Annotated in this window: 38 protein-coding genes and 1 pseudogene; 29 read left to right on the top strand and 10 right to left on the bottom strand. The window is 70.9% G+C overall.

The features are described from left to right. Positions 1-155: 155 nt before the first annotated feature. Positions 156-611, bottom strand: a complete 456-nt coding sequence (locus ACZ43N_RS40755) for a lamin tail domain-containing protein (RefSeq protein WP_468104623.1) — start codon at positions 609-611, stop codon at positions 156-158. A 215-nt stretch (positions 612-826) separates the two neighbouring features. On the opposite strand from ACZ43N_RS40755, the gene dxr reads away from it, so the two are divergent. From dxr to ACZ43N_RS40785, 6 genes are all read left to right on the top strand, one after another. Then, positions 827-2,101: a 1-deoxy-D-xylulose-5-phosphate reductoisomerase gene (dxr, locus tag ACZ43N_RS40760; RefSeq protein ID WP_468104625.1), complete on the top strand. Its 1,275-nt coding sequence runs from the start codon at positions 827-829 to the stop codon at positions 2,099-2,101. Further along, positions 2,098-3,402, top strand: coding sequence for a M50 family metallopeptidase (locus ACZ43N_RS40765; RefSeq protein ID WP_468104627.1), 1,305 nt, complete (start codon positions 2,098-2,100; stop codon positions 3,400-3,402). Before dxr ends, ACZ43N_RS40765 begins: the two co-directional genes overlap by 4 nt. Before the next feature lie 192 nt (positions 3,403-3,594). Further along, positions 3,595-4,752 (top strand): flavodoxin-dependent (E)-4-hydroxy-3-methylbut-2-enyl-diphosphate synthase, encoded by a 1,158-nt coding sequence (ispG, locus tag ACZ43N_RS40770; RefSeq protein ID WP_468104629.1) that lies wholly within the window; start codon positions 3,595-3,597, stop codon positions 4,750-4,752. 265 nt (positions 4,753-5,017) lie between these two features. After that, positions 5,018-5,872: a GNAT family N-acetyltransferase gene (locus ACZ43N_RS40775; protein WP_468104631.1), complete on the top strand. Its 855-nt coding sequence runs from the start codon at positions 5,018-5,020 to the stop codon at positions 5,870-5,872. Between the two features lie 106 nt (positions 5,873-5,978). Continuing rightward, positions 5,979-6,509: a GNAT family N-acetyltransferase gene (locus ACZ43N_RS40780; RefSeq protein WP_468104633.1), complete on the top strand. Its 531-nt coding sequence runs from the start codon at positions 5,979-5,981 to the stop codon at positions 6,507-6,509. Between the two features lie 101 nt (positions 6,510-6,610). After that, positions 6,611-8,317, top strand: a complete 1,707-nt coding sequence (locus tag ACZ43N_RS40785) for a proline--tRNA ligase (RefSeq protein ID WP_468104635.1) — start codon at positions 6,611-6,613, stop codon at positions 8,315-8,317. Positions 8,318-8,531: 214 nt separating this feature from the next. On the opposite strand, the gene ACZ43N_RS40790 is transcribed toward ACZ43N_RS40785, so the two are convergent. Genes ACZ43N_RS40790 through ACZ43N_RS40800 form a run of 3 tightly spaced genes read right to left on the bottom strand, consistent with a single transcriptional unit; the run spans position 8,532 to position 10,504 of the window. After that, on the bottom strand, positions 8,532-9,461 hold the full coding sequence (locus ACZ43N_RS40790; protein ID WP_468104637.1) for an aminoglycoside phosphotransferase family protein: 930 nt from the start codon (positions 9,459-9,461) through the stop codon (positions 8,532-8,534). 27 nt (positions 9,462-9,488) lie between these two features. Continuing rightward, positions 9,489-9,944 (bottom strand): ferritin-like domain-containing protein, encoded by a 456-nt coding sequence (locus ACZ43N_RS40795; RefSeq protein WP_468104639.1) that lies wholly within the window; start codon positions 9,942-9,944, stop codon positions 9,489-9,491. Continuing rightward, positions 9,941-10,504, bottom strand: coding sequence for a hypothetical protein (locus ACZ43N_RS40800; RefSeq protein ID WP_468104641.1), 564 nt, complete (start codon positions 10,502-10,504; stop codon positions 9,941-9,943). Before ACZ43N_RS40800 ends, ACZ43N_RS40795 begins: the two co-directional genes overlap by 4 nt. 233 nt (positions 10,505-10,737) lie before the next feature. On the opposite strand from ACZ43N_RS40800, the gene rimP reads away from it, so the two are divergent. The 9 genes and pseudogenes from rimP (at position 10,738) to ACZ43N_RS40845 (ending at position 20,762) form a co-directional block, all read left to right on the top strand. Continuing rightward, complete coding sequence (rimP, locus tag ACZ43N_RS40805) at positions 10,738-11,247, top strand: ribosome maturation factor RimP (RefSeq protein WP_468104643.1); 510 nt, start codon at positions 10,738-10,740, stop codon at positions 11,245-11,247. Positions 11,248-11,249: 2 nt separating this feature from the next. Then, positions 11,250-12,236 (top strand): transcription termination factor NusA, encoded by a 987-nt coding sequence (gene nusA, locus ACZ43N_RS40810; protein WP_468104645.1) that lies wholly within the window; start codon positions 11,250-11,252, stop codon positions 12,234-12,236. Between the two features lie 125 nt (positions 12,237-12,361). Next, on the top strand, positions 12,362-12,640 hold the full coding sequence (locus ACZ43N_RS40815) for a YlxR family protein (protein ID WP_468104646.1): 279 nt from the start codon (positions 12,362-12,364) through the stop codon (positions 12,638-12,640). A 147-nt stretch (positions 12,641-12,787) separates the two neighbouring features. Then, a complete protein-coding gene (gene infB / locus ACZ43N_RS40820) occupies positions 12,788-15,850 on the top strand; it encodes a translation initiation factor IF-2 (RefSeq protein ID WP_468104648.1) in 3,063 nt (1,020 codons plus the stop codon). Positions 15,851-16,267: 417 nt separating this feature from the next. Further along, a complete protein-coding gene (locus ACZ43N_RS40825) occupies positions 16,268-16,561 on the top strand; it encodes a DUF503 domain-containing protein (RefSeq protein WP_055543214.1) in 294 nt (97 codons plus the stop codon). A gap of 73 nt (positions 16,562-16,634) precedes the next feature. Next, positions 16,635-17,081, top strand: a complete 447-nt coding sequence (gene rbfA, locus ACZ43N_RS40830) for a 30S ribosome-binding factor RbfA (protein ID WP_468104649.1) — start codon at positions 16,635-16,637, stop codon at positions 17,079-17,081. Further along, a complete protein-coding gene (truB, locus tag ACZ43N_RS40835) occupies positions 17,078-17,992 on the top strand; it encodes a tRNA pseudouridine(55) synthase TruB (protein ID WP_468104651.1) in 915 nt (304 codons plus the stop codon). Before rbfA ends, truB begins: the two co-directional genes overlap by 4 nt. 685 nt (positions 17,993-18,677) lie before the next feature. Further along, positions 18,678-19,678: pseudogene (locus ACZ43N_RS40840) on the top strand (serine protease); the annotation flags it as partial. A gap of 130 nt (positions 19,679-19,808) precedes the next feature. After that, entirely contained in the window at positions 19,809-20,762 is a 954-nt protein-coding gene (locus ACZ43N_RS40845) for a bifunctional riboflavin kinase/FAD synthetase (RefSeq protein WP_468104652.1), read from the top strand. A 129-nt stretch (positions 20,763-20,891) separates the two neighbouring features. On the opposite strand, the gene ACZ43N_RS40850 is transcribed toward ACZ43N_RS40845, so the two are convergent. The 3 genes from ACZ43N_RS40850 to eccE form a co-directional block, all read right to left on the bottom strand. Further along, positions 20,892-24,233: an SCO5717 family growth-regulating ATPase gene (locus ACZ43N_RS40850; protein ID WP_468104654.1), complete on the bottom strand. Its 3,342-nt coding sequence runs from the start codon at positions 24,231-24,233 to the stop codon at positions 20,892-20,894. A gap of 228 nt (positions 24,234-24,461) precedes the next feature. Continuing rightward, the gene (locus ACZ43N_RS40855; protein WP_468104656.1) at positions 24,462-25,283 is read right to left on the bottom strand and encodes a hypothetical protein; all 822 of its coding nucleotides are present in this window, start codon (positions 25,281-25,283) and stop codon (positions 24,462-24,464) included. Continuing rightward, positions 25,280-26,617 carry a type VII secretion protein EccE gene (gene eccE, locus ACZ43N_RS40860; RefSeq protein WP_468104658.1) on the bottom strand — a complete coding sequence of 446 codons (1,338 nt, stop codon included), beginning with the start codon at positions 26,615-26,617 and terminating at the stop codon, positions 25,280-25,282. Before eccE ends, ACZ43N_RS40855 begins: the two co-directional genes overlap by 4 nt. Before the next feature lie 195 nt (positions 26,618-26,812). On the opposite strand from eccE, the gene eccB reads away from it, so the two are divergent. The 4 genes from eccB (at position 26,813) to ACZ43N_RS40880 (ending at position 30,586) form a co-directional block, all read left to right on the top strand. After that, positions 26,813-28,348: a type VII secretion protein EccB gene (gene eccB / locus ACZ43N_RS40865; RefSeq protein ID WP_468104660.1), complete on the top strand. Its 1,536-nt coding sequence runs from the start codon at positions 26,813-26,815 to the stop codon at positions 28,346-28,348. A 13-nt stretch (positions 28,349-28,361) separates the two neighbouring features. After that, positions 28,362-29,621 carry a type VII secretion-associated serine protease mycosin gene (gene mycP / locus ACZ43N_RS40870; RefSeq protein WP_468104662.1) on the top strand — a complete coding sequence of 420 codons (1,260 nt, stop codon included), beginning with the start codon at positions 28,362-28,364 and terminating at the stop codon, positions 29,619-29,621. Positions 29,622-29,863: 242 nt separating this feature from the next. Beyond that, the gene (locus tag ACZ43N_RS40875) at positions 29,864-30,205 is read left to right on the top strand and encodes a WXG100 family type VII secretion target (RefSeq protein WP_468104664.1); all 342 of its coding nucleotides are present in this window, start codon (positions 29,864-29,866) and stop codon (positions 30,203-30,205) included. A gap of 72 nt (positions 30,206-30,277) precedes the next feature. Continuing rightward, positions 30,278-30,586 (top strand): WXG100 family type VII secretion target, encoded by a 309-nt coding sequence (locus ACZ43N_RS40880; RefSeq protein ID WP_468104666.1) that lies wholly within the window; start codon positions 30,278-30,280, stop codon positions 30,584-30,586. A gap of 109 nt (positions 30,587-30,695) precedes the next feature. On the opposite strand, the gene ACZ43N_RS40885 is transcribed toward ACZ43N_RS40880, so the two are convergent. Further along, positions 30,696-31,022, bottom strand: coding sequence for a DUF397 domain-containing protein (locus tag ACZ43N_RS40885; RefSeq protein WP_468104668.1), 327 nt, complete (start codon positions 31,020-31,022; stop codon positions 30,696-30,698). 513 nt (positions 31,023-31,535) lie between these two features. Then, complete coding sequence (gene eccCa, locus ACZ43N_RS40890) at positions 31,536-35,504, bottom strand: type VII secretion protein EccCa (protein WP_468104670.1); 3,969 nt, start codon at positions 35,502-35,504, stop codon at positions 31,536-31,538. A 321-nt stretch (positions 35,505-35,825) separates the two neighbouring features. Here eccCa and eccD point away from each other — a divergent pair, with 321 nt between their 5' ends. The 7 genes from eccD to ACZ43N_RS40925 all read left to right on the top strand — a co-directional run bounded on the left by eccD (position 35,826) and on the right by ACZ43N_RS40925 (position 44,526). Next, a complete protein-coding gene (gene eccD / locus ACZ43N_RS40895) occupies positions 35,826-37,331 on the top strand; it encodes a type VII secretion integral membrane protein EccD (protein WP_468104689.1) in 1,506 nt (501 codons plus the stop codon). A 14-nt stretch (positions 37,332-37,345) separates the two neighbouring features. Then, positions 37,346-38,806, top strand: coding sequence for an outer membrane protein assembly factor BamB family protein (locus tag ACZ43N_RS40900; protein ID WP_468104672.1), 1,461 nt, complete (start codon positions 37,346-37,348; stop codon positions 38,804-38,806). Between the two features lie 226 nt (positions 38,807-39,032). Beyond that, positions 39,033-39,320, top strand: coding sequence for a 30S ribosomal protein S15 (rpsO, locus tag ACZ43N_RS40905; RefSeq protein ID WP_030583699.1), 288 nt, complete (start codon positions 39,033-39,035; stop codon positions 39,318-39,320). Positions 39,321-39,670: 350 nt separating this feature from the next. Next, on the top strand, positions 39,671-41,890 hold the full coding sequence (locus ACZ43N_RS40910) for a polyribonucleotide nucleotidyltransferase (RefSeq protein WP_468104674.1): 2,220 nt from the start codon (positions 39,671-39,673) through the stop codon (positions 41,888-41,890). Further along, complete coding sequence (locus ACZ43N_RS40915) at positions 41,887-43,266, top strand: M16 family metallopeptidase (RefSeq protein WP_468104675.1); 1,380 nt, start codon at positions 41,887-41,889, stop codon at positions 43,264-43,266. Before ACZ43N_RS40910 ends, ACZ43N_RS40915 begins: the two co-directional genes overlap by 4 nt. Before the next feature lie 35 nt (positions 43,267-43,301). Next, positions 43,302-44,054 carry a 4-hydroxy-tetrahydrodipicolinate reductase gene (gene dapB / locus ACZ43N_RS40920; protein ID WP_468104677.1) on the top strand — a complete coding sequence of 251 codons (753 nt, stop codon included), beginning with the start codon at positions 43,302-43,304 and terminating at the stop codon, positions 44,052-44,054. Positions 44,055-44,070: 16 nt separating this feature from the next. Beyond that, positions 44,071-44,526 (top strand): hypothetical protein, encoded by a 456-nt coding sequence (locus tag ACZ43N_RS40925; RefSeq protein WP_468104679.1) that lies wholly within the window; start codon positions 44,071-44,073, stop codon positions 44,524-44,526. 63 nt (positions 44,527-44,589) lie between these two features. Here the strand turns inward: ACZ43N_RS40925 and ACZ43N_RS40930 are convergent, their stop codons facing one another. Continuing rightward, on the bottom strand, positions 44,590-45,147 hold the full coding sequence (locus ACZ43N_RS40930; RefSeq protein WP_468104681.1) for a hypothetical protein: 558 nt from the start codon (positions 45,145-45,147) through the stop codon (positions 44,590-44,592). A gap of 189 nt (positions 45,148-45,336) precedes the next feature. On the opposite strand from ACZ43N_RS40930, the gene thyX reads away from it, so the two are divergent. From thyX to ACZ43N_RS40945, 3 genes are all read left to right on the top strand, one after another. Further along, positions 45,337-46,077 carry an FAD-dependent thymidylate synthase gene (gene thyX, locus ACZ43N_RS40935; protein WP_468104683.1) on the top strand — a complete coding sequence of 247 codons (741 nt, stop codon included), beginning with the start codon at positions 45,337-45,339 and terminating at the stop codon, positions 46,075-46,077. 211 nt (positions 46,078-46,288) lie between these two features. After that, the gene (dapA, locus tag ACZ43N_RS40940; RefSeq protein ID WP_468104685.1) at positions 46,289-47,188 is read left to right on the top strand and encodes a 4-hydroxy-tetrahydrodipicolinate synthase; all 900 of its coding nucleotides are present in this window, start codon (positions 46,289-46,291) and stop codon (positions 47,186-47,188) included. 169 nt (positions 47,189-47,357) lie between these two features. Then, positions 47,358-49,043, top strand: a complete 1,686-nt coding sequence (locus ACZ43N_RS40945) for a ribonuclease J (RefSeq protein WP_468104687.1) — start codon at positions 47,358-47,360, stop codon at positions 49,041-49,043. Positions 49,044-49,296: the final 253 nt, after the last annotated feature.

The raw sequence follows: 49,296 nt of genomic DNA on the forward strand, positions 1-49,296 counted from the left end.
CCACGGCTTCGGCCGCGCCACCTCGCACCCCCGGATCATCGGTCCCGGAGTGATCCAACCACCTCGGAGATCATTTCGTTAGGACTTCTAAGGGGTCCTTTCCCTATGCCCGCAAGACCTGATCGGACGCTCATAGGGAAAAGACCCCTAACCGCTCAGCAGTACTTGTAGCCCCTGCCGAGGGAGGACCACGAGCAGGTGTCGGACTTCGTCCCGTCCGGCTTGTGGAGCGTGGCCGTGTCACCGGAGTTGTTCCACACGTACCAGGAACGGCCCCAGTACTTGTCGTAGGCCGTGTTGGTGCCCTTGCCCGTGTGGACCTTCTTGGACTTGCCGGCACTGACCGACACATCGCCGAAGGTGTACGTGTAGCCGGTCCTGTCCTTGATCTTCCAGCCCTTCAGGGCCACCGTCGTCGATCTGGTGTTCTTGATGATGATCCACTCGGCGTTGAGGCTCGTGTTGGAACCGTGGTCCGACCCCGGGCTGTCGTAGTACACCTCGTAGATGATCACGCTGCCCGCGGCTTCCGCCGGGCTGCTCAGCACCGTGCCGGTCAGAGCCACCGCTCCGGCGAGCGCGGGCAGAGCGGCGCGTATGCGCTTGCGCATGGATTTCCCCCCAGGGTCCTCGTGCACGACCGCCGCCGTGCAGCAGCGATCGGCTGATACGACATTCGGATCAGCCGGGAAGAAGTCATATCACCCTGTCTTCACACCTGCTTCACAAACGGAGAAAGCGCATCGTCAACGGCACACCACCCGAAGTGGGTCAACGGGGGCCCCGCGCGGTCCTGCCGGATGCCGGATGCGGCAACAATGGGGGGATGAGTGACAGTCCCGCCCCTCTCGCCGATCCCCATCTCGTCTTCGATCCCGTCGACGGGATACGGGATGTGGTGATCCTCGGATCGACCGGCTCGATCGGCACCCAGGCCATCGACCTCGTCCTGCGCAACCCGGACCGCTTCCGGGTCACCGGTCTCTCCGCCGCCGGAGGGAGGGTGGAGCTGCTGGCCGAGCAGGCGCGCCGACTGCGCGTGCGGACCGTCGCCGTCGCCCGCGAGGACACCGTCCCCGCACTGCGCGAGGCCCTGACCGCCGCGTACGGCGCCGGGGAGCCGCTCCCCGAGATCCTCGCGGGCGCCGGAGCCGCCGCGGAACTCGCCGCCTCCGACTGTCACACGGTGCTCAACGGCATCACCGGCTCCATCGGCCTCGCGCCCACCCTCGCCGCGCTGGAGGCGGGCCGCACCCTCGCCCTCGCCAACAAGGAGTCGCTCATCGTCGGCGGCCCGCTGGTGAAGGCCGTGGCCAAGCCCGGCCAGATCATCCCGGTCGACTCCGAGCACGCCGCCCTCTTCCAGGCCCTCGCCTGCGGCACCCGCGCCGATGTGCGCAAACTGGTCGTCACCGCCTCCGGCGGCCCGTTCCGGGGCCGTACCAAGGCGGAACTCGCCGACGTCACCCCCGCCGACGCCCTTGCGCACCCCACCTGGGCCATGGGCCCGGTCATCACGGTCAACTCCGCGACCCTCGTCAACAAGGGCCTGGAAGTCATCGAGGCGCACCTCCTCTACGACATTCCCTTCGATCGCATTGAGGTCGTCGTGCATCCCCAGTCGTATGTCCACTCGATGGTTGAGTTCACGGACGGATCGACAATGGCGCAGGCGACGCCCCCGGACATGCGCGGCCCCATCGCCATCGGTCTCGGCTGGCCGCAGCGCGTCCCCGACGCCGCGCCCGCCTTCGACTGGACCACGGCGTCCACCTGGGAGTTCTTCCCCCTCGACAACGACGCCTTCCCCTCGGTCGGCCTCGCCCGGCACGTGGGCCGGCTCGCGGGCACGGCCCCGGCGGTGTTCAATGCGGCCAACGAGGAGTGCGTGGACGCGTTCCTGCACGGCGGTCTCCGGTTCGACGCGATCATGGAGACGGTGACCCGGGTCGTCGAGGAGCACGGCACCCCCGCCACGGGAACTTCCCTGACCGTGGCGGACGTCCTCGAAGCGGAGACCTGGGCGCGCGCCCGCGCCCGTGAACTGACCGGTTCCCCAGGCAAACCCACCGAGCGGACGACCGCGGAGGCCCGTGCATGACGACCCTGATGTTCATCCTCGGCATAGTGGTCTTCGTGATCGGCCTGGCCTTCTCGATCGCCTGGCACGAGCTCGGCCACTTCTCGACGGCCAAGCTCTTCGGGATCCGCGTTCCCCAGTTCATGGTGGGCTTCGGCCCGACCCTGTGGTCCCGCAGGAAGGGTGAGACGGAGTACGGCGTCAAGGCGATCCCGCTCGGCGGCTACATCCGCATGATCGGCATGATCCCGCCCGGCCCCGACGGCCGCGTCGAGAGCCGCTCCACCTCCCCGTGGCGCGTGATGATCGAGGATGCCCGCGAGGCCTCCTTCGAGGAGCTCCAGCCCGGCGACGAGCACCGTCTCTTCTACACGCGCAAGCCGTGGAAGCGCGTGATCGTGATGTTCGCCGGGCCGTTCATGAACCTGGTCCTCGCCGTCGTGATCTTCGTCGGCGTGCTGATGACCTTCGGCGCCAAGACCCAGACGACCACGGTCAGCAAGGTCTCCGACTGCGTCATCTCCGCCAGCGAGAACCGGTCCAAGTGCAAGGACGGCGACAAGGAGGCCCCCGCCAAGGCCGCCGGCCTCCGGCCCGGTGACAAGATCGTCGCGTTCGACGGCGCACCCGTCACCGACTGGTCGGCCCTCCAGGCCGACATCCGTGACAACCCCGGCAAGAAGGTCACCCTCACCGTCGAGCGTGACGGCAAGCGGGTCGACATCACGCCCACCCTGATCAAGAACAAGGTCGCCCAGACCGACGGCGAGGGCGGCTATGTCGAGGACAAGTACGTCTCCGCCGGCTGGCTCGGCTTCACCCCCGCCAGCGCCATCGTCCCGCTCTCCTTCGGACAGTCCGTGGACCGCATGGGCGACATGATGGAGAACGGCGTCGAGTCCCTGATCTCCCTGCCCGCCAAGATCCCCGCCCTGTGGGACGCCACCTTCGGCGACGGCGAGCGCGCGGCGGACTCGCCCATGGGCGTGGTCGGCGCAGCCCGCGTCGGCGGCGAGATCTTCACCATGGACATCCCCGCCACCCAGCAGCTCACCAACTTCCTCATCCTGCTGGCCGGCTTCAACCTCTCCCTCTTCCTGTTCAACATGCTCCCGCTCCTCCCGCTCGACGGCGGGCACATCGCGGGCGCCCTGTGGGAGTCGGTGCGCCGGAAGACGGCCAAGGTGCTGCGCCGCCCCGACCCCGGCCCCTTCGACGTGGCGAAGCTGATGCCCGTCGCGTACGTGGTGGCAGGTGTCTTCATCTGCTTCACCCTCCTGGTGCTCATCGCGGACCTCGTGAACCCGGTGCGCATCTCGTAGCCACTTGGCGTTCACGGCGGCCGGGCACCCTGAGGTGCCCGGCCGCTGCGCTGTCCGGCCCAGCCCGCTCCCCTGCAGGGCGGTCAGGGCCCCGTGATGTGCTCGGGGACATGCCCGTGCCGTAATCTCGAAGCCTGGAGCCCGCCTGTTCCGGGACCCGATCCTGATCCACAACTTGGGGTTGCACAGCAGATGACTGCGATTTCTCTCGGCATGCCGTCCGTTCCGACCAAGCTCGCCGAGCGCCGGAAGAGCCGGCAGATCCAGGTCGGGTCCGTGGCGGTGGGCGGAGACGCACCGGTGTCGGTCCAGTCCATGACGACCACGCGTACGTCGGACATCGGCGCCACGCTCCAGCAGATCGCCGAACTCACGGCCTCCGGCTGCCAGATCGTCCGGGTCGCCTGCCCGACCCAGGACGACGCCGACGCCCTGCCCGTCATCGCCAAGAAGTCGCAGATCCCGGTCATCGCCGACATCCACTTCCAGCCGAAGTACGTGTTCGCCGCGATCGAGGCCGGCTGCGCCGCCGTCCGCGTCAACCCGGGCAACATCAAGCAGTTCGACGACAAGGTCAAGGAGATCGCCAAGGCGGCGAGCGACCACGGCACCCCGATCCGCATCGGCGTCAACGCCGGCTCCCTCGACCGTCGCCTCCTCCAGAAGTACGGAAAGGCGACCCCCGAGGCCCTGGTCGAGTCCGCCCTGTGGGAGGCATCCCTCTTCGAGGAGCACGGCTTCCGGGACATCAAGATCTCGGTCAAGCACAACGACCCCGTCGTGATGGTCAACGCCTACCGCCAGCTCGCAGCCCAGTGCGACTACCCCCTCCACCTCGGCGTCACCGAGGCGGGCCCCGCGTTCCAGGGCACGATCAAGTCCGCCGTGGCCTTCGGCGCGCTCCTCTCCGAGGGCATCGGCGACACCATCCGCGTCTCCCTCTCCGCGCCCCCGGTGGAGGAGGTCAAGGTCGGCAACCAGATCCTGGAGTCCCTCAACCTCAAGCAGCGCGGCCTGGAGATCGTCTCCTGCCCCTCCTGCGGGCGCGCCCAGGTCGACGTCTACAAGCTCGCCGAAGAGGTCACCGCCGGCCTCACCGGCATGGAGGTCCCCCTCCGCGTCGCCGTCATGGGCTGCGTCGTCAACGGTCCCGGCGAGGCACGCGAGGCCGACCTCGGCGTCGCCTCCGGCAACGGCAAGGGCCAGATCTTCGTCAAGGGCGAGGTCATCAAGACCGTCCCCGAGTCCAAGATCGTCGAGACCCTCATCGAAGAGGCCATGAAGATCGCCGAGGAGATGGAGAAGTCCGGCGTCGCGTCGGGCGAGCCGACGGTCGCGGTGGCGGGCTGACGACGCGAGCGGCACCCGACGGGGGACTCGGGGCGCCGAGGCACCGTCTCGGCGGGGCCGCAGCCCCCGTCCCGAGGGCCGCAGGCCCCTCGAGGGGCGCGGGGAACTGCGCGACAAGCCACGACGCACCCGCACCCGCCGGAGCACAGGTACCCCCCCGAGGCCACTGGGCGCCCGGCCCGTGGCGCAGCCACAGGGCACCCCGCCACAGCCCCGCAAGGTATCGTGCGGAAATCAGCGCAGACCAAGGGTGAGGCCCCCGCACGTGTTGACCCAGACCACCACCCGGGTCCTCGAACCGAGTGACCTGGACGCCGCGCTCGCCGTCCTCGACCGCGAGCCCGTCGCGAACGCCTTCGTGACCTCCCGCGTCCAGGTCGCCGGCCTGGACCCATGGCGGCTCGGCGGCGAGATGTGGGGCTGGTACGAGGACGGCGCCCTCACCTCCCTGTGCTACGCCGGCGCCAATCTCGTCCCGATCTGCGCCACCTCCCGCGCCGTCCGCGCCTTCGCCGACCGTGCCCGCCGGTCCGGCCGCCGCTGTTCCTCGCTCGTCGGCCCCGCCGAGCCCACCGCCCAGCTCTGGCGCCTGCTGGAGCCCAGCTGGGGCCCCGCCCGCGAGGTCCGCGCCCACCAGCCGCTGATGGTCACCGACCGGCTGCCCGACCCCGCCGAGGTCACCCCTGACCCGTACGTCCGCCGGATCCGCAAGGACGAGATGGAAACGATCATGCCGGCGTGCGTGGCGATGTTCACCGAGGAGGTCGGCGTCTCCCCGATGGCCGGGGACGGCGGCCTCCTCTACCAGGCCCGCGTGGCCGAACTCGTCGGCTCCGGCCGCTCCTTCGCCCGCCTCGACGCCGACGGCCGCGTGGTCTTCAAGGCCGAGATCGGCGCCGCCACCCCCCAGGCATGCCAGATCCAGGGCGTCTGGGTCGCCCCCGAGTACCGCGGCCAGGGTCTGGCCGCCCCCGGCATGGCGGCGGTCCTCCGCTACGCCCTCGCCGACGTGGCACCCCTGGTCAGCCTCTACGTCAACGACTTCAACACCGCTGCGCGGCGCACCTACCGAAGGGTCGGCTTCCAGGAGGTGGGGGAGTTCATGAGCGTCCTCTTCTGACCGAGGCCGACCCAGCCGGGTCACGGGCGCGCGGGGAACCGCACGGCCGGCCACATGCGACCGGGCACTCCGCACACCGCACGAACCCCCCTGTAGCATCCGCAACATGAGCCTCGTCATCGGCCCCCTGGACCTCTCCGCCCACGTAGACGAGGCCCTGGCCGTCCAGGCAGTGGCGTTCGGCCTCGGCCCCGACGAGGTGGCCGTACGCCGCCAGATCGTCCTGCGCCACATGACCTACCGCGGAGCGAGGGCACTCGGTGCCACGGCCCAAGGCCGCCTCGTCGGGTTCGTCTACGGCATGCCCAACGACCGCACCCACTGGTGGTCCACCGTCGTGGAGCCCTACCTCCGCGCCCGTGGCCACGAGAACTGGCTGGACGACTCCTTCGTGATCACCGAGCTGCACGTCCACCCGGCCTACCAGAACCGCGGTGTCGGCCGCTCCCTGATCACCACCATCACCGACAGCGCGACCGAGCCCCGTTCGATCCTCTCCGCGATCGACACCGACAGCCCGGCCCGGGGCCTGTACCACTCCCTCGGCTACGAGGACCTGGCCCGCCAGGTCCTCTTCCCCAGCGCCCCCCGGCCGTACGCCGTCATGGGCGCCCCCCTGCCCCTGCGCCGCAGGTAGCCGCCCTCCCGCTCGCGCCCGCCACCGCCGGATTTCCACGGTCCCCCGCCCCCCGGCTAACCTCCTGCCATCAACCGATCCGCAGCAGGAGTACGAGAACCATGGCGAACGCACCGGTCCAGCGCATGTCCCAGTTGATGGCGAAGACGCTGCGCGACGACCCGGCGGACGCCGAGGTACTCAGCCACAAGCTGCTGGTACGCGCCGGCTATGTGCGCCGCACCGCGGCCGGCGTGTGGACCTGGCTGCCCCTCGGCAAGCGGGTCCTCGCCAACGTGGAGCGGATCGTCCGCGAGGAGATGGACGCCATCGGCGCCCAGGAGGTGCTGCTCCCCGCCCTGCTGCCGAAGGAGCCCTACGAGGCGACCGGCCGCTGGGACGAGTACGGCCCGGAGCTGTTCCGCCTCCAGGACCGCAAGGGTGGCGACTACCTCCTCGGCCCCACCCACGAGGAGATCTTCACGCTGATCGTGAAGGACCAGGCGTCCTCCTACAAGGACCTGCCGGTGATCCTCTACCAGATCCAGACGAAGTTCCGCGACGAGGCCCGCCCCCGCGCCGGCATCCTGCGCGGCCGTGAGTTCCTGATGAAGGACTCCTACTCCTTCGACCTGGAGGACGAGGGCCTCGCCCGGTCGTACGCCCTGCACCGCCAGGCCTACCAGAAGGTGTTCGAGCGTCTGGGCCTCGACTACCGCATCTGCGCCGCCACCGCGGGCGCGATGGGCGGCTCCAAGTCGGAGGAGTTCCTGGCCCCGGCCGGCGCCGGCGAGGACACCTTCGCGGACTGCCCGAACTGCGACTTCGCCGCCAACACCGAGGCGATCACCTACGAGTTGAAGCCGGTGGACGCCGACGGCGTGCCCGCCCTCGAAGAGATCCCGACCCCCGACACCCCCACCATCGAGACCCTCGCCGCCCACCTCGGCGTCCCGGCCTCCGCCACGCTGAAGAACCTCCTCGTGAAGGTCGACGGCGAGATCGTCGCCATCGGTGTCCCCGGTGACCGTGAGGTCGACATGGGCAAGGTGGAGGCGCACTTCGCCCCGGCGGCCGTCGAGATGGTCACCGAGGACGACTTCGTCGCCCACCCCGAGCTGGTCCGCGGCTATGTCGGCCCGCAGGGCCTGGGGGAGAAGGTCACGTACGTCGCCGACCCGCGGGTGGCGCCCGGCACCTCCTGGATCACCGGCGCCAACAAGGACGGCATGCACGCCAAGAACGTCGTCGCGGGCCGTGACTTCGAGGTCGGTGCGTACGTCGACGTCGTGGTCGTCCAGGAGGGCGACCCGTGCCCGCAGTGCGGCACCGGCCTGAGGCTGGACCGCGCCATCGAGATCGGCCACATCTTCCAGCTGGGCCGCAAGTACGCCGACGCCCTCAAGCTCGACGTCCTCGGCCAGAACGGCAAGCCCGTCCGCGTCACCATGGGCTCGTACGGCATCGGTGTCTCCCGCGCGGTCGCGGCCCTCGCCGAGCAGACCGCCGACGACAAGGGTCTGTGCTGGCCCGCCGAGGTCGCCCCGGCCGATGTGCACGTGGTCGCCGCGGGCAAGGCCCTCCAGACCGAACTCGCGCTGGAGGTCTCGGAGAAGCTGCGGGCCGCCGGCCTGCGCGTCCTCGTCGACGACCGCGCCGGGGTCTCCCCGGGCGTGAAGTTCACCGACTCGGAGCTCATCGGCGTACCGAAGATCCTGGTCGCCGGCCGCCGCAGCGCCGAGGGCGTCGTGGAGCTGAAGGACCGCCGCACCGGCGAGCGCGAGGAGCTGACGGTCGACGAGGCGATCGCCCGCCTGACGGCCGCCTGAGCCTGGCTCCGTACGGACGAGCGGGTGCGTGGGAACTGCGCGAGAAAACCCCACGCACCCGCCAGCCGCCGACGAACCTCGGCCCTTTCGAGGGTGCTCCCGGACCGTTCCCCGACCGTAGGGCGTGACTGAAGGCCACCACGGAGGGAACGGTCATGACGGCCGGAGAACGGCGCGCCGTCGCGGACGCCCGCACAGCGCGGGCCCGCCGGCCTCAGAGCCAGCCGGCGAACTCCAGCAGCAGTTCCGCATCGCCCGGACGCCCCACCCGCCGGGCCCGCACCCCCGACTCCACGGCCCGGAACAGCGTCCACCCCCGCAACCGCTCCTGGTCCACGTCCAACGACTCGGCCAGCTTCCTCACCCGCCGTCTCGTCGTCGCCGCCCCCGACGGCGCGGCGATCAGGTCCTCGACCCGGTCCCGCACCAGCCGCGCCAGATCGAACGCGCACTCACCGACCACCGGATCCGGCCCCACCGCCAGCCACGGCAACCGGTCCCCGGCCAGCACCTTGCTCTGCCGGAACGTCCCGTGCAGCAACCGCTCCTCGGGAGGGGAGCCGAGCAGTTCCTCCCGCGCGCCGAGCGCGGCCTCGACCAGCGAGCGGACCTCGCCGTCCGCCTCGGCGCTCGCGCGCATCGCCTCGGCCTGACGCTCCGTCCGCTCGGCCACGGTCTCGAACACATGCGACTCGGGCGGCTCGACCCACAGCCGACGCAACGTGGCCGCCGCCTCCAGCAGCGCCTTCGCCTCGGGCAGTGACCGCACGGACATGTCCGGACGCAGCCGCTCCAGAAGCAGTACGCCCTGACTGTCGCCGGGGTTCAGCAACTCCACCGCCCCCCGCCCGTCCCAGTGGGCGAGCGCCGCCCGCTCGCTCTCCGGCCGCGCCCGCTCGGGCGCCAGCTTCAGTACGGCGGGGGTGCCGTCGATCTGCCGTACGAGGAGCACCAGACTGCTGCGACCGCCGGGTGCCTGCACCCGCTCGACGGTCAACTCGCGTAGATCAAGGGCCTGTTGAAGGAGTTCGGGCAGATGCGACAGCCACTCCTGGGTACCGTCGCCGCCAGCCTGCCGGGTTTCGGCGAGCGCTCGCACAAGCCGCTGCGGCGGTTCGAAAGCCTCGAAAGCCCTGGGCGTCATGTGCGAGTCGTTCCCTTCAGGCCGTGATCAGGTGCGCGGTGCCGCCGAAGGGGTGGCAGCGGCCGCCCGCTCGGCGAGACCAGGGAAGGCTACGCTTTCGCCGCGCCACCTGACCGCCCGCACCGCCGCTTCCCGCAGTGCCTCGGCGGCCGAGGCCCGCCGGTCCCCCTTCGCCGCCCGCACCAGGTCGGAGTACACCCGGGCCACCCCCTCCTCCAGCTCCACGGCGAGCCGAACAGCGGACTGCGCGTCCGTCACCGGAAAAGGCAGCGCGTACGCGGCGGCCGAGGCCTCGGGCCTGCCGTCGAGGTCCCGGACGGCCCGTGTCAGGAGGTCCCGCCGGGCCCGATGGGCGTCGTACGCCTCCCGCGCCTCGCTCTGCCGCGCGTCACCGATCTTCCCGCCGACGATCCCGTACCCGTACACGGCGGCGTGCTCGGCCCCGAGCGCCGCCTGCATCGCCTTCAGCTCCGCCCCGCTCACTTCGCACCCTCCGTCAACATGTACGCGTGCCCGGCCCCAGCAGCGGCCACCGACGCCATCAGCCGGGCCAGCTCGCCCGGCACTTCGAGCAACTCCCTGCCCCGCCGGTCGGCGAGCTTGCGCTCGGCGGCGGCCAGGTCGGCGAGCGCGGCCTTGGGGTCGGCCGGCACGGGAGCGGGCTCACCGGAGGGCGAGGCGGACGCCGACCGCGAGGGAGAAGAGGCGGACGCCGATTGCGAGGGAGAAACGGAAGGCTTCGCCGGGCGTTTTCCGCCCCCGAGCGCCTCCGCGTGGCGTTCGGCCTCCCGCCGCAGCGGCGTGAGCAGCCTGGCCAGGTCCGGATGGGCGGCGATGACGGCGTCGTACCGCTCCACGATCGCCTCACTGTCCCGAGCCGCCCGGGCCCGCGCCTTCTCCGCCGCAGAAGGACTCCCCCCGGCGGCATCCGACCCCTCACCCCCGGCCGAGCACCCCACGAGCAGGCCCAGACCCGCGGCCCCGGCGAGCAAACTCCTTCTGCGCGGCCCCGACTGGGCACGCGACGGCGGGCTCAACGACACAGCAGACGTCCTAGGGGGGTCGTACGAACAAAAGAGCGGTGTGATCACGTTACCCGGCCGCACCCCGCGAGGAGCGGCGGGAACCGCGTGACCGGCCGCGGACAACCCGCACGCGTCAACGGACCACGACGCCCGGACGCGCAGGCGGACGGCAACACCCCAGCGGAGCGGCTACCCTTTGACCTGACACGCGCCCTACCCACAACAGCACACGCGGCCGAGGAGTCACCCGGATGAGCACCACCCAGAGCGAGAGGCTGCGAGAGCTGCTGGAACCCCTCGTACGCTCCCAGGGTCTGGACCTCGAAGAGATCGCCGTGGACGCGGTCGGCCGCAAGCGGGTGCTGCGTGTGGTCGTCGACTCGGACGAGGGCGCCGATCTGGACGCGGTCGCCGACGTCAGCCGCGCACTCTCGGCCAGGCTGGACGAGACGGACGTGATGGGCCAGGCGGAGTACACCCTGGAAGTCGGCACGCCGGGCGCCGAGCGCGCCCTCACCGAACACCGTCACTACCGCAGGGCCGTGGACCGGTTGGTGAAGTTCCAACTCCGCGAGGGCGGGGAACTGATCGCCAGAATCCTGACCGTGGACGACGACGGCCTCGACCTCGAGGTGCCCGGGGTGAAGGGCCGTAAGGCCACCACCCGCAGGCTCTCCTTCGACGAGATCGACAAGGCCCGCGTCCAGGTCGAGTTCAACCGCAAGGACAAGAAGGACATGAAGGAAGAGGAGGAGGCGTAGCCGTGGACATCGACATGAGTGCTCTCAGGGGCTTGGTACGGGAGAAGGAGATCTCCTTCGACCTGCTCGTCGAGGCGATCGAGGCGGCCCTCCTCATCGCCTACCACCGCACCGAGGGAAGCCGCCGCCATGCGCGCGTGGAGCTCAACCGGGAGACCGGCCATGTGACCGTGTGGGCGAAGGAGGACCCCGAGGACCTGGAGGAGGGGCAGGAGGCGCGTGAGTTCGACGACACCCCGTCCGACTTCGGCCGTATCGCCGCCACGACCGCCAAACAGGTGATCCTGCAGCGTCTGCGGGACGCGGAGGACGACGCGACGCTCGGCGAGTACGCCGGCCGCGAGGGCGACATCGTCACCGGTGTGGTCCAGCAGGGCCGCGACCCGAAGAACGTGCTCGTCGACATCGGCAAGCTGGAGGCCATCCTGCCCGTGCAGGAGCAGGTCCCCGGGGAGACGTACCCGCACGGCATGCGCCTGAGGTCGTACGTCGTCCGGGTGGCGAAGGGAGTGCGCGGTCCGTCCGTCACCCTTTCGCGCACGCACCCCAATCTGGTGAAGAAGCTCTTCGCCCTGGAGGTGCCGGAGATCGCCGACGGGTCCGTCGAGATCGCCGCCATCGCACGTGAGGCCGGTCACCGTACGAAGATCGCCGTCAGGTCCACCCGTTCGGGCCTGAACGCCAAGGGCGCCTGCATCGGCCCGATGGGTGGCCGTGTGCGCAATGTCATGGGCGAGCTGAACGGCGAGAAGATCGACATCGTCGACTGGTCCGACGACCCGGCCGAGATGGTCGCCAACGCCCTCTCCCCGGCCAGGGTCTCCAAGGTCGAGGTGGTGGACCTCGCGGCCCGCTCCGCGCGGGTCACGGTGCCTGACTACCAGCTGTCGCTGGCGATCGGCAAGGAGGGCCAGAACGCCCGCCTGGCCGCCCGCCTCACCGGTTGGCGGATCGACATCCGCCCGGACACCGAGCAGCCGTCCGAATAGCCCCGGAAGAGCGTCCGGCGCATGATCGGGAATAGATCCAAGCCGCAGGTCGCTTAGATCACGACAACAACCGTTCGATTCTTGCCCCAAAGGGGTGAGGTCGGTGCGGGGAGGTAGACTTAGCAGTGTCTGGCCGGACGCGTGCCCGCGCATGCCCTGAGCGCACCTGTGTGGGGTGCAGGCAGCGAGCGGCCAAGACCGAGCTGCTGCGCGTCGTGGCGATCGAGGACGAATGCGTCCCCGATCCTCGCGGTACGCTGCCCGGCCGGGGTGCGTACATCCACCCCGCCCTGGTCTGTCTCGACCTGGCGGTTCGCCGCCGGGCGTTCCCGCGGGCGCTCCGTGCCCCGGGACCGCTCGACACCGCGGCGTTGCGCCTCACCGTCGAGCAGGCAACACAGTAAGACGCGTCGCATGGAACCTCCGTGCGGCCCTGGTACCCCGCGAGTTGGAAGTAGGTCGAGATTGCGATGAGCACTCGATGAGCACGCGATGAGTACGCCCATGAAGTAGCGACGGTCCGGCGTCAACCCGGACCTAAAAGGAGCGAAGTGGCTAAGGTCCGGGTATACGAACTCGCCAAGGAGTTCGGGGTTGAGAGCAAGGTCGTCATGGCCAAGCTCCAAGAGCTCGGTGAATTCGTCCGTTCGGCGTCCTCGACGATCGAGGCGCCTGTTGTACGCAAGCTGACTGACGCCCTCCAGCAGGGCAGCGGTGGCGGCAAGCCCGCCCCGCGCAAGGCCGCCCCGGCTCGTCCGGCGGCCCCCTCCCCCGCGCAGGCCGCCCGTCCGGCTGCCCCGCGTCCGGGTCCGGCGGCTCCCAAGCCGCCCGCCGCGGAGAAGCCCGCGGCCCCGACCCCGGGTCCGCGTCCCGTGCCCGGCCCGAAGCCGCCGACGCCGAAGCCCGCTCCGGCCTCCCCGGCCCCGAGCGTGCCCGAGTTCCAGGCGCCCCCGTCGGCTCCGGCCGCCCAGTCCCCGCGTCCGGGCGCCCGTCCGGGCCCGGGTGCGCCGCGCCCCGGTGGCCAGCAGCGTCCGGCCGGCCCCGGCCAGGAGCGTCAGGCCCCCCGCCCCGGCGGTCAGCGTCCCGGCGGTGCCGGTGCGCCCAAGCCCGGCGGCGCCCGTCCCGCGGGTCCGCGTCCCGGTAACAACCCCTTCACCTCCGGTGGCTCCACCGGCATGGGCCGCCCGCAGGCGCCCCGTCCCGGCGGTGCGCCGCGTCCCGGTGGCCCCGGTGCCCCCGGCCCGCGTCCGCAGGCTCCCGGCCAGGCCCCCCGTCCGCAGGGTGCGGCCGGTGGCGGTCCCCGTCCCCAGGCTCCGGGCGGTCCCCGTCCGACGCCCGGTGGCATGCCCCGTCCGCAGGGCGGTCCCCGTCCCGGCGGCGGCCCCGGCGGCCCGCGTCCGAACCCCGGCATGATGCCGCAGCGTCCCGCTGCCGGCCCGCGTCCCGGTGGCGGCGGTCCCGGCGGTCGTGGTCCTGGTGGCGGCGGTCGTCCCGGTGGCGGCGGCGGTCGTCCGGGTGGCGGCGGCTTCGCCGGTCGTCCCGGTGGCGGCGGTGGCGGTTTCGCCGGCCGTCCCGGTGCTCCCGGTGGTGGCGGCGGTTTCGCCGGTCGTCCCGGTGGTCCGGGTGCGGGCGGCGGCGGTCGTCCCGGCTTCGGTGGTCGTCCCGGTGGTCCGGGTGCCCGTGGTGGCACGCAGGGCGCCTTCGGTCGTCCCGGCGGTCCGGCGCGTCGTGGCCGCAAGTCGAAGCGGCAGAGGCGCCAGGAGTACGAGGCCATGCAGGCCCCGTCGGTCGGCGGCGTGATGCTGCCTCGCGGCAACGGCGAGTCCATTCGCCTGTCGCGCGGTGCGTCGCTCACCGACTTCGCGGAGAAGATCAACGCCAACCCGGCGTCGCTCGTCGCGGTCATGATGAACCTCGGCGAGATGGTCACCGCGACCCAGTCCGTCTCCGACGAGACGCTCCAGCTCCTCGCCGACGAGATGAACTACACCGTTCAGATCGTCAGCCCGGAGGAGGAGGACCGCGAGCTGCTCGAGTCCTTCGACCTGGAGTTCGGCGAGGACGAGGGCGACGAGGACGACCTGGTCGTCCGCCCGCCGGTCGTCACCGTCATGGGTCACGTCGACCACGGTAAGACCCGACTGCTCGACGCCATCCGCAAGACGAACGTCATCGCGGGCGAGGCCGGCGGCATCACCCAGCACATCGGTGCCTACCAGGTGGCGACCGAGGTCAACGACGAAGAGCGCAAGATCACCTTCATCGACACCCCGGGTCACGAGGCGTTCACCGCCATGCGTGCCCGTGGTGCCCGGTCGACGGACATCGCGATCCTGGTCGTCGCGGCCAACGACGGCGTCATGCCGCAGACGGTCGAGGCGCTCAACCACGCCAAGGCGGCCGACGTCCCGATCGTCGTCGCGGTCAACAAGATCGACGTCGAGGGCGCGGACCCGACCAAGGTGCGTGGTCAGCTGACCGAGTACGGCCTGGTGGCCGAGGAGTACGGCGGCGACACCATGTTCGTCGACATCTCCGCCAAGCAGGGTCTGCACATCGACTCGCTGCTGGAAGCGGTCATCCTGACCGCCGACGCCTCGCTCGACCTGCGGGCCAACCCGAAGCAGGACGCGCAGGGCATCTCGATCGAGTCCCGCCTCGACCGCGGCCGCGGTGCCGTGGCGACGGTCCTCGTCCAGCGAGGCACGCTGCGGGTCGGCGACACGATGGTGGTCGGCGACGCGTACGGCCGCGTCCGTGCCATGCACGACGACAACGGCAACAACGTGCTCGAAGCGGGCCCGTCGACGCCGGTGCAGGTCCTGGGTCTCACCAACGTCCCGGGTGCGGGCGACAACTTCATCGTCGTGGACGAGGACCGTACGGCCCGTCAGATCGCCGAGAAGCGTGCCGCCCGTGAGCGCAACGCCGCGTTCGCCAAGCGCACGCGCCGCGTCTCGCTCGAGGACCTGGACAAGGTGCTCAAGGCCGGCGAGGTCCAGCAGCTCAACCTCATCATCAAGGGTGACGCTTCTGGTTCCGTCGAGGCCCTGGAGTCCTCCCTGCTCCAGCTGGACGTCGGCGAAGAGGTCGACATCCGCGTCCTGCACCGCGGCGTCGGTGCGGTCACGGAGTCCGACATCGACCTGGCGATGGGCTCCGACGCCATCGTGATCGGCTTCAATGTGCGCGCCGCCGGGCGTGCGCAGCAGATGGCCGAGCGCGAGGGTGTGGACGTCCGCTACTACTCGGTCATCTACCAGGCGATCGAGGAGATCGAGGCGGCCCTCAAGGGCATGCTCAAGCCGGAGTACGAAGAGGTCGAGCTCGGTACGGCGGAGATCCGCGAGGTCTTCAAGTCGTCCAAGCTGGGCAACATCGCGGGTGTTCTCATCCGCTCCGGCGAGGTCAAGCGGAACACCAAGGCCCGCCTCATCCGCGACGGCAAGGTCGTCGCGGAGAACCTCAACATCGAGGGCCTGCGTCGCTTCAAGGACGACGTCACCGAGATCCGAGAGGGCTTCGAGGGTGGTATCAACCTCGGAAACTTCAACGACATCAAGGTGGACGACGTCATCGCGACGTACGAGATGCGGGAGAAGCCGCGGGCGTAAGCCCAGGTTCATGCCGGCCGGGGGTGACGTGGTCACCGCCGGCCGGTGTGGCCGTTTTCCGGGGGCTGCCGCCCTCGGGCCCTTTTGACAAGAGGCGGGCTGGATCGGTCGTCGTGAGACTGCCGGCCGGATGGGGCTTGTCGCGTAGTTCCCCGCGCCCCTGAAAAGCGACCGGGGCTGCCCCCCGTGCTTTTCAGGATGAAGGGCGGGTCGCAGGCCCGTTCCCTTCAGGGGCGCGGGGAACTGCGCGAGGAACCACGAACTGCCCGCGGTCGCCAACGAACCCGTACCCCCGAGTCACTAGGCGCCCGATATCCCGTCGAGCCGCACCGCAGGTTCGGGGTACGGTTCAGATGTTCCTGCCCGGACACGGCGCAGGCCATCTACCCCGGCCCGGCGGGTTAACCGGCTACACACATGTACGTGGGGACTCTGTCCTTCGACCTCCTGCTCGGCGACGTACGGTCGCTGAAGGAGAAGCGCTCCGTCGTCCGTCCGATCGTGGCCGAGCTCCAGCGGAAGTTCGCGGTGAGCGTGGCGGAGGTCGACCATATGGATCTGCACCGCCGGGCCGTCATCGGGCTGGCGGTCGTCTCCGGTGACACGGGGCACCTGACCGACGTACTGGACCGGTGCGAGCGGCTGGTCGCCGGTCGTCCCGAGGTGGAACTGCTCTCGGTCAGACGGCGGCTGCACGGCGACGACGACTAGACCGGTCGCGGAGCCGGATCGCAGGACAATTCAAGAAACAGCGGTAACGCAGAACGAGCTAGGAGACGGACCAGTGGCCGACAACGCGCGCGCCAAGAGGCTGGCGGACCTCATCCGAGAGGTGGTGGCCCAGAAGCTGCTGCGCGGGATCAAGGACCCGCGGCTCGGCTCACACGTCACCATCACGGACACCCGGGTCACCGGGGACCTGCGGGAGGCGACCGTCTTCTACACGGTGTACGGGGACGACGAGGAGCGGGCGGCGGCCGCCGCCGGACTGGAGAGCGCCAAGGGCATCCTCCGTTCCGAGGTCGGCCGGGCCGCGGGCGTGAAGTTCACGCCGACGCTCACCTTCGTGGCCGACGCCCTCCCGGACACCGCCCGCACCATCGAGGACCTCCTCGACAAGGCGCGTACCTCGGACGCCAAGGTGCGCGAGAGCGCCTCAGGGGCGAAGTACGCCGGTGACGCCGACCCGTACAAGAAGCCGGGTGACGACGAGGACGACGTCGCCGAATGACCCAGCAGCGCCAGAAGAGCACCACGCCCGACGGGCTTGTCATCGTCGACAAGCCGTCGGGCTTCACTTCGCACGACGTCGTCGCCAAGATGCGCGGCATCGCACGGACCCGCCGGGTCGGGCATGCGGGCACCCTGGATCCCATGGCCACCGGCGTGCTCGTCCTCGGTGTGGAGAAGGCCACCAAGCTCCTCGGTCATCTCGCGCTCACCGAGAAGGAGTACCTGGGCACCATCCGGCTGGGGCAGACCACCGTCACCGACGACGCCGAGGGCGAGATCACGGCGTCGGTCGACGCGTCGAAGGTCACCCGCGACGGCGTCGACGCCGGGGTCGCCAAACTGACCGGCGACATCATGCAGGTGCCGTCCAAGGTCAGCGCCATCAAGATCAACGGGGTGCGCTCGTACAAGCGGGCCAGGGACGGCGAGGACTTCGACATCCCCGCCCGGCCCGTCACGATCTCCTCGTTCGCCGTGTATGACATCCGCGACGCCGTCGCCGGGGACGGCACCCCCGTCCTCGACCTGGTGGTGTCGGTGGTGTGCTCCTCCGGGACGTACATCCGGGCCCTCGCCCGCGACCTGGGCGCCGATCTCGGTGTCGGCGGTCACCTCACCGCGCTGCGCCGGACCCGCGTCGGGCCGTACAAGCTGGACTCGGCCCGGACCCTCGACCAGCTCCAGGAGGAGCTGACCGTGATGCCGATCGCCGAGGCGGCCGCCGCCGCGTTCCCCCGCTGGGACGTCGACACCAAGCGGGCCCGGCTCCTGCTCAACGGCGTGCGCCTGGAGATGCCGGAGGAGTACGCCGGGACCGGCCCCGTGGCGGTCTTCGACGCCGACGGTCGCTTCCTGGCCCTGGTGGAGAACCTGAAGGGCAAGGCCAAGAGCCTGGCCGTCTTCGGCTGAGGCCGCAGGCGGGCCTTGCCGGAGTGCGGAGCGAGGGCGCACCTCCCGGCGAGCGTGGAGCGACGGTCACGGGGTTGCTGTTCCCGCCGCTCCACGGTCCCCCCTCGGTTCCCCCACCCAGAGGTGTATCCACCCGCCCCTCTCTATTCACCCCTTAGTGCAGGCGCTCGGAGTGAACCGAGGGAGCGGAAGGGGGCGCGTTCGCCGAGCGGTCTGAGCGGTGACCCGCCTGCCGGCCCTCGATCTCGCGTTGATCCGCCGAAGGGCTCGGCGTCGACCCGCTCGCCCTTCGCGCTGTGTCACGGGATCGAGGCGGGCACGAACGTCCGCTTCGCCGCCGGCGGCCGGCCCGAGGCGCGGGTACTGGGCGCCGCGGATGTCACCTACACCGCGACGGACGGCTTCCATCTGGTGTCCGGCGCCCTGGAGTTGGCGATCGGGACGGTGGGGAGCGAGGCGCTGCGGGCGGGCGGGGGAGCGGCCGGTGGGCCCGTGCTCGACATGACCGCCGGGGCCGTGGTGGGTGTCCTCGGGACGGCCCTGGAGGCACCCCACCGGTCGGCCGGCTTCGCCGTGCCCCTGGCAGCAGGGGCCGGCCGAACCGGCCGGACGGCTGGAGGAGTTGCTCGTCGCCCTGGACGCGTTGCTGCCGCCGGACAGCACAGCACGGCTCCCGACGACCCCGGAGGAGCCGTCGGCCGTGTGCCGGGCTGTGGACCGGTGGGCGCACGACGAGGGGCCGGCGCGGCGGGTGGGGGCACTGACGTACGGGCTGCGGGCCGCGCCCCACGCGCGGACGGACTCCGACCGTGGCCTGCTCCGCCACGCCGCCCTCACCCTGCTCGCCGGCTCGGCCGACAGCACCCTGCACGGCGGGGCGCTCGCACCGCTCGCACCGCTCGTCCGCGACCCGGGGACCAGGGCCCGGCAGCCGCCGCAGGCGCTGGAGCGGTTCATGGCGGGCGACCCACAGCTGCCCGTGAGCGTGCTCGCCGCCGCCCTGCCCAGCCGCCCCGACCCCGTGCTGAACGCCTTCCGCATCCGGCTGCGGACACCCGGCGCCGACGGTGGCGCCCTGCGCGCCCTGGCCGAGATCACCTCCCCCGCCATCACCTGCCGCGTCAGCGGCCTCGTACGGGAGACCGTGGAGCTGCGCCCCGAGGCGGCCGGGCATGTCGCCGCGTACATCGAGCGGCGTCCGGAGCACCGGCCGGGAACCGTGCCGTACTGTTCCCGTTGATCAGCGGGCTCATCGCCGACGGTCCCGTGCAGGTGCGGGCGGCGCTCGGGGCCGTGTTCGCCGAGCGGGGCACCGTCTCCTCCCGCCCACTGCGCCGCGAGGTCCCTGATCTGCTGCTGGTGACCGAGCATGACCCGTCCGTCCTGGACGGCCTGCCGCGGGCCGTGGCCGCCTCCCGCGTACCCACCGGCGACACCACCGAGGCGGACGCCGCGGACACCAGGAAGCTGGTGCATCGCGTCGGCCTGCTTCTCGTCCGTACGCCCGAAGGGGCGACCCGTCTCGACTGGGCGCTCGTCGACCTCGCCCGCCACGCCCCCGGCTTCGCGGTGCTGGTGGCGAGCTGGCTCAGCGGCACACCGCAGGAATGGGCCGCGGTGCTGGGGCCGAGCACCCGACGGATGATCGAGAACCTGGCGGGCTGGCCGGGGGCGCGGGTGCCCGCCCGAGAGGGGTGCCTCGACCGTGCTCCGGGTCACAGGCAGGATGCCGATGCGGGCCGACGGCTGCGGGCATGGCACCCTTAGACCTGCGTAGAGGCAACCACGGACACAGGTTCGACGAGGAGCGGTCACAGTGCAGCGCTGGCGTGGCTTGGAGGACATCCCCGAGGACTGGGGGCGCAGCGTCGTCACCATCGGTTCCTACGACGGGGTGCACCGTGGGCACCAGCTGATCCTCCGGCACGCCGTGGAACGCGCCCGCGAGCTGGGTGTTCCCTCCGTCGTCGTCACGTTTGACCCGCACCCCAGCGAGGTGGTGCGTCCCGGCACCCACCCGCCGCTGCTCGCAGCGCACCACCGCCGCGCCGAACTGATGGCCGAGCTGGGCGTCGACGCGGTCCTGGTCCTGCCCTTCACAACGGAGTTCTCACGACTCTCCCCGGCCGACTTCGTGGTCAAGGTCCTGGTCGACAAACTGCACGCCAAGGCTGTCGTCGAGGGCCCCAACTTCCGCTTCGGCCACAAGGCCGCCGGCGACGTGGACTTCCTCGCCGAGCAGGGCAAGACGTACGACTTCGAGGTCGAGGTCGTCGACCTGTACGTGACCGGTGAGGCGGGCGGCGGCGAGCCCTTCTCGTCCACCCTGACCCGGCGGCTCATCGCCGAGGGCGACGTCGAGGGCGCACGGGAGATCCTCGGGCGCCCCCACCGCGTCGAAGGCGTCGTCGTACGCGGCGCCCAGCGCGGTCGCGAGCTGGGCTTCCCCACGGCCAACGTGGAGACCCTCCCGCACACCGCGATCCCCGCCGACGGCGTCTACGCAGGCTGGCTGCACGTCGAGGGCGAGGCCATGCCCGCCGCGATCTCCGTCGGCACGAACCCGCAGTTCGACGGCACGGAACGCACGGTCGAGGCGTACGCGATCGACCGGGTCGGCCTCGATCTGTACGGGCTCCATGTCGCCGTCGACTTCTACGCGTTCGTGCGGGGACAGGCGAAGTTCGAGTCGCTGGAGGCGTTGCTCGTGGCGATGGCGGAGGACGTCAAGAAGTGCCGTGAGCTGATCGCGGCGTACACGGGGGAGTAATCCTCTCCGCGGACCGACTGGCCACAGGCCACAGGCCATACGGACAGACCACAGGGCATACGGAAAGGCCCACACCGTCCATCACGGTGCGGGCCTTTCCGTATGCCTAGCTCCTAGCTCCTACGCCTGCTACTGCTGCGGGGGCGCTGCCGGCGGCGGGGTCTGGCCCTGCTGGGGCGGGTACGGCTGACCCGGAGCCGGGTGGCCGGGGTGGGGCTGGGGCGGCTGGCCCGGCTGGGGAGCCTGACCCGGATAGGGCTGACCGGGGTACGGCTGACCGGGGTAGGGCTGACCGGGATAGGGCTGGCCCTGCTGCTGCGGGTACGGCTGGCCCGGTACGGGCTGTCCCGGCAGCGGCGGGGCGGCCACCGGCGGTGGGTTGCCGTCGGAGGTCCACAGGCCGTGCGACTGCTGGTGCCGTGCGATGTCCTCGGCGACCATCGCGGCGAGCGTGAAGTACGCCTCCCGCACCTTCGGCCGCATCATGTCGAGGTCCAACTCCGCACCGGCAGCCAGGTGTTCGTCGAACGGCACCACCACGACGCCGCGGCAGCGCGTCTCGAAGTGGTGGACGATGTCCTCCACCTTGATCATCTTTCCGGTCTCGCGCACACCGGAGATGACCGTGATGGACCGCGCCACCAGGTCCTGATACCCGTGCGCGGAGAGCCAGTCCAGGGTCGTACTGGCGCTGCTCGCACCGTCCACGGACGGCGTCGAGATGATGATGAGCTGGTCGGCGAGGTCCAGCACCCCGCGCATCGCGCTGTAGAGCAGACCCGTGCCCGAGTCGGTCAGGATGATCGGGTACTGCCTGCCGAGCACGTCGATCGCGCGCCGGTAGTCCTCGTCGTTGAAGGTCGTGGAGACGGCCGGGTCGACGTCGTTGGCGATGATCTCCAGCCCCGACGGGGCCTGGGAGGTGAACCGCCGGATGTCCATGTACGAGTTGAGGTACGGGATCGCCTGGACCAGGTCACGGATGGTGGCGCCGGTCTCGCGGCGGACCCGGCGGCCGAGCGTGCCCGCGTCCGGGTTGGCGTCGATCGCGAGGATCTTGTCCTGCCGTTCGCTGGCGAGCGTGGAGCCGAGGGCAGTGGTGGTCGTGGTCTTGCCGACGCCGCCCTTGAGGCTGATGACCGCGATGCGGTAGCACGACAGGACGGGGGTCCTGATCAGTTCCAGCTTCCGCTGCCGCTCGGCCTCCTCCTTCTTGCCGCCGAGCTTGAACAGCCCACCGCCGGACGCCGGACGGCTGCTCTTCGCCTTCTGCTTCTTGCTGTTGAGCAGCCGGTCGGAGGACAGCTCCACCGCCGCCGTGTAACCGAGCGGCGCCACACCGGGGTTGGTCGGCTGCCGCTGATCGTGTTGTACGGGCTGCGGCCAGGCGGTGCCGGTACGAGGGTCGACGGGAGCGGTGGGGGCGGCGTTGCCTGCGGGGGCCTGGGGGTGGCCGGGCTGCGCGGGGGCGCCGGGGTGGCCGAACTGTCCGGGCTGGGCCGGGGTGCCGGGCTGGCCGGGTTGGGCCGGGGGCTGGGGGAAGCCGTAACCCGCCGGGCCGGGCTGGCCGGGGATCGGGGCGTGCGGCTGGTTGGGTCCGCCGGGGCCGCCAGGGGCGTGGGATGCGCCGGGGTGCGGGAAGCCGTAGCCCGCGGGCGGGGCCGGGGGCTGAGGGCTGTCCGGGGTGCCTGGCTGGGCCGGGGGCTGGGGGGAGCCGTAGCCGCCTTGCGGGGGTACGGGCGCCTGTGGGGGCGTGGCCGGAGGCGGGAAGCCGTAGCCGGGGGCAGGCTGCGCCGGGTGCGCGGCGGGCATGGGGGCGTCGGGCCGACCGGGTTGTCCCGGCTGTCCGGGTTGGGCTGGAGCCTGGGGGAAGCCGTAGCCGGCGACGGGCCGGCCTGGCTGGGCCGGGGGCTGCGGGAAACCGTAACCCGCCGGGGGCTGGACCTCGTTGGGGGCCTGCGCGGGAGTTGGCGCGCCCGGAGTGGAGGGTGTACCCGGAACGGGAGGCGCATCCGGCGCCCCCGGCACACCGGGCGCCCCCGGTGCGCCACCGGCCGCGTCGCCCCACGCTGCGGGCGCACCCTGCGGGGTCTGCGGAGTCTGCGGGGTCTGCGGGACGAAGGGCTGCTGCGGAACCGCCGGCTGCGGCGCGGGGGCCGGGGCCTCGGGGAACGCCTGCGTGGCCGGGGCCGACGGAGCGGACGCGGGCCACTGCGCGGCCGGTGGGGGTGCCGCGGGCTGGTACGCGGGCGGCAGCGGCGGCAGCCCGCCCTGCGGGGCCGGCGGTGGAGCCCAGGCGGGAGGAGTGGGCGGTACGGCACCGGAGGCGTCCGGCGAGGCGGGCGCGGGCTGCGCGTCCTGGGGCGCCGGACCCTCCTTCGGGTCGGCGCCCTCGGCGGGCTCGCCGGTGCCAGGGGTGGGCACCCGCGGAGCGGCGTCCTGCGGTACGGCATCTGCCGGCTCGGCCTCGCCGGAGGCGGCTTCCGGGGTGGCGGTGTCTCCGAGCCGCTCGCCCTCTGCGGCGCCGGCTTCGCCCGATGCGACGGTAGCCGCCGAGCCCTCGGCGCTCACGCCGCCCTGCTCGGCCTGATCCTCCGCCGCGGCGGCCGGGCCGCCGTCGGCGGGCCGCTCGGCCGAACCGGCGTCGGCATCGGCCTCGTTGGCGGCACCCTCCGGGGCCTGGACCTGAACCGGGCTCTGGTCCTGGCCGTCGGGCGAGGAACCGCTCTGCGCGGTCCCTTCGGCGCCACGGTCGCCGCCCAGGTCATCCGCACCGACACCGGCCACGTCCTCGGCCTCGGACGCACCTGCACCCGCGCCCTCGGACTTCGGGGTCTGCGGCTCACGCCCCTTCAGCTCCCGGCCCTCGACCGGCTGCTCACCGCCGGAAGCAGCGCCGGCGTCCACAGCGGCGCCGGCACCTGCGTCGGCTCCGGCTTCCGCACCCGCCTCAGTCTTCGCACCCCCGCCGGGGACGGCGCTCCCTCCGTCGTCCGCAGCGGCAGTTGCCTCCTCGGCGGCGGCCACCGCCGCGATGTCCCGCTTCAGCGCGGCGGCGGAGATCCGCATGGTCGCGCCGCTCTCAAGGTCACCGTTGTCGGTGTCGGCCCGGGCGGGAACGGGGGAGGGGGCCGGACCCGGGGTGGGTGCGGCGGCCACCGGGGGCCACGGCGGCGGATACGCGCCGCCCGACGCCGTACCCGCCATGTCGACCGGCGGGCCGGCCGGCGGAGCGGGCGGAGGTGTCGCGGGACCGGCCGCCGGGGAGGCTCCTCCCGCACCCGCACCAGGATCCGCGCTCGTACCCGGATCCGAACCGGCCCCTTGCGACGAGGCGTTCTGCGTGTACCAGGCAGGCGGTGCGTAGTCGATGGTGAACTCGCCCGTCGTCTCGATGGCGGACTCCGCGTCGGACTGGTCATCGCCGGGTGTGGCCCAGCCCCCGCGCATCCCGTCCCGATCGCTGTTCACAGTTCCTCCTGGTGTGGTCGAGCACCCTCAAAGTCGTACCGGGGCCGACCGTTCTCGTCGTTCGAGCCGTGTCGTCCTGAACGTCGTGGTGTGCGCCCCCGGTCCCAGCCTAATCACCACGAGCGTGACGACGGCAGGCCCGCCCGCCCCTCCGCGCGCGCCCGTTCCGTCAACCCCTGCCCGGAGCTGACATCCCCACCTCTCACGCGACCGACCGGGCGCGTGCCCTCAGTCCATCCGTCGGGGCGTGCCCAACAACCCCGTCTCCGCGTCGGTCGGCTGCGTCATCACGTACTGCCGGTCGCGGTCGGCGCACCACAGTGTGACGCCGTCGGCGAGCGTCGGCAGCGACTCCACGTCCGCCCGGGGCAGTGCCATCGTGCGCCCCAACTGGGCGGCCTCGTCCGGCGAGACCCGCTGTACGCCGACCAGCCGCGCCTGGCGGATGAGCCGAGGGGCCACCGGGCTGAGATACGGCAGCAGCGTCAGCACCGACTGCCAGGGCCCGGAGACCACCCGGCCGCGCGGCGGCCGCATACCGCAGTCCCGCACGACCAGGACGGGGTTGCCCGCCGAGGCGCCCTGCGGGGGCACCCGGCCCACGTCGTAGACGGTCATGCCGTTCTGCCCGCCGCCCATGGCGTGCACCATCTGCATCCACAGCTGCGCCCGCCCGGTCTCCACGGCGACGCGCGCCCCCGTCGCCGCCGCGCGCAGGGCGAGGACCTGGGCGGTCCACAGGCCGCCGATGAGGACGACGTCGTACGGCGTGGGCCGGTTGACGCCCAGCACGGCGGGCTGTCCCTCGGCGTCCACCCCTATGACGACCCCGTCGTCACCGATGGGCAGCGCGAGTGAGTCGATCTGCTCGGCGGAGAGCGTGTGCCGCCCGTGCCGGGGCCCGATGAGGCCGAGTCCGGAGCGAACCCGCTCACGCACCCGCTCCCCGACGGAAGGCCCGTTCGCGGGCCGGCCCGATGGCGAACCAATCGGTGAACCAGGCGGATACGAACTCGGCGGCTGCGAACCCGTACCGGTCATGGCCGTCACCTAGCACCCCCGAGGGGCAGAGTGGCGAGCACACCCGGCAGTTGCTCGCGGTCGAGCCGGGCCAGCCCGGTGCCCGCATCCCGGGCGGCCTGCTCCAACGCGCGGCGGGCGGCGACGAGTTCGTCGTCGCCGCGTCCCGTCACCCGGAGGTGCCCGGTGAGCGTCACTTCCTGCCGGTCCCCGCGCCTCAGGGTCAGACTGAAGGTGGTGGCGAGCGCGGGCACGGCCGTCAGCGCGCCCACGAGCTGGGGGAACGAGGGTCCCTGACCGCCCAACTGAGGCCAGCGACGCACCCAGTAGGTGGTGTGCCGCCGGTTGTCGCACCGCCAGCTCCGCCCTGACTCCTCGGTCCGCCGCTGCGGCGTGTCCGTACGCCCCGCCTCGGCCGTCACCAGCGGATTGGCGCAGGCGGAGGTGGCAATGGCGGCGACCAGTTCCTCCTCGTCGAGCACCGTCGCCCGGAATCCGGCACCGGTCAGCCGGCTGGCCAGGTGGTCGGCGACCCGTACGACGCACTTCTGGGCGCCCACGAGACCGCCCCCGCGCATCGCGACGGCCTCCGGGCAGAGTTCGGGGTCGAGCTTCAGGGCGATCCAGGTGATACGGACCGCGGGAGCGCCCGTCTGGGCCTGCAACGGCGCGTAGTTGCTGACGGCCACCGACTGCTGGGGCAGCTGTATCGCGGGCGCCGGCTGGGTGTGCAGCACGACCTGCGCCCCCTCCAGCCGGATGCCGTCGACCTCCAGCGCATCCCGCACCAGCCCCAACGGCAACGGCTGCCGGCTCCGCTCGGCGCGCAGCGCCGTCACGTCCGCCTCGACCTGGAGGACGGCCGTCACGAAGGTGCCGTCCCCGATGATGCCGACGGGCCGACGCTCCCGGCCGCCGTACGCGTACGTCCGCAGACTCGGGTCGCACTCGACGGCGGGCGCGAGGCCGGGCTCGGTCCCCGGCCGTATCACCGACGCCGCAGCCTTCTTCTGCCGCGCCCTCAACCCCCTTGCCGTGGCCAGCCATTCGGGCAGCGAGCGCCCCCTGCGGCGTACCACCGCGGGCAGGACGAGCAGGACGGCGACGATGCCCGCTGGGATCAGGGCCAGGGGACCCACCGCCCAGCCGACCAGCAGGACCGCGACGGCGATTTCCAGCAGAACGATCCGTTGCAAGCGGAACGACCCCGACTGCCGTGGACGAAGACTCAGTTGCACCGCGCCCTGCGGGACGGGCGTCACACCTGGAGCGGACGGCTGCCCCGCAGGGCGCGCCGCGGGGTCCGAGGAGCCCCGTGTCCGCGACCGGTCACGCGACCGGGTCGACGCTCCGGAAACCCTCACTCCATCCCCCCGTTCTGCTCACAACTCACTGCGATTTCCCTGGCACACAAGCCTCAGGAAGACCCAGGTACCCTACCCGCTCCACAGAGTCGTCCCCGTACCAGGCATAGTAGGGGGCCGGTCTGACAACGGAGGGCGGGGGACGGTGACCCCCGAGCGCCAATCAGGGCGAGACACGGGGAGATTCAGGCACACATGGTATCTCGGCGGGACCAGCTCAACGCCTACACCTTCGCGAAGCGCCGTATGCTCGCGTCCTTCCTCCAGTCGTCCCCCGACGGCTCGGACGAGGGAGCACCGCGCCCGCTGCGCGCCGTCCTGCCCGGCACGATCGTCGGAGTCGTCATCGTCGCCGCCTTCGGGGCGTGGGGGATGTTCAAGCCGACGGCGCCGAAGGACTGGGACAAGCCCGGCGAGAAGGTGATCATCGCCAGCAAGTCCACCACCCGGTACGTCGTCCTGGAGACCGAGAGCAGGACCGGCAAGAAGACCCAGCTCCACCCCGTCCTCAACATGGCCTCCGCCAAGCTGCTGCTCGCCACCGGGAAGGGTGAGGTCGTCACCGTCGACGAGTCCGTCCTCGACAAGGGCGACATCCCGCACGGTGTGACGATCGGCATCCCGTACGCCCCCGACCGGCTGCCCTCCGCGGAGGAGGCGGGTGCCGAGAAGCGCTGGGCGGTGTGCGAACGGCCGGGCCCGGGCGGCAGGGCCATCCAGAAGGCGGCGTTCGTCCTCGCCTCTCGCGACATGAACAGGACCGAGGGCCGGAACAAGCTGCGCGGCGGCGAACTCCTCAACGTGGTGGGCCCGGACGGAACCCGCTATGTCGTGGACGCGGGCGGCACCGCCTACAAGGTGGACGGCACCGACAAAGTGCTGGTGCGTACCGTCATCGGGTCGAGTCGCACACCCCAGCGGGTGAGCCGGGAATGGCTCGAAACCCTCCACCCGGGTGACCCGATCACCTTCCCGAAGATCGACGGACGACCGGGTGCCCCGGCGGATGTCCCCGGTCTGCTGGAGGACGACGTCAAGAAAGTCGGCATGGTCCTGATGGCGGGCGACGGGGACGAGCTGCGGTACTACGTGGTGCTCCCGGACCGGGTCGCGCCGGTCTCCGCGTTCGTCGCCAAACTGCTCCTGGCGAGTGAGGATTTGGTTCCCCTCGGCCAGGCGGACGAGGCGCGCAGGGTCAGCACCGGGTCGATCGACCCGGGAAAGCCGTTCGAGGCCGACAGGAAGTGGCCGACCCTGCGTCCCGAGACCGTCAACGACGCCTCGGAGGGCGGCGGGGGCCGCGGCACGGTCTGCAACGTCCTGCGTGACGTCAACGAGAAGAACGGTGTCACCACATTGAGCACGTGGGCCGGCACCGACTTCCCCGCGACGCTGGCCACCGGCTCCTCCAGCGCCTACGTCACCCCCGGTTCCGGCCAGCTCTACCGCCAGTTCCAGGGCGAGGAGACCAAGGCCGGCAGCGTCTTCCTGGTGACCGACACCGGTCTGCGCTACGCCATGCAGTCCAACGCGGACGGCGCCGGGGACGACGCGGGCATCGGCATCACGAAGGAGGAGCGCAAACGGCTCCAGAACGAGGCGCAGCTCGCCCAGGTCCGCCTCGGCTACGGCGACCTGGACCCGGCCGTGATCCCGGCCGAGTGGTCCGTCTTCCTGCCGACGGGGCCCCGGCTGTCGACGGCGGACGCGCGTCAGCCGCAGGGATCGTGAGGGGGAGTCCTTCATGCGATACGAAAGCCACCCGGCGGCCATCTCGTCCCCTTGCGGTCGGCTCGTCCGCGCCTCCGCCGCGACGACCGCCGCGCTCGTCCTCGCCGGCGCGGTGATGGCGACGCCCGCGGCCGCGGCCTCCCCCGACCAGTGCGGCTTCGGCAACAAGAAGTACGAGGGCCGCCCCTGGTCCCTCCAGCGCGTCCTCCTTGACGAACTGTGGAGCCAGTCGAAGGGCAGAGGCGTACGGGTCGCGGTGATCGACACGGGCGTCGACGTCCGGAACGAGCAGCTCAAGGACGCCGTCGACGCCTCCAGCGGCGCCAACTACCTGCCCCGGAAGGACGACAAGGGCCGGCCCATCGACCGCGGCAAGGCGAACGGCACCACGGACACGGTCGGCCACGGCACACGCGTCGCCGGCATCATCGCGGCCCGTCCCGTCAAGGGCACGGGGTTCGTGGGCCTGGCCCCCGAGGCGACCATCATCCCCATCAAGCAGAACGACGCGGAGGGCCACGGCACCACGAAGACGCTGGTGCAGGCGATCGACCACGCCATGGCCAAGAAGGCCGACGTCATCAACATCTCCCAGGACACGGCGAACGCGGTCGAGCCGGACGAGTCCCTCCGCCGGGCGATCGACGCGGCCCTGGAACGGAACATCGTGGTGGTCGCGTCGGCCGGCAACGACGGCCTCGGAGGCAACGACAAGAAGACCTACCCCGCGTCGTACGAGGGGGTCCTCGCCGTCGCCGCCTCGGACCGCAACAACGAACGAGCCCCCTTCTCCCAGTCCGGGGACTTCGTCGGGGTCGCCGCCCCCGGTGTCGACATCATCTCCACGGTCCCCAAGGGCGGGCACTGCTCCGACAACGGCACCAGCTTCTCCGCCCCCTACGTGGCGGGGGTCGCCGCCCTCATCAAGGCCAAGCACCCCACGTGGACCGGACGCCGGATCGTCGCCCAGATCGAGCAGACCGCCGAACGCTCCTTCGCGGGCCACGACCAGCGGGTCGGCTGGGGAGTCGTCGACCCGGTCCGCGCTCTCACGGACGACGACCAGCCGATCGAGTCCCCCGACCCCCGAGAGGGCCTCAGTGAGGCGGAGGCGCCGACGGCCGCCGAGCTCCAACTCGGCGAGACCCCGCAGGAACGCAGTGAGCGCTACGCCACCTACGCCCTCGGCGCGACGGCCGTCCTGGCCGCGCTCATCGCCGGCACCGCCGTGGTGGTGCGTGACGTACGCCGCCGCGCCGACAGGCTCCGGTGACATCGGGATTTGGGGAAGCAAAGGGCCTGCGCGGTCACTCGCCGATGCAACGCCCCTTTCGTAACTGACTTCTCACAAACTCCAGTTGGATGCGATTTACACAGTGACTACAGTGGTCATCGAGTGGGGAACGCACGCAGTCCGCGTACGCAGTGCGACCGAGGTCTCCCGACAGAGCGCGCACCCATCGATGGCATCGATGTGAAGGCCACGACCACAGTTCAGGAAAGGGAGTGCGAGACATGACGGACGGGCGGAAGCTCAACAGTGAGAGCGTCTGGCTGCTGGAGAAGGGGATCATCGACCGCTACGACGACATCAAGAAGCTCCTCGGCCGTCTCCAGGGCACGATCGACATGATCGAGAAGAACTGGACGGGTCAGGGCGCCATGGCCTTCGACAAGAAGCAGACCGAGATCAACGACCACGTGGTGGCGCTCGGCCGCATGCTGGAGAAGGTCCTCGAGGGCGTGAACCTCAACCGCAAGGACAAGGACAAGCTGGAGGACGCGCTCCACCAGCAGATCACCCAGATCGACGTCCAGGACCTGGGCGGCAAGACCTCGGCCCTCAGCAGCTACTAGTCACGGCGGCGACCGGCACCGGCAACCGGCCCACGGACCTCGGCCCGAACCACCAAGGAGACAAAGGCAGTCATGACGAACGTCAACGGCGACTACCAGGACCTTGCCGTCAAGTACGGCACGCTCGACGCGCTCACCACCGAACTCGGCAACCTGGCCCGCGACTTCGAGAGCCAGATCCAGGCCCTCAAGGCCGATGTCGAGAAGATCGCCGAAGGCTGGGGCGGTGAGGCCCACGAGGCCTTCAAGACCCAGCACAAGGACTGGGACACCCACGCCAACGGCATCCGCGACGCGCTCATGGCCATCGGCCACCGGATCGGCGACGCCGGCGGTGACTACCGCGGCGGCGACCTCAAGGGCGCGAGCTACTTCCTGTGACCCGACCCAGCAGGCGGGTGGGCGCGTCCAGGTCCACCCGCCTGCTGTGGTCTGTCAGCTGTGCTCCATGGCCTGACGGAGCGACGGTCCAAGGCAGCTCTGTTCGGTTCTACTCGGCCGCATCCACGGTGAGCCCGCCGTTGTGCGGCGCCGGCTCCAGGTCGAACTCCCCGTCCCGCGCACCGAGTACGAACGCCCGCCACTCGGCCTCGGTGTACCGCAGCACCGTGTCGGGGTCGAGCGACGACCGCATCGCGACGGCACCCTCCGGCAGGTAGGCGATCTCCACCCGCTCCTCGTGCTCCTCCGTACCGGGCGCGGAGTGCCACTCCACCCCGGAGATGTCCAGGGCGTACAGCTCGTTCTTCTCCCGCTCCTTGCGAGCCTTCACATCCTCGGCCTGGGCGCCGACCTCGGTGTCCGGTGCGTCGGTCATCCTGATGAAAACCTTCCTGACGTGCGAACGAACCGTGCGAGCCACCCTACTGCCTGGGGTCGCCGGTCGGTCCCTCACTTCCGAGGGCTGTCGCAGGGGGCCTTCCGGTGAGCGAAGACGGCGGCGTTCTTGGCCAAACCGATCAGATGTGTACGCAGTACGGATCGGTCGGCGTCTCCCGGCCGCTTGAGATGGACGACCACACTCAGGTGCTCCGAGGTGCTCCGAGGTGCTCCGAGGTGCTCCGAGGTGCCCCGAGGCGCGCCGGGCCGGCCTGACAGGCCCTGAGACCCCCTACCTCCCGGGCGCCGGAGCACCGCCACCGGGCTCCAGCTGGTTCAGCCGCGTCCCGGCCGACTGGCGCTCCGCGGCCCGCGACTTCAGCTGCTCCCACTCGTCCCCCGCCACGCCCGACTTCCTCCCCGACTCGTTCCACCCGGCCTGGATCCGCTGGTGGACGTCGGGTTCTTCCAGCGGAACCGGGCGCGGCTCAGGACGACGCAGAGACTCCCGTCAGGGGGTCTCCTCCGGCAGCAGACCGGTCTGGATCAGCGGCTTGCCGCGGCGCCGTGACACGAAGATTCCCCGGCCCGCGGGCATCGGGCGAGGCCGGACACCGCCGAGGAGGTCACCTTCCCCCGGATCACCCGCAAGGACGACACCCTGTGCGCCGAGTTCCTTCATCCGCTGCATGAACGGCTCGTACGACGCCCGCCCCGCGCCCGCCGTGGAGCGGGCGATGAGGAACCGCACACCGACGTCCCGGGCGAACGGCAGGAGCTCGGTGAGACCGCTCAGCGGGTTGCCGCTCGACGTCGACACGAGGTCGTAGTCGTCGATGACCACGTACACCGTCGGCCCGCGCCACCAGCTCCGGTCCCGCAACTGCTGCGCGGTCACGTCGGCGGTGGGCGTGCGCCGCTTCATCAGGTCCGCGAGTGCCGTCATGTGGTGGTCCATGGCGTTGGACATCGGGATGTACTCCGCCAGGTGGGACGCCGGAGTGACATCCAGCAGGGACCGGCGGTTGTCGACCACGAACAGCTTGCAGGTGTCCCCGGAGTAGCGCTCGGTGAGCTGCTTGACCAGCAGCCGCAGCAGATTCGACTTGCCCGACTCGCTCTCGCCGAAGACCAGGAAGAACGGGTCCTGCTCGAAGTCCACGAAGACCGGTTCCAGGTTGTCCTCGTCGAGCCCGAACGCGACGCCCTGCCGGGGGAAGCGATCGCCCGGCGGCAACTGCTCCACCGGCACCCTCCGGGGCAGCAACCGGACCTCCGGCGCACCCGGCGCCTCCCAGTGCCGCGCGACCTCGGTGGCCAGCGCGGCCGTGGCGTCCGCCAGATCGGTGTCGGAGGTGAGCCCGTCGATCCGTGGCACCGCCGCCATGAAGTGCAGCTTCTGCGGCGACAGACCACGCCCCGGCACCCCCGTCGGCACGTTCACCGCGACCTTGCGGTCGATCTCGGAGTCCATCGGGTCACCGAGCCGCAGCTCCAGGCGGTTCATGATGTGGTCCTTGAGGTTCGAGCGGACCTCCATCGAACGGGACGCGGCCAGCACCAGGTGGATGCCGTACCCGAGGCCCCGCGCCGCGATGTCCAGGACCACCGCGTCCAGACCCTCGTAGTCCGTACGGAAGTTGCCCCACCCGTCGATGACGAGGAAGACGTCCCCCCACGGCTGGTCCGAGACCGCGATGTCGCCCCGGGCGCGCCGGGCCCGGAACTCCGCCATCGACGAGATGCCCTGCGACCTGAAGTACTCCTCCCGGCGCGTCATCACGCCGTACACCTCGGCGACCGTACGCCGCACCTTCTCCGGGTCCAGCCGCGAGGCGACCCCGCCCACATGCGGCAGACCGGCCACCGCCGACATGCCGCCACCGCCGAAGTCCAGCCCGTAGAACTGCACCTCGTACGGCGTGTGCGTGAGCGCGAACGACGAGATCAGGGTGCGCAGCAGCGTCGACTTGCCTGACTGGGGGCCACCGATGATCTGCATATGGCCCGCCGCACCGGAGAAGTCCACCCACAGCGGATCACGCCGCTGCTCGAACGGCTTGTCCACGATGCCGACCGGGACGACCAGCCGGCCCGCGCCCTCGTACCCCGGCTGGGTCAGACCCCGGCCCCGCACCGCAGTGAGCCCGGGCAGCAGCCCGTCCAGCGACGGCGGGCTGTCCAGCGGAGGCAGCCACACCTGGTGCGCCGCCGGGCCCTGCGCCTCCAGCCGCCGCACGATCACGTCCAGCACCGTGTCGGCCAGCGCGTCGTCCGTGTCCGACGTGGGCTCCGTACGGGGCCGAGGCACCGCCGCATAGCGCACCGGCACCTCTGTCGCTGTGAACAGCACCGGCCGCCGGTCCACCGGCAGCGGCCCGCCCGGGGCGCCCGCGCCCGCCGCGCCCGAGCGGTACACCCCGGACACGTACGCCGCCTTGAAGCGCACCATCTCGTCCGTGCCGAACTTCAGGAACCCGGAACCCGGCACGTTCGGCAGCTCGTACGCGTCCGGCACACCCAGCGCGGCCCGCGACTCGGCGGCGGAGAAGGTCCGCAGACCGACGCGGTAGGAGAGGTACGTCTCCAGGCCCCGCAGCCGCCCCTCCTCCAGACGCTGCGACGCGAGCAGCAGATGCACGCCCAGCGACCGCCCGATCCGGCCGATCTGCACGAACATCTCGATGAAGTCGGGCTTCGCGGTGAGCAGTTCGCTGAACTCGTCGATCACCAGCACCAGCGAGGGGATCGGCTGGAGCGGAGCGCCCGCCGCGCGCGCCTTCTCGTAGTCGTGGATGTTGGCGTAGTTCCCCGCGTCGCGCAGCATCTCCTGGCGGCGGTTGAGCTCGCCCCGGATGGAGTCGCCCATGCGGTCGACCAGGGTGAGATCGTCGGCCAGGTTGGTGATCACGGCCGCGACATGCGGCATCTGCGCCATACCGGCGAAGGTCGCACCGCCCTTGAAGTCCGCGAGGACGAAGTTCAGGGTCTCCGAGGAGTGCGTGACCGCGAGGCCGAGCACAAGCGTGCGCAGCAGCTCCGACTTGCCGGAACCCGTGGCGCCGACGCACAGACCGTGCGGTCCCATGCCCTCCTGCGCGGCTTCCTTCAGGTCGAGCATCACAGGCCGGCCGTCCTCGCCCACACCGATCGGCACCCGCAGCCGCTCGGCGAGTGCACGCGGCCGCCAGGTCCGGGCCGTGTCCACCGACGCCGCGTCCCCGAGACCCAGCAGGTCCGTGAACTCCAGGTTGGCCAGCAGCGGTTCGTCGTCGTCCCCGCCCGAGGCCATGCGCAGCGGCGCCAACTGCCGGGCCAGCGCTTCGGCCGACTCGTACGACAACGCGTCGGGCACGCCCTCGTAGACCAGACCGTGCCCGGACTCCAGGTGCAGCGATCCGGGGTGCACAAGGACGGAGAGGTCACCGCGGGCGCCGCCCGGCTCGCCGGGAACGACCTCCACGACGGTCACGCCCTGCAGTCCCTCGGCGGAGGCGAGGACGGAGTCCGGCGGCAGGGAAACACCGTCGAGCACGACGACGATGTGCGGTTCCTCGGGAAGCGGCGCCGCACCGGGGTGGAAGCGGGGGCGGCCGGTGAGGCGGCTCGCCAGCAGGTCCTCCAGGTCGCGGGGATCGCTGCCGATGAGCCGGCGGCTGCCGGCGCCGTCCACGGCACCCGGCGCCTGCACATGCGGCAGCCACTTGGCCCACTCCCAGTGCGGCAGGGCCTCCCGCCCGGCCATGACCACGATCATCAGGTCCGCCGGCGAGTGCAGGGAGGCCAGAGAGCCGGTCAGGGCACGCACCGAGGACCGTACGGACTCCGGTTCACCGCCCAGGGTGACGTGGTAGAAGGCGCGCAGTGACACTGCCATCGGCAGGTCGTCGAGGGTGTCGTGCGTGGCGAGGAAGCGCTGCATCGCCCCCGCGGTCAGCGGTTCCAACTGTTCGACCGGCGCGGTCTCCGGGGCGATCAGGGGGGTGGCGAGGGCCTGCGGACCGAGACCGATGCGCACCTGCGCGAAGTCCTCGTCACCCGGCCGCCGTTCCCACAGCCGGCTGCCCTCCGCGACGAGCGCCCACAGCTGGTCGGGGGAGGGGTGCAGGTAGTACTGGGCGTCGCGCTGCTTCCTGGCCGTCTCGACGGCGGAACGCCGGGCCTGCGACAGGTACAGCAGATAGTCACGGCGGATGTCCGCCAACTGCGTCTGGGAACCCCGGCGGTAGCGGATGACCATCGCGACGGACATGGCGATCGTCGACGCGATCATCACCATGCCCATCACCTTCATGAACGGCTGGCCGCTCGTGAAGAAGAAGACCACCGAGCCACCCATGCCGAGGGTGGGCAGCAACTGCAGGAGCACACTCTCCTGTTGGCCGCGCGGCAACTCCGGCGGAGGCTGCAGGACGACCTCGTTGGTCGGCACCTCGGACGGCAGCGCCCTCGGTGGACGCTTCACAACGATCTGGCTCACCGCTCACCAATTCCCTTGCCGGACCCGGAGTTCCGTCCGCCGCCCCGTGTCGGGCGGACGCGGGCCGCCGCGTGATCCTACTGACTTCCCCTCACACCGACGGGCGGTAGGGTGCCGGTTGATTCGCGTGAGCACACGCGAATCAGGTCGGCGAAACAGGGCAATCCGCGCGATGCGGAGCCGCCCGGACACCAGCGGCCGACCGCATCGACCCCTGCCCGCCGTCCCGCCGGACCACCCGCGGGACGGCCCGGGGGAAGTGGCGCAGGACCTTCACACCGCAGACGCGGAACCAACACCGAGGGGGAGCAGCAGGTGAGCATGACGGCCTCCGCGACGGCAGCCGGAGCCGGTGGGCCCGGCCAGGGAGCCCCTGCCGGGGCCGGGACGGGACTGGGCTTCTGCCGGGTCACCATCGTCGCGCCCGACAGCCGCATCGACGTGGCCCTGCCGGACGACGTGCCGGTCGCCGACCTCTACCCGGAGATCCTCAGGCTCTCCCGGCAGAGCCCCGCCGAGGGTGCCCCGGTCGGCTACCACCTCGTGCGCCGCGACGGCACGGTCCTCGACAGCGCCCGCTCCTTCGCCGCACAGCGCATTCTCGACGGCGAACTTCTCACTCTGCGGCCCTTCGCCGACTCGCTGCCCCCGGCCGTCTTCGACGACGTCTCCGAAGCGGTGGCCGCCGCCGTCACCCGCGACCACCGGCTGTGGAGCGGAGACCTGACGCGCGCCGCCGGCCTGGTCGGCGGCGGCGTCCTGCCCGTCCTGCTCGCCTTCGTCGTCTGGACCGCCGATCCGCGGCACGACATGCACAGCCGGATCGGCATCCTCGCGGCCGTGGCCGGCGTCGTCCTCGTCGCCCTCGCCGCCGTCCGCGCCCGGGTCTACGACGACCGCGCCTCCGCCGTCGCCCTGGGGGTCGGCGCCCTGGTGAACACGGGGGTCGGCGGGTCCGGGCTCCTCCCGCTCACCGACGGCCAGGGCATCGGCAAGCTGCAGTTCCTGCTCGGCTGCGCGGCGGTGCTCGTGGCCTCCGTCGTCCTGACCGTCTGCTCACCGCGCGGCGACGGCCCGTTCGTGGCCTGCGTGTTCGCCTCGGCCGTCGCCATGCTCACGGTGTTCGTCGCGATCCTCCTGAACTGGACGCCCACCCGGATCGCCGCCCTGTGCGCCCCCCTCGCCGTCATGACCCTGGCCTTCCTGCCCGGCATGTCCATGCGGTTCGCCCGCCTCCCCATCGGCTACGAGCCCCCGAGCACCGGCCGCGGTGCGTACGGCGGCGACCCCGCCCCGCAGGAACCGGTCGACCTGGCCCGTATCGAGGCCCGGGCCCGGCGCGGCCACGAACTGCTGGTCGGTCTCGTCGGCGGCTGTGCCCTGCTCGCCGTCGCCTCCGCCGCCGTCCTGGGCTTCTCCGACGACGTCTGGGGGCAACTGCTCGCGTTCGCGGCCGGCGTCGCCCTCCTGATGCGCGCCCAGCTTTTCCGCTACACCGCCCAGGTCGGCGCCTGCCTCGCCGCGGGCCTCGGCTCCCTCGTGCTGCTGGGTCTGGGGCTGGCCCTCAACCCGCCGCACTCGGTGATCCGCGAGGCCCTCGCCGACGACCGTACGGCCCTGGAGATCCGCACCGTCTGGCTCGTCGTCGCCATCGCGGCGCTCGCCGCGCTGATCACCGCCATCGGCCTGATCGTCCCCCGCAGCGGCCTCACCCCCTTCTGGGGCCGCTTCCTGGAGATCTTCGAAGGCTTCGTCCTGCTGACGCTGATCCCGCTGGCCCTGGCCGTCTTCGACGTCTACGGCGCCGCCCGCGCCATGACCGGCTGACCGGGGGCCACATCGTGAGCACCGACCCCTCCCACTCCCCGTACACCGCCTCCACCCTGGAGGCCGAGCGTCGCCGAAGGCTCCGCCGGCTCCAGGTCCTCGGCGCCGCCGCCGGCGCGGTCGTCCTGCTCGCCGCGGGCATCTGGGGGCTCTCCTCGGGGGCCGACCGGGCCCGGTCGGACGCGCGTCCGGTGGCCGCCCGGCAGGCGCCGGACGCGATACGCGAGACCGTGGAGAAGAAACCCGCGTCGCCCGAGGGCGGACGGTCCCTCTACCTCGTCGAGGAGATGAAGACCGTCGGCAAGGACGTCTCGGCCCTCGGCACCTGGGCCACCGACAAGGTCTTCGCCAAGGGCATCGGCGACTACATCCAGGGCTTCGCCCCGGGTGACGACAGCGACGACCTGTACAAGCTCCGCTTCCCGGCCCCGCTGTGCGCGGTGACCCGCCACGTCAGCGTTGCGGGCTGGACGGCGGTCGTGCATCCGGGACACAGGCCCGACCCGGACGCGGACGCCACCGAGACCGCGATGACGCTGCCCTGCGACCGGCTCACCGTCTTCGACATCGACACCGGCGAGAAGAAGTGGGACGTGAAGCTGCCCGGCGACGGCAACGCCATGTCCGTCAACGTCACCATGACCGACGGCGCGGTCCTCGTCAGCTGGGGCCAGGGCTCAGCGGCCTACGACATGACCACCGGCAAGCGCCTGTGGGCCGACACCACGCCGTCCGCGTGCGAGGACACCGGCTTCGCCGGCGGCAAGGGCCTCATCGCGCTCCGGCAGTGCGGTGACTCGGGCGACCCCGAGTTCCGGGTGGAGAAGGTCGACGCCCGCACCGGGAAGTCGCGGTGGACCTACAAGGTCGCTCCCGGCGTCAACACGGTGTATCTGATCTCCTCCGAACCGGCGGTCATCGCCGTCCAGGCGGGTGATTTCGCGGTCACCGACCTGATCTCCCTCGACGACCGGGGCAAGGCCCGTGCCTCCATCCAGCCCAAGCGCGACCACCAGGTCGTCAACTGCACCGAGACCTTCAACGGGGTCGTCGAGTCGTGCGGCACCGTCGTCGTGAGCGAAAAGCAGCTGTACATCACGACCGACGACGACATCGTCGCCTACGACCTCGGCACCGGCCGGACCGTCTTCAAGTTCGACTCCCTGCCGGGGCGCCCCATGCACCCGCTGCGGATGAGCGGCGGCAAGCTCATCGCGTACCGCGAGTCCGGTGACCTCTCGCCCGCCGCGGTGGTCAGCCTCGACCCGGGGACCCGTGAGGAGACACCCCTGCTGCTCCTCGGCGGTGACCTGGACCTCGTCGAGGTCGGCGACCCCGAGGAGGACGACATCGTCTACGAGGACGGCCGGATCTACTTCGCCACCCAGACCCTGCACGGCCCGGACAAGAAGGGCGAGGTCGGCGAGAACGCCACCGTGGCGATCGGCTACGAGAGCGTCGCCCTCTCCCGCTGAGCCGGGGCCGGCGTCTCCGCCCGGACGGGGAGGCCGGGCCCCGGGCAGGACCGTCCTTGCGTACTGGTACGCTGTGTGACGGCCGTCTGTGTGCGCACCCTGCGGACTCCTCCAAGGACTCCACGAGGCAGCGCCGACGGATCCCGCCACCCGAGCTCCAGAAGTTCCCCTGAGACGAAGACCAGGGGCGCTCGGTGGCATCGACAAGACTCAGAAGGAGTATCGCGTGTCGCTCGACGCCGCTACGAAGAAGCAGATCATCGCCGAGTTCGGTACCAAGGAGGGCGACACCGGCTCCCCCGAGGTCCAGGTCGCGATGCTCTCGCGCCGTATCTCGGACCTGACCGAGCACCTCAAGACCCACAAGCACGACCACCACTCCCGTCGTGGTCTGCTGATCCTGGTCGGTCAGCGCCGCCGTCTGCTGCAGTACCTCGCCAAGAAGGACATCCAGCGCTTCCGTACGCTGGTCGACCGCCTCGGCATCCGCCGCGGTGCGGCCGGCGCCAAGTAAGACGCCGTGAAGGGAGCGGTTCCCGAAACGATCGGGGGCCGCTCCCTTTGCCGTACATACGGACCGCACGTGCGGGAACGTGCGGAGTGTCACCACCCCTTTGTAGTGTGGTAGCACAACGCCATATGTACGAAGCGTGAGGGCACCCGTGAAAGGGTGACCGTACGCGACCGAACGAGGAGAAGCGCACCAAAGCCGCCGCCGGTCCTCGGTAGTGGCCCCCGGGGCAGCGAACCCCGGGTGCTTCGATCGAAGACCGGCCCGACCGCACGGAGCGCTTCTCCGCCACCGTCCCCCTGTCACACGGACAGCGCGGGACAAAAGACGACAAAGTAACGGAGAATACGCTAGTGGAGAACGAGACCCACTACGCCGAGGCCGTCATCGACAACGGCTCCTTCGGCACCCGCACCATCCGCTTCGAGACGGGCCGCCTGGCCCGCCAGGCCGCCGGCTCCGCCGTCGCCTACCTGGACGACGACACCATGGTGCTGTCGGCCACCACCGCCTCCAAGAACCCCAAGGACCAGCTCGACTTCTTCCCCCTCACGGTGGACGTCGAGGAGCGGATGTACGCCGCCGGCAAGATCCCCGGCAGCTTCTTCCGCCGTGAGGGCCGTCCCTCCGAGGACGCCATCCTCACCTGCCGGCTGATCGACCGCCCGCTGCGCCCCTCCTTCAAGAAGGGCCTGCGCAACGAGATCCAGGTCGTCGCCACGATCATGGCCCTCAACCCCGACCACCTGTACGACGTCGTCGCGATCAACGCCGCGTCCGCGTCCACGCAGCTGGCCGGCCTGCCCTTCTCCGGCCCGATCGGCGGCGTCCGCGTCGCGCTGATCAACGGCCAGTGGGTGGCCTTCCCGACCCACTCCGAGCTGGAGGCCGCCGTCTTCGACATGGTCGTCGCCGGTCGTGTCCTGGAGGACGGCGACGTCGCGATCATGATGGTCGAGGCCGAGGCCACCGAGGAGACCATCAAGCTGGTCCAGGGCGGTGCCGAGGCGCCGACCGAGGAGGTCGTCGCCGCCGGTCTGGACGCCGCGAAGCCCTTCATCAAGGTCCTGTGCAAGGCCCAGTCCGACCTCGCGTCGAAGGCCGCCAAGCCGACCGGCGAGTTCCCGATCTTCCTCGACTACCAGGACGACGTCCTGGAGGCCCTGACGACCGCCGTCAAGGACGAGCTCGCCCAGGCGCTCACCATCGCCGGCAAGCAGGAGCGCGAGACGGAGCTGGACCGCGTCAAGGCGCTCGCCGCCGAGAAGCTGCTCCCGCAGTTCGAGGGCCGCGAGAAGGAGATCTCCGCCGCGTACCGCTCGCTGACCAAGTCCCTGGTCCGTGAGCGCGTCATCAAGGAGAAGAAGCGCATCGACGGCCGCGGCGTCACGGACATCCGTACGCTCGCCGCCGAGGTCGAGGCCATCCCGCGCGTGCACGGCTCCGCGCTGTTCGAGCGTGGCGAGACCCAGATCCTGGGCGTCACCACCCTCAACATGCTCCGCATGGAGCAGCAGCTCGACACCCTCTCCCCGGTGACGCGCAAGCGCTACATGCACAACTACAACTTCCCGCCGTACTCCACCGGCGAGACCGGCCGCGTCGGCTCCCCGAAGCGCCGCGAGATCGGTCACGGCGCCCTCGCCGAGCGCGCCCTGATCCCGGTCCTGCCGACCCGCGAGGAGTTCCCCTACGCGATCCGTCAGGTGTCCGAGGCCCTCGGCTCCAACGGCTCGACGTCCATGGGCTCGGTGTGCGCCTCCACCATGTCGCTGCTGAACGCCGGTGTGCCGCTGAAGGCACCCGTCGCCGGTATCGCCATGGGTCTGATCTCCCAGGAGATCGACGGCGAGACGCACTACGTCACCCTCACCGACATCCTCGGTGCGGAGGACGCCTTCGGCGACATGGACTTCAAGGTCGCCGGCACCAAGGAGTTCGTGACCGCCCTCCAGCTCGACACCAAGCTGGACGGCATCCCGGCCTCCGTCCTGGCCGCCGCCCTCAAGCAGGCCCGTGACGCCCGCCTCCACATCCTCGACGTGATGATGGAAGCGATCGACACGCCGGACGAGATGTCCCCGAACGCCCCGCGGATCATCACCGTGAAGATCCCGGTCGACAAGATCGGCGAGGTCATCGGCCCCAAGGGCAAGATGATCAACCAGATCCAGGAGGACACCGGCGCCGAGATCACGATCGAGGACGACGGCACCATCTACATCGGTGCCGCCGACGGCCCGGCCGCCGAGGCCGCCCGCGCCACGATCAACGGCATCGCCAACCCGACCATGCCGGAGGTCGGCGAGCGCTACCTGGGCACCGTCGTGAAGACGACGACCTTCGGTGCGTTCGTGTCGCTGCTCCCGGGCAAGGACGGTCTGCTGCACATCTCGCAGATCCGCAAGCTCGCCGGTGGCAAGCGCGTGGAGAACGTCGAGGACGTCCTCGGAGTGGGCCAGAAGGTCCAGGTCGAGATCGCCGAGATCGACTCCCGCGGCAAGCTCTCCCTCATCCCCGTGATCGAGGGCGAGGAAGGCTCTGAGGACAAGAAGGACGACGCCGACAAGTGACGTCGCGTAGCTCCAGGGCGACGGCCCGCACCTCCACGGAGGCGCGGGCCGTCGCCCGTACCCAAACCCTGATCAAGGGCGTCGGCGGCATCGGCACGGTCCGCAAGACCACCCTCCCGGGCGGCCTGCGCATCGTCACCGAGACCCTGCCGTCCGTGCGCTCCGCCACCTTCGGCATCTGGGCCCACGTCGGCTCCCGCGACGAGACACCCGCCCTGAACGGCGCCACGCACTACCTGGAGCACCTGCTCTTCAAGGGCACGTCCCGCCGGAGCGCGCTCGACATATCGTCCGCGATCGACGCGGTCGGCGGCGAGATGAACGCGTTCACGGCGAAGGAGTACACGTGCTACTACGCGCGGGTGCTCGACTCCGACCTGCCCCTCGCCATAGACGTCGTCTGCGACATGCTCACCGGCTCGCTGATCCGTGAGGAGGACGTCGACGTCGAACGCGGCGCCATCCTCGAAGAGATCGCGATGACCGAGGACGACCCGGGCGACTGTGTGCACGACCTGTTCGCGCACACCATGTTCGGCGACACCCCCCTCGGCCGCCCCGTCCTCGGCACGGTCGACACGGTCAACGCCCTCACCGCCGACCGCATCCGCCGCTTCTACAAGAGGCACTACGACCCCACCCACCTCGTGGTCGCCTGCGCGGGCAACGTCGACCACAACAAGGTCGTACGGCAGGTCCGCGCGGCCTTCGAGAAGGCGGGCGCCCTCACCCGCACCGACGCCACCCCGATCGCCCCGCGCGAGGGCCGCCGCAGCCTCCGCACGGCCGGCCGTGTCGAACTGATCGGCCGCAAGACGGAGCAGGCACATGTCGTCCTCGGCATGCCCGGCCTCGCCCGCACCGACGAGCGCCGCTGGGCCCTCGGCGTCCTCAACACCGCGCTCGGCGGCGGCATGTCCTCCCGCCTCTTCCAGGAGGTCCGGGAGAAGCGCGGCCTCGCCTACAGCGTGTACTCGTACACCTCCGGCTTCGCCGACTGCGGCCTCTTCGGCGTCTATGCCGGCTGCCGCCCCTCCCAGGTCCACGACGTGCTCAAGATCTGCCGCGACGAGCTGGACCAGGTCGCCGAGCACGGACTGCCCGACGAGGAGATCGACCGGGCCATCGGCCAGCTGAAGGGCTCCACCGTCCTCGGCCTGGAGGACACCGGCGCGCTCATGAACCGCATCGGCAAGAGCGAGCTGTGCTGGGGCGAGCAGATGTCCGTCGACGAGATGCTGACCCGGATCGCCATGGTGACACCGGACGAGGTCCGCGCCGTGGCTCGCGAGGTCCTCGGGCAGCGCCCCTCCCTGTCGGTGATCGGCCCGCTCAAGGACAAACAGGCGTCCCGACTCCACGACACCGTCGCCTGACCCTCCCACAAGGCCCCCAGAAGGAAGCAGGACAGATGAGCAAGCTGCGCGTGGCGGTCCTCGGTGCCCAGGGCCGTATCGGCTCCGAGGCGGTGAAGGCCGTCGAGGCCGCCGAGGACATGGAACTGGTCGCCGCCCTGAGTCGGGGCGACAAGCTGGAGACCCTCGCCGAACAGGGCGCCCAGGTCGTCGTCGAGCTGACCACCCCCGCCTCCGTCATGGACAACCTCGACTTCTGCGTCCGCCACGGCATCCACGCGGTCGTCGGCACCACGGGCTGGACGGACGAGCGCCTCGCGCAGCTCAAGGGCTGGCTGGACGGCTCCCCGGAGACAGGCGTGCTCATCGCGCCCAACTTCTCCATCGGGGCCGTCCTCACCATGAAGTTCGCCCAGATCGCCGCGCCCTACTTCGAGTCCGTCGAGGTCGTCGAGCTGCACCACCCGAACAAGGTCGACGCCCCGAGCGGCACCGCCACCCGCACGGCCCAGCTCATCGCCGAGGCCCGCCGCGCCGCCGGCACCGCCCCGGCGCCGGACGCCACCGTGACCGCCCTGGACGGCGCTCGGGGCGCCAGCGTCGACGGTGTCCCCGTCCACGCCGTACGGCTGAGGGGCCTGCTCGCCCACCAGGAGGTGCTGCTCGGCGGCGAGGGCGAGACCCTGACGGTCCGCCATGACTCCCTGCACCACAGCAGCTTCATGCCGGGCATCCTGCTCGGCGCCCGCCGCGTGGTGCAGACCCCGGGCCTCACCTTCGGCCTCGAACACTTCCTCGACCTGGGCTGATCGGCCGGAACCCACCATGCGCGCGAAGATCACCTACGCCGTCACGGCAGCCGTCCTGGTCGTCTACTTCGTCCTGGTCGGCAGCCGTGGGGTCATGCTCATCGAGACCGGCACCCCGATCACGATCGCCTTCGGCGTCGCCGTCCTCGTCCTGCCGGCGATCGGCGTCTGGTTCCTGTGGAAGAACACCCAGTTCGTCCACAAGGCCAACCAGCTCGCCGCCGAACTCGACGCCGAGGGCGGCCTGCCCGTCGACGAGTTGAAGCGCACCCCGAGCGGCCGCATCGACCGCGCCTCGGCCGACGAGGTCTTCGCACAGCGCAAGGCGGAGACGGAAGACGCCCCCGACGACTGGCGCACCTGGTTCCGCCTCGCCGTCGCGTACCACGACGCCCGCGACACTCCACGGGCCCGCAAGGCGATGCAACGGGCCATCGCGCTCCACGACGGCAGGCCGGTCCAGGCCGCCTGACGCCCGCACACGGGTGAGGGGCCGATCCGCACGCGCGGACCGGCCCCTCACCCGTTCGGCCGACTACGCGGCACGCCCGTACTCCGCCGCCCACGCCTCGATCGTGTCGGCCGCCCGGTCGAAGGCCTCCGTACGCGCCAGGAAGTCGGCGTTGTGGGTGGTCATCAGCGGCGTCACATACTCCTGCACACGGTCCCTGCGCACGAGCAGCAGTGCCTGCCCCTGCACGGACCGCGGCAGCCCGAGCCACCGCACCGGCTGCTGCACGGTGCGCACCGAGATGCCTGGCTCCCAGGAAGCCGTACGCGTCCGGAAGAAGCCCACCTGACGCACGCCCCGCGCACTCACCCAGATGCCGACCCGCAGCAGCCGCAAGGCGCAGGCGATGATCAACAGCGCCGCTCCGAGACAGACCGCGCCCGCCTGCGGCGTCCCGGCCGCCGCGATGATGACCGCCGCGACCAGCACGTACGACGCGAGCAGCAGCAGGAGCGCGGCCGCGCCGACCCGCCACGGGCCGGGCCGGTAGGGCCGCCGCCAGCGGTCACGGTCGTCGAACGGCAACGCCTCGTCCACCGCCTGGTCGAAGGCGCGATCGGCGGTCAGGAAGGGCAGGGGCACGGCTGATCCTCACTCGATCCACGCACAGCTTGTGCCGGGTGAGGCTACCGAGCGGGACACGGGCCCACCACTCTCGGAGGGCCGACGGGGGAACAAGGGGGCACAAGTCGGGCCATCCTGCCCGTTGTCGGTGCCGGGCCGTAGAGTGGGCGCCGCCCGAGAGCAGCAATGGGAAGGACCATCCGAGCCGTGACCGACAGCCCCGCCGACGATCTCAAGCCCAGCTTCCGCAGCGATGTCACCGTCGAGCTGGTCAAGCACAGCGCCTCCGACTCCGACGTGCTGTGGGCCGCCCGCGTCTCCACCGCCGGCGAGCAGTCCCTGGACGAGCTGAAGAAGGACCCGGAGCGCTCCAAGGGCCTCATCAACTACCTCATGCGGGACCGTCACGGCAGCCCCTTCGAGCACAACTCGATGACCTTCTTCATCAGTGCCCCGATCTTCGTCTTCCGCGAGTTCATGCGTCACCGGGTGGGCTGGAGCTACAACGAGGAAAGCGGCCGTTACAGGGAGCTCCAGCCCGTCTTCTACATCCCCGACGAGGCCCGCAAGCTCGTCCAGGAGGGCCGCCCCGGTAAGTACGTCTTCGTCGAGGGCACCCAGGCGCAGCAGGAGCTGGTCGGCCGGGTCATGGAGGACTCGTACGTCCACGCGTACGAGGCGTACCAGGAGATGCTCGCCGCCGGGGTGGCGCGCGAGGTCGCCCGCGCGGTGCTGCCGGTCGGGCTCTTCTCCTCGATGTACGCCACGTGCAACGCCCGCTCGCTGATGCACTTCCTCGGCCTGCGCACCCAGCACGAGCTCGCGAAGGTGCCGTCCTTCCCGCAGCGCGAGATCGAGATGGTCGGCGAGAAGATGGAGGCCGCCTGGGCCGAGCTCATGCCGCTGACCTACGCCGCCTTCAATGCCAACGGCCGCGTCGCTCCTTGATCGACAGATGCGTTTCGGCCAGGCACAGATGTACGGGTCAGCCGAGCGAAGTGTCCGTATTGCGGCATTTCGCGAAGTTCATCTAGCCTGATCAAACGGACCCGGCACTGCTTGAACCCCCGAGCAGGCAGTGCCGGGCTCCGCATTTGTCCTGACTTTTCCCGGCCCCCGAGGGCAGACCGTGCCCTGAGCAACGAGTAGCGTGTTACCCATGGCTCCGACCTCGACTCCGCAGACCCCCTTCGGGCGGGTCCTCACCGCCATGGTCACGCCTTTCACGGCGGACGGCGCAATCGACCTCGACGGCGCGCAGCGGCTCGCCACGCACCTGGTGGACGCAGGCAACGACGGCCTGGTCATCAACGGGACCACCGGCGAGTCCCCCACCACCAGTGACGCGGAGAAATCGGACCTCGTACGAGCCGTACTGGAAGCCGTGGGCGACCGCGCCCACATCATCGCCGGCGTCGGCACGAACGACACCCACCACAGCATCGAGCTGGCCCGCGCCGCCGAGCAGGTCGGCGCCCACGGCCTCCTCGTCGTCACGCCGTACTACAACAAGCCCCCGCAGGAGGGCCTGTACCGCCACTTCAAGGCCATCGCCGACGCTGCCGCCCTCCCGGTCATGCTCTACGACATCCCGGGCCGCAGCGGCGTGCCGATCGACACCGAGACGATCGTCCGGCTCGCCGAGCACCCGCGCATCGTCGCCAACAAGGACGCCAAGGGCGACCTCGGCCGCGCCAGCTGGGCCATCGCCCGCTCGGGCCTCGCCTGGTACTCCGGCGACGACATGCTCAACCTGCCGCTGCTCTCCGTGGGCGCGGTCGGCTTCGTCTCCGTCGTCGGCCATGTCGTCACCCCTGAGCTGCGCGCTCTGGTCGAGGCGTACGTCTCCGGTGACGTCCACAAGGCCACCGAGATCCACCAGAAGCTGCTCCCGGTCTTCACCGGCATGTTCCGCACCCAGGGCGTGATGACCACCAAGGCGGCGCTCGCCCTCCAGGGCCTGCCCGCCGGACCGCTGCGCGCCCCCATGGTCGAGCTCTCGCCCGAGGAGACCGCCCAGCTCAAGATCGATCTTGCTGCCGGCGGGGTACAGCTCTAATACCAGACTTCGCGCGGCGCGACCTGGCATCGCACAGTGCGGCACCCGACTTCACAACTGAATACGCAGGACGCGAGTGCCTGCATCCCCATACACAACTGCTTATGCACGAACGTCACGCGCGCCACGTGCCACAGAGGCACGTGGCGCGCGTGGTGAGGAGAGTCTTTTGAGTCATCCGCATCCTGAACTGGGCTCGCCCCCGCCCCTTCCCGAAGGTGGCCTGCGGGTCACCCCGCTGGGTGGTCTCGGCGAGATCGGCCGGAACATGACCGTCTTCGAGTACGGCGGCCGACTGCTGATCGTCGACTGCGGAGTGCTCTTCCCCGAGGAGGAGCAGCCCGGAATCGACCTGATCCTGCCGGACTTCTCGTCCATCCGGGACCGCCTCGACGACATCGAGGGCATCGTCCTCACGCACGGACACGAGGACCACATCGGTGGTGTCCCGTATCTGCTGCGCGAGAAGCCCGACATCCCGCTGATCGGCTCCAAGCTGACCCTTGCCCTCATCGAGGCCAAGCTCCAGGAGCACCGCATCCGCCCGTACACCCTTGAGGTGGCGGAGGGGAACCGCGAGCGCATCGGCCCCTTCGACTGCGAGTTCGTCGCGGTCAACCACTCCATCCCGGACGCCCTGGCGGTCGCCATCCGCACCCCCGCGGGCATGGTCGTCCACACCGGTGACTTCAAGATGGACCAGCTCCCGCTGGACAGCCGTCTGACCGATCTCCACGCGTTCGCACGGCTGAGCGAGGAAGGCATCGACCTCCTTCTCTCCGACTCGACCAATGCCGAGGTCCCGGGCTTCACCCCGCACGAGCGGGACATCTCCAACGTCCTGCGTCAGGTCTTCGCCGGCGCCCGCAAGCGCATCATCGTGGCCAGCTTCGCCAGCCACGTCCACCGCATCCAGCAGATCCTGGACGCGGCCCACGAGTACGGCCGCCGGGTCGCCTTCGTCGGCCGTTCGATGGTCCGCAACATGGGCATCGCCAGGGACCTGGGCTATCTGCGGGTCCCGCCGGGCCTGGTCGTGGACGTCAAGACACTCGACGACCTGCCCGACCACGAGATCGTCCTTGTCTGCACCGGCTCCCAGGGCGAACCGATGGCGGCCCTGTCCCGGATGGCCAACCGGGACCACCAGATCCGCATCGTCCAGGGCGACACGGTGATCCTGGCCTCGTCGCTGATCCCCGGCAACGAGAACGCGGTCTACCGCGTCATCAACGGCCTGACCCGCTGGGGCGCCAACGTCGTCCACAAGGGCAACGCCAAGGTCCATGTCTCCGGACACGCCTCGGCCGGCGAGCTGCTGTACTTCTACAACATCTGCCGCCCGAAGAACCTGATGCCGGTCCACGGCGAATGGCGCCACCTGCGAGCCAACGCCGAGCTCGGCGCCATGACCGGTGTCCCGCACGACCGCATCGTCATCGCCGAGGACGGCGTCGTCGTCGACCTGGTCGAGGGCAAGGCCAAGATCTCCGGCAAGGTCCAGGCGGGTTACGTCTACGTCGACGGCCTCTCGGTGGGCGATGTCGGCGAGCCGGCCCTGAAGGACCGCAAGATCCTCGGTGACGAGGGGATCATCTCCGTCTTCGTGGTCGTGGACGCCTCCACCGGCAAGATCACCGGCGGTCCGCACATCCAGGCCCGCGGCTCCGGCATCGAGGACTCGGCCTTCGGCGATGTCGTCCCGAGGATCACCGAAGTCCTGGAGCGTTCGGCGCAGGACGGGGTCGTCGAGCCCCACCAGCTGCAACAACTCGTCCGCCGCACGTTGGGCAAGTGGGTCTCGGACACGTACCGACGCAGGCCGATGATCCTCCCTGTGGTGGTTGAGGTCTGACCGCTCGTCAGCTCTCCGACTGGAGCGGGGCTCCTCGATTTGCATCGGGGCGCCCCGCTCCAGTACGTTTACGGCTCCGCCCAGGGGGGAACCCGGCGCAACTGTGCGCCAGGAGCCACCCGGACCGGGCGGAAATCCCGACTCAGAACTTCTGATAAAGTCGGAACCGCCGGAAAGGGAAACGCGAAAGCGAGAACCTGGAAAGCACCGAGGAAATCGGATCGGAAAAAGATCTGATAGAGTCGGAAACGCA

It is taken from the genome of Streptomyces sp. NPDC030814 (assembly GCF_055572155.1).

Excerpts from the sequence above, each read along its gene's own strand:
- ACZ43N_RS40755 (WP_468104623.1), bottom strand. The coding sequence starts at position 611 with ATGCGCAAGCGCATACGCGCCGCTCTGCCCGCGCTCGCCGGAGCGGTG.
- dxr (WP_468104625.1), top strand. The coding sequence starts at position 827 with ATGAGTGACAGTCCCGCCCCTCTCGCCGATCCCCATCTCGTCTTCGAT.
- ACZ43N_RS40765 (WP_468104627.1), top strand. The coding sequence starts at position 2,098 with ATGACGACCCTGATGTTCATCCTCGGCATAGTGGTCTTCGTGATCGGC.
- ispG (WP_468104629.1), top strand. The coding sequence starts at position 3,595 with ATGACTGCGATTTCTCTCGGCATGCCGTCCGTTCCGACCAAGCTCGCC.
- ACZ43N_RS40780 (WP_468104633.1), top strand. The coding sequence starts at position 5,979 with ATGAGCCTCGTCATCGGCCCCCTGGACCTCTCCGCCCACGTAGACGAG.
- ACZ43N_RS40785 (WP_468104635.1), top strand. The coding sequence starts at position 6,611 with ATGGCGAACGCACCGGTCCAGCGCATGTCCCAGTTGATGGCGAAGACG.
- ACZ43N_RS40790 (WP_468104637.1), bottom strand. The coding sequence starts at position 9,461 with ATGACGCCCAGGGCTTTCGAGGCTTTCGAACCGCCGCAGCGGCTTGTG.
- rimP (WP_468104643.1), top strand. The coding sequence starts at position 10,738 with ATGAGCACCACCCAGAGCGAGAGGCTGCGAGAGCTGCTGGAACCCCTC.
- ACZ43N_RS40825 (WP_055543214.1), top strand. The coding sequence starts at position 16,268 with ATGTACGTGGGGACTCTGTCCTTCGACCTCCTGCTCGGCGACGTACGG.
- truB (WP_468104651.1), top strand. The coding sequence starts at position 17,078 with ATGACCCAGCAGCGCCAGAAGAGCACCACGCCCGACGGGCTTGTCATC.
- eccB (WP_468104660.1), top strand. The coding sequence starts at position 26,813 with ATGGTATCTCGGCGGGACCAGCTCAACGCCTACACCTTCGCGAAGCGC.
- mycP (WP_468104662.1), top strand. The coding sequence starts at position 28,362 with ATGCGATACGAAAGCCACCCGGCGGCCATCTCGTCCCCTTGCGGTCGG.
- ACZ43N_RS40875 (WP_468104664.1), top strand. The coding sequence starts at position 29,864 with ATGACGGACGGGCGGAAGCTCAACAGTGAGAGCGTCTGGCTGCTGGAG.
- ACZ43N_RS40880 (WP_468104666.1), top strand. The coding sequence starts at position 30,278 with ATGACGAACGTCAACGGCGACTACCAGGACCTTGCCGTCAAGTACGGC.
- ACZ43N_RS40885 (WP_468104668.1), bottom strand. The coding sequence starts at position 31,022 with ATGACCGACGCACCGGACACCGAGGTCGGCGCCCAGGCCGAGGATGTG.
- eccD (WP_468104689.1), top strand. The coding sequence starts at position 35,826 with ATGACGGCCTCCGCGACGGCAGCCGGAGCCGGTGGGCCCGGCCAGGGA.
- dapB (WP_468104677.1), top strand. The coding sequence starts at position 43,302 with ATGAGCAAGCTGCGCGTGGCGGTCCTCGGTGCCCAGGGCCGTATCGGC.
- ACZ43N_RS40925 (WP_468104679.1), top strand. The coding sequence starts at position 44,071 with ATGCGCGCGAAGATCACCTACGCCGTCACGGCAGCCGTCCTGGTCGTC.
- dapA (WP_468104685.1), top strand. The coding sequence starts at position 46,289 with ATGGCTCCGACCTCGACTCCGCAGACCCCCTTCGGGCGGGTCCTCACC.